This window comes from Nonomuraea sp. PA05, assembly GCF_008086045.1.
GTDB lineage: Bacteria > Actinomycetota > Actinomycetes > Streptosporangiales > Streptosporangiaceae > Nonomuraea > Nonomuraea monospora.
Genome location: NZ_VSEY01000064.1, coordinates 1 through 55,576 on the forward strand (window position 1 = coordinate 1; position 55,576 = coordinate 55,576).

40 protein-coding genes are annotated in these 55,576 nt (G+C 72.8%); 24 read left to right on the forward strand and 16 right to left on the reverse strand.

The features are described from left to right. Nucleotides 1-121: 121 nt before the first annotated feature. Nucleotides 122-562, forward strand: coding sequence for a DUF4396 domain-containing protein (locus tag FXF51_RS55095; protein ID WP_262380529.1), 441 nt, complete (start codon nt 122-124; stop codon nt 560-562). A gap of 144 nt (nt 563-706) precedes the next feature. Further along, nucleotides 707-2,674 (forward strand): FHA domain-containing protein, encoded by a 1,968-nt coding sequence (locus FXF51_RS55100; protein ID WP_148442890.1) that lies wholly within the window; start codon nt 707-709, stop codon nt 2,672-2,674. 76 nt (nt 2,675-2,750) lie between these two features. Here the strand turns inward: FXF51_RS55100 and FXF51_RS55105 are convergent, their stop codons facing one another. Further along, nucleotides 2,751-3,170, reverse strand: a complete 420-nt coding sequence (locus FXF51_RS55105) for a CoA-binding protein (RefSeq protein ID WP_148442891.1) — start codon at nt 3,168-3,170, stop codon at nt 2,751-2,753. 166 nt (nt 3,171-3,336) lie between these two features. Between FXF51_RS55105 and FXF51_RS55110 the strand changes: the two genes are divergently transcribed. From FXF51_RS55110 to FXF51_RS55125, 4 genes are all read left to right on the forward strand, one after another. Then, nucleotides 3,337-3,573, forward strand: a complete 237-nt coding sequence (locus FXF51_RS55110; RefSeq protein ID WP_148442892.1) for a hypothetical protein — start codon at nt 3,337-3,339, stop codon at nt 3,571-3,573. Between the two features lie 82 nt (nt 3,574-3,655). Continuing rightward, nucleotides 3,656-4,516 carry a helix-turn-helix domain-containing protein gene (locus FXF51_RS55115; RefSeq protein ID WP_148442893.1) on the forward strand — a complete coding sequence of 287 codons (861 nt, stop codon included), beginning with the start codon at nt 3,656-3,658 and terminating at the stop codon, nt 4,514-4,516. A gap of 124 nt (nt 4,517-4,640) precedes the next feature. After that, a complete protein-coding gene (locus FXF51_RS55120; RefSeq protein ID WP_187415100.1) occupies nt 4,641-4,778 on the forward strand; it encodes a hypothetical protein in 138 nt (45 codons plus the stop codon). A 10-nt stretch (nt 4,779-4,788) separates the two neighbouring features. Beyond that, on the forward strand, nt 4,789-5,625 hold the full coding sequence (locus FXF51_RS55125) for a helix-turn-helix domain-containing protein (RefSeq protein ID WP_148442894.1): 837 nt from the start codon (nt 4,789-4,791) through the stop codon (nt 5,623-5,625). A gap of 73 nt (nt 5,626-5,698) precedes the next feature. On the opposite strand, the gene FXF51_RS55130 is transcribed toward FXF51_RS55125, so the two are convergent. Continuing rightward, nucleotides 5,699-6,631 (reverse strand): hypothetical protein, encoded by a 933-nt coding sequence (locus tag FXF51_RS55130; protein ID WP_148442895.1) that lies wholly within the window; start codon nt 6,629-6,631, stop codon nt 5,699-5,701. 98 nt (nt 6,632-6,729) lie between these two features. Here FXF51_RS55130 and FXF51_RS61525 point away from each other — a divergent pair, with 98 nt between their 5' ends. Next, nucleotides 6,730-6,894 carry a hypothetical protein gene (locus tag FXF51_RS61525; protein WP_187415101.1) on the forward strand — a complete coding sequence of 55 codons (165 nt, stop codon included), beginning with the start codon at nt 6,730-6,732 and terminating at the stop codon, nt 6,892-6,894. Here FXF51_RS61525 and FXF51_RS61530 read toward each other — a convergent pair. Beyond that, nucleotides 6,891-20,078, reverse strand: a complete 13,188-nt coding sequence (locus tag FXF51_RS61530) for a hemopexin repeat-containing protein (protein WP_187415102.1) — start codon at nt 20,076-20,078, stop codon at nt 6,891-6,893. The genes FXF51_RS61525 and FXF51_RS61530 overlap by 4 nt on opposite strands. Before the next feature lie 193 nt (nt 20,079-20,271). Between FXF51_RS61530 and FXF51_RS55175 the strand changes: the two genes are divergently transcribed. After that, a complete protein-coding gene (locus FXF51_RS55175) occupies nt 20,272-22,614 on the forward strand; it encodes a hypothetical protein (RefSeq protein WP_148442896.1) in 2,343 nt (780 codons plus the stop codon). Here FXF51_RS55175 and FXF51_RS55180 read toward each other — a convergent pair. The 3 genes from FXF51_RS55180 to FXF51_RS55190 form a co-directional block, all read right to left on the reverse strand. Further along, the gene (locus FXF51_RS55180; protein ID WP_148442897.1) at nt 22,598-23,056 is read right to left on the reverse strand and encodes a DUF6114 domain-containing protein; all 459 of its coding nucleotides are present in this window, start codon (nt 23,054-23,056) and stop codon (nt 22,598-22,600) included. The genes FXF51_RS55175 and FXF51_RS55180 overlap by 17 nt on opposite strands. A 16-nt stretch (nt 23,057-23,072) precedes the next feature. Next, nucleotides 23,073-23,669, reverse strand: coding sequence for a DUF6230 family protein (locus FXF51_RS55185; RefSeq protein ID WP_148442898.1), 597 nt, complete (start codon nt 23,667-23,669; stop codon nt 23,073-23,075). A 136-nt stretch (nt 23,670-23,805) separates the two neighbouring features. Beyond that, complete coding sequence (locus FXF51_RS55190; RefSeq protein ID WP_148442899.1) at nt 23,806-25,611, reverse strand: alkyl/aryl-sulfatase; 1,806 nt, start codon at nt 25,609-25,611, stop codon at nt 23,806-23,808. Between the two features lie 153 nt (nt 25,612-25,764). Between FXF51_RS55190 and FXF51_RS55195 the strand changes: the two genes are divergently transcribed. Continuing rightward, the gene (locus FXF51_RS55195) at nt 25,765-26,169 is read left to right on the forward strand and encodes a hypothetical protein (RefSeq protein WP_148442900.1); all 405 of its coding nucleotides are present in this window, start codon (nt 25,765-25,767) and stop codon (nt 26,167-26,169) included. Here FXF51_RS55195 and FXF51_RS55200 read toward each other — a convergent pair. From FXF51_RS55200 to FXF51_RS55215, 4 genes are all read right to left on the reverse strand, one after another. Continuing rightward, nucleotides 26,135-27,508 carry a hypothetical protein gene (locus FXF51_RS55200; RefSeq protein WP_148442901.1) on the reverse strand — a complete coding sequence of 458 codons (1,374 nt, stop codon included), beginning with the start codon at nt 27,506-27,508 and terminating at the stop codon, nt 26,135-26,137. The genes FXF51_RS55195 and FXF51_RS55200 overlap by 35 nt on opposite strands. A 40-nt stretch (nt 27,509-27,548) precedes the next feature. Further along, nucleotides 27,549-28,775 (reverse strand): sulfotransferase family protein, encoded by a 1,227-nt coding sequence (locus FXF51_RS55205; RefSeq protein ID WP_148442902.1) that lies wholly within the window; start codon nt 28,773-28,775, stop codon nt 27,549-27,551. A 172-nt stretch (nt 28,776-28,947) separates the two neighbouring features. Then, nucleotides 28,948-30,318 (reverse strand): FAD-dependent oxidoreductase, encoded by a 1,371-nt coding sequence (locus tag FXF51_RS55210; RefSeq protein WP_148442903.1) that lies wholly within the window; start codon nt 30,316-30,318, stop codon nt 28,948-28,950. 8 nt (nt 30,319-30,326) lie between these two features. Next, nucleotides 30,327-31,370: a hypothetical protein gene (locus tag FXF51_RS55215; RefSeq protein WP_187415103.1), complete on the reverse strand. Its 1,044-nt coding sequence runs from the start codon at nt 31,368-31,370 to the stop codon at nt 30,327-30,329. A gap of 79 nt (nt 31,371-31,449) precedes the next feature. Between FXF51_RS55215 and FXF51_RS62275 the strand changes: the two genes are divergently transcribed. From FXF51_RS62275 to FXF51_RS55240, 5 genes are read left to right on the forward strand one after another with little or no spacing between them, the layout of a single operon-like run. Further along, nucleotides 31,450-33,774 carry an MMPL family transporter gene (locus FXF51_RS62275; protein ID WP_148442905.1) on the forward strand — a complete coding sequence of 775 codons (2,325 nt, stop codon included), beginning with the start codon at nt 31,450-31,452 and terminating at the stop codon, nt 33,772-33,774. Beyond that, entirely contained in the window at nt 33,771-34,757 is a 987-nt protein-coding gene (locus tag FXF51_RS55225; protein WP_187415104.1) for an NAD-dependent epimerase/dehydratase family protein, read from the forward strand. Before FXF51_RS62275 ends, FXF51_RS55225 begins: the two co-directional genes overlap by 4 nt. A 2-nt stretch (nt 34,758-34,759) precedes the next feature. Next, on the forward strand, nt 34,760-36,169 hold the full coding sequence (locus FXF51_RS55230; RefSeq protein WP_148442906.1) for a cytochrome P450: 1,410 nt from the start codon (nt 34,760-34,762) through the stop codon (nt 36,167-36,169). After that, the gene (locus tag FXF51_RS55235; protein ID WP_148442907.1) at nt 36,166-37,269 is read left to right on the forward strand and encodes a Rieske 2Fe-2S domain-containing protein; all 1,104 of its coding nucleotides are present in this window, start codon (nt 36,166-36,168) and stop codon (nt 37,267-37,269) included. Before FXF51_RS55230 ends, FXF51_RS55235 begins: the two co-directional genes overlap by 4 nt. Continuing rightward, complete coding sequence (locus FXF51_RS55240; RefSeq protein ID WP_148442908.1) at nt 37,266-39,206, forward strand: prenyltransferase/squalene oxidase repeat-containing protein; 1,941 nt, start codon at nt 37,266-37,268, stop codon at nt 39,204-39,206. The genes FXF51_RS55235 and FXF51_RS55240 overlap by 4 nt, the downstream gene beginning before the upstream one ends. Before the next feature lie 16 nt (nt 39,207-39,222). Here FXF51_RS55240 and hpnE read toward each other — a convergent pair whose 3' ends face one another. The 3 genes from hpnE to hpnC are packed head-to-tail and all read right to left on the reverse strand — an operon-like array spanning nt 39,223 to nt 42,265. Next, a complete protein-coding gene (gene hpnE, locus FXF51_RS55245; protein ID WP_262380530.1) occupies nt 39,223-40,539 on the reverse strand; it encodes a hydroxysqualene dehydroxylase HpnE in 1,317 nt (438 codons plus the stop codon). Then, nucleotides 40,536-41,432 (reverse strand): phytoene/squalene synthase family protein, encoded by an 897-nt coding sequence (locus FXF51_RS62280; RefSeq protein ID WP_148442910.1) that lies wholly within the window; start codon nt 41,430-41,432, stop codon nt 40,536-40,538. The genes hpnE and FXF51_RS62280 overlap by 4 nt, the downstream gene beginning before the upstream one ends. Beyond that, the gene (hpnC, locus tag FXF51_RS55255; protein ID WP_148442911.1) at nt 41,429-42,265 is read right to left on the reverse strand and encodes a squalene synthase HpnC; all 837 of its coding nucleotides are present in this window, start codon (nt 42,263-42,265) and stop codon (nt 41,429-41,431) included. The genes FXF51_RS62280 and hpnC overlap by 4 nt, the downstream gene beginning before the upstream one ends. Before the next feature lie 89 nt (nt 42,266-42,354). Between hpnC and FXF51_RS55260 the strand changes: the two genes are divergently transcribed. Further along, nucleotides 42,355-43,518 carry an NAD(P)/FAD-dependent oxidoreductase gene (locus tag FXF51_RS55260; protein WP_148442912.1) on the forward strand — a complete coding sequence of 388 codons (1,164 nt, stop codon included), beginning with the start codon at nt 42,355-42,357 and terminating at the stop codon, nt 43,516-43,518. Continuing rightward, complete coding sequence (locus tag FXF51_RS55265) at nt 43,515-44,873, forward strand: FAD-dependent oxidoreductase (protein WP_148442913.1); 1,359 nt, start codon at nt 43,515-43,517, stop codon at nt 44,871-44,873. The genes FXF51_RS55260 and FXF51_RS55265 overlap by 4 nt, the downstream gene beginning before the upstream one ends. Here the strand turns inward: FXF51_RS55265 and FXF51_RS55270 are convergent. Then, nucleotides 44,797-45,345: an emopamil-binding family protein gene (locus FXF51_RS55270; RefSeq protein ID WP_148442914.1), complete on the reverse strand. Its 549-nt coding sequence runs from the start codon at nt 45,343-45,345 to the stop codon at nt 44,797-44,799. The two genes, FXF51_RS55265 and FXF51_RS55270, sit on opposite strands and share 77 nt — an antisense overlap. 147 nt (nt 45,346-45,492) lie before the next feature. Between FXF51_RS55270 and FXF51_RS55275 the strand changes: the two genes are divergently transcribed. The 3 genes from FXF51_RS55275 (at nt 45,493) to FXF51_RS55285 (ending at nt 48,993) form a co-directional block, all read left to right on the forward strand. After that, a complete protein-coding gene (locus tag FXF51_RS55275) occupies nt 45,493-45,894 on the forward strand; it encodes an effector-associated constant component EACC1 (RefSeq protein ID WP_222871908.1) in 402 nt (133 codons plus the stop codon). A gap of 3 nt (nt 45,895-45,897) precedes the next feature. After that, on the forward strand, nt 45,898-48,129 hold the full coding sequence (locus FXF51_RS55280) for a caspase, EACC1-associated type (protein WP_148442915.1): 2,232 nt from the start codon (nt 45,898-45,900) through the stop codon (nt 48,127-48,129). Between the two features lie 78 nt (nt 48,130-48,207). Next, entirely contained in the window at nt 48,208-48,993 is a 786-nt protein-coding gene (locus FXF51_RS55285) for a class I SAM-dependent methyltransferase (protein WP_148442916.1), read from the forward strand. Here FXF51_RS55285 and FXF51_RS55290 read toward each other — a convergent pair. Further along, nucleotides 48,980-50,434: a sodium:solute symporter family protein gene (locus tag FXF51_RS55290; RefSeq protein WP_148442917.1), complete on the reverse strand. Its 1,455-nt coding sequence runs from the start codon at nt 50,432-50,434 to the stop codon at nt 48,980-48,982. The two genes, FXF51_RS55285 and FXF51_RS55290, sit on opposite strands and share 14 nt — an antisense overlap. Nucleotides 50,435-50,473: 39 nt before the next feature. Here FXF51_RS55290 and speB point away from each other — a divergent pair, with 39 nt between their 5' ends. The 5 genes from speB (at nt 50,474) to FXF51_RS55315 (ending at nt 55,404) form a co-directional block, all read left to right on the forward strand. Beyond that, complete coding sequence (gene speB / locus FXF51_RS55295; RefSeq protein WP_148442918.1) at nt 50,474-51,610, forward strand: agmatinase; 1,137 nt, start codon at nt 50,474-50,476, stop codon at nt 51,608-51,610. Between the two features lie 82 nt (nt 51,611-51,692). Next, entirely contained in the window at nt 51,693-52,397 is a 705-nt protein-coding gene (locus FXF51_RS55300) for a molybdopterin-dependent oxidoreductase (protein WP_222871909.1), read from the forward strand. Continuing rightward, nucleotides 52,363-52,986 carry a cytochrome b/b6 domain-containing protein gene (locus FXF51_RS55305; RefSeq protein WP_148442919.1) on the forward strand — a complete coding sequence of 208 codons (624 nt, stop codon included), beginning with the start codon at nt 52,363-52,365 and terminating at the stop codon, nt 52,984-52,986. The genes FXF51_RS55300 and FXF51_RS55305 overlap by 35 nt, the downstream gene beginning before the upstream one ends. Beyond that, the gene (locus FXF51_RS55310; RefSeq protein WP_148442920.1) at nt 52,968-53,546 is read left to right on the forward strand and encodes a CGNR zinc finger domain-containing protein; all 579 of its coding nucleotides are present in this window, start codon (nt 52,968-52,970) and stop codon (nt 53,544-53,546) included. The genes FXF51_RS55305 and FXF51_RS55310 overlap by 19 nt, the downstream gene beginning before the upstream one ends. A gap of 202 nt (nt 53,547-53,748) precedes the next feature. Further along, nucleotides 53,749-55,404, forward strand: a complete 1,656-nt coding sequence (locus tag FXF51_RS55315; protein ID WP_148442921.1) for an ABC-F family ATP-binding cassette domain-containing protein — start codon at nt 53,749-53,751, stop codon at nt 55,402-55,404. Here FXF51_RS55315 and FXF51_RS55320 read toward each other — a convergent pair. After that, nucleotides 55,395-55,576: hypothetical protein (locus tag FXF51_RS55320; protein WP_148442922.1), on the reverse strand; the 182-nt coding region annotated here is incomplete at its 5' end. The genes FXF51_RS55315 and FXF51_RS55320 overlap by 10 nt on opposite strands.

Here is a 55,576-nt window from a genome sequence, read left to right on the forward strand (position 1 = left end):
ACTGCGCCGCTTCTCCTAGCCGGGGAGAAGGGGCCGTTGCCTCAATACTGGAAGGTTGGCAATGTCAGAATCAACGCATCACGGTGGGCATGAGGAGTCAGGTCACGCCCACCACGAACCGATGAAGGCGACCTGGGGAGTGGCGGCGTCGGCGACGCTGCACTGTCTTACCGGGTGCGCCATCGGCGAGGTGCTCGGCATGGTGATCGCCACCGCCCTGGGCTGGCACGACCTGCCCAGCATCGCGCTGGCCGTCGTCCTGGCGTTCGTCTTCGGCTACGCGCTCACCCTGCGCGGCCTGTTCCGCGCGGGGCTCAAGTGGCGCGCGGCGCTGCGGCTGGCGCTGGCCGCCGACACGCTGTCGATCCTCGTCATGGAGATCGTCGACAACGGCATCATGCTGGTCATCCCCGGCGCGATGGACGCGGGGCTCGTGTCCCTGCTGTTCTGGGGCGCGCTGGCGGTCTCGCTGCTCGTCGCCTTCCTCGTCACCTGGCCCATCAACAAGTGGATCATCGGCAGGGGCAAGGGTCACGCCGTGGTCCACGCCTACCACCACTGAGCGCGTCGCCTCACCTTTCACCCCCGTCACGACTTCACGGGTGATGTGCGCCGCGTGCGTATTTTTCAGCGGTCAAACTCCGGAAACTCGCTCACGCTGGAGGACGGCACCTTCAGTCCATGGGCTAGGAAATGGGAGTGACCTATGCCGCCGGTGATCGTCGGGCGTGACGGCCCGCTGTCCGGACAGCGTTTTCCGATCGACGACCGGCCGATGACGTTCGGCCGCAGGAACGACAGCCGCATCGTGATCGCCAGCGGGCGCGCCTCGCGCGCGCACGCCGAAGTGCGCCACGAATCGGGCCGGTACGTCCTGTACGACCTGGGCAGCCGCAACGGCACCCTGGTCAACGGCGTCCTGGTGACCCGGCACGACCTCCAGCCCGGCGACGTGATCGCCATCGGCGACGAGGTGTTCCGCTTCGAGGCGTCCGACGACGTCGAGACCATTATGGACCCGGCACTCATGCGGGAGATCGGCCGGCGGGCGGCGCGCCCGGTCGATCCCGCCCAGGTCCTGCGCGTGACGATCAGCGGCGGCGGCCCCGTCGGGCTCGGGTTCGCCCTGCTCCTCGACCACCTCATGGGCGAACGGGTGGCGGTCACCGTGTACGACGGCCGCTGGATGCTCGACGGCGACCGGGTCGTGTGGAAGGGTGCGGAACAGGGCAACATCCGGCGGCAGCAGGTCGTGACGGTGCAGAGCCGCCAGTACCTGAACCTGCCGGAGAAGGTGCAGGCGCGGCTGTTCAGCCCGGACGCGTACACCGAGATGTGGCCCGCCGGCCCCGACTCGATCCGTGGCCGCAGCCCGCGCAACCTGCGCATCTCCTACATCGAGGACACCCTGCTGGCGATGGCCGGCGAACGGCCTGGCCGGATCCGGCTCGTCCCCGAACGCTTCGACCCTGCCGAGCACCAGGAGGCCGCGGCCCGCGACCACGTGCTCGCCATCTGCGAGGGCGGCCGGTCGCGCACCAGGGAGCACTTCGCCGCCAAGTTCGGCACGGCCGACACCTCCATCTACTCGCTCGACGGTCATCACCTGCGCGACGTCGTCCTCGGCCTGCGGGTCAAGTCCGACCTGCCCGACCCGATGACCGTTCTGCTCACCGTCGCGCAGAACCGCTTCCTGCTGAACGCCCTGCGCGGCGAGGGCTTCCTCAACATGCGGCTGACCGACGCCGAAGCCGGGGAGGTCATCGGCATCGACCCGGTCAGGCACGTCTTCGAGGAGTGCGTGGCCTCCAGCCCGTGCCTCATGGACCGCACCGAGCACGGCGAGTTCCGCTGCTCCACCCACAGCACGCTGTTCCTGCCCGCGCTGGTCAAGGGGTCGAAGCTGTGGGCGCGGGTGATGGAGGGGCTGCGGTTCTTCGGCGTGCCGGAGGAGAACCTGAGCGCGGTCACCGCGTTCCGGCTCGACATGGTGCAGCGGCCCCGCTTCACCGCGCAGCTCTACCCGCCCACCTCCGCCACCCCCGGCACGTACGGGTTCCTGCTCGGGGACGCCGCCAACGCCATCCACTTCTGGCCGGGCCGCGGGCTCAACAGCGGGCTGGGCTCGGCCATCTCGCTGGCCAGGACGCTCAGCCAGAGCTGGCAGGGCCGGCCGTTCAGGGACGCCGACTTCATCCGGCACGAGGCGGCCATGTCGATGCTGCAGTACCGGCACAAGAGCCGCGCCTGGAAGGCGATGGTCACCACCGACGGGCACGGCGTCACGCGGGCGATCAAGGACGAGATCGCGCAGGGGATCGAGGAGGCCGCCGCGAGCCCGGATCCCGACGCCGGCAAGGACGCCGACCTGGACGCGCTCATGGACCGGCTGCGGCAGATCCGGGACCGCCTGGCCACGCGCATCCCCGGGATGCCGGACGACGCCCGGCTCCGGGGGCATCTGCGGGGGATGAAGGCGGAGACGTTACGGACGCTGCTGATCAGCGGGGCGTGGGACACGCTGGTCATGGGCGGGGAGGAGGTCGACATCGACATCTTCTACCGGCAGGACCCGCCCGACGTGCTGGTGTCCAGGACACCGGTGGCGGCGGCGGAGGCGGTGGGGGAGGGGCAGCAGCTCACCAAGGTCATCCGGCGCGGGCAGGTCACCTGACAGGGCAGCGGCGCATCCGCCGCTGCCGGCACGCGAACGGCGCCCCACCCGCCTGGGACGTGGCGCCGTCCGTAGGTCAGGCGGTGCGGCGCAGGGCCCACTCGACGCCGGGACACCGGTCCATCACCACGTCCAGCCCGGCCTCCTGCGCCCGCCCCGCCGCAGCCTCGTCGACCACGCCCAGGGGCAGCCAGACCGCGCCGGCCCCGATGGCGATGGCCTCGTCGATCGCCTCACCGGCGTGCTCGGACCGGCGGTACACCGCCACCACGTCCACCTTGCCCGGCACCTCGGCCAGCGACGCGTAGCCGGGCTCGCCCAGCACGCTCTCGGCGGCCGGATGGACGGGAATGATCCGCCGGCCGCGCGACTTGAGCAGCCCCGCCTGGTCGTACGCCGTACGGCCCGGGTTGTCGGCCAGGCCGACGAACGCCCACGTGTGAGCCTCGGCGAGGAGGCGCCGGATGACGTTCTCGTCCGCGAAACGGTTTCCCATGTCCGGGCAACGCCCGTGGCGGGTCGCGCATTTCCGTACCCGTAGAAGTGCGCGCCCTGAGATTGCGCCCAGCCGATGCGCGCCACCGCGCATACCTCGGAACTGACGGGCAGGAGGACGGAGGCAGGGGGATGGATCTGACCGCCGAAGGGCTAGGAGGAGACACATGGATCCGTCGACCCAGGAGACCGGCAAGGTCACGGGCACTCAGGACAAGGACTACAACCTGATCTGGTTCGTCGAGCAGTGCCTGAGCAACGTGCTGCGGCTGGAGAACTACATCGCCGACGCGGAGCGCACGGGCGACCAGGAGCTGGCGAGCTTCTTCCGCCGCGCCCAGGCCGAGAGCCGTAAGGGTGCCGAGCAGGGCAAGGAGCTTCTCAGCAAGCGCCTGATCAAGTAAGCCTCCCGGAAGTCTCCGCGCAAGCGGCCGCCCGTCACGGGGGGGGCCGCTTGCGCGTTCGGTCAGGCGCGACAATGGAGACATGAGCCCCACATCCGGCCCCGGTGAACTCGGCGCCTTCCTCAAGGCCCGCCGGGCCCAGCTGGCCCCGCAGGACCTCGGCATGCCCGAGCAGGGCAGTCGCCGCAAGGTCGCCGGGCTGCGCCGTGAGGAGGTCGCCCAGCTCGCCGCCATCAGCGTCGACTACTACACGCGGCTGGAGCAGGGCCGCGTCCGGGCGTCCGCGGGGGTGCTCGCCACGCTGGCCCGCGCGCTGCGCCTGGACGAGGACCAGCAGCGCTACCTGTACGAGCTGGCCGGCAAGACCGACGCCCGGCCGCGCAGGCGCCGGCCCGCGCAGCGCGTCCGGCCCGCTATGCGGCGCCTGCTCGACCAGCTCACCGCGACCCCCGCCATCGTCCTAGGCAGGCGGCTGGACGTCCTGGAGTGGAACGCCGGCGCCGCCGCACTCTACACCGACTTCGCGCGGCTCCCCGCGGACCGCCGTAACTACCTGTACCTGCTGTTCACCGACCCGGTCATCCGGGACATGCACCTGGAGTGGGAGCACGACGCGCGCGACGCCGTCGCCGCGCTGCGCATGGAATCCGCTGCCGGTCCCGACGACCCCGAGCTCGCCCGGCTCGTCGGCGAGCTGTCCGTGCGGGACGCCGACTTCCGCACCTGGTGGGCCGAGCACCGCGTCAACAACGCCGCCTACGGGACGAAGCGGTACAGGCACCGGCTGGTCGGCGACCTCACGCTCGACTGCGACACGTGGAGCAGCCCCGACGGCTCGGGGCAGCGGCTCATGGTGCTGACCGCCGAGCCCGGCACCCCGTCGTACGACGCGCTGCGCATCCTCGCCTCCTGGGGCGCCGGCCAGCCGAGCCTGTCACGCTGAGGACGGAAGGCACGGCCGGCACCCGTTCCACCCCGAAGACCAGCTCGCCGGCCCGCGTCCAGGCCACGACCTGCCCGTACACCTCGCCCATGGTCCCCGCGTCGAGCAGGCGCCACGGCCGGACGTGGAGGGGCTCGACGGGGACGCCTTCGCCGCGGCGTTCCCCACCGTGATCGCCGGGGTGAGCGAATACTTCCAGCCGGGGCGCACCGTGGGCGATCTGTTCCGCGACTGCCTGGAGGAGATCGTGGGCGGCACGTAGCATGGGATCCGTGCAGACGTTCGTGCACGGTGAGGCTGTGTGGGGCGTCGCGTCCCCGCGGCGGCCCAGCTTGGTGTCCGGGGTGACCATGGCGGGTTTCCAGGTCCGTGACCTGGACGCGCTCCGCATGGTCCCGCATCCGGCCGTGACACTGCTCCTGGAGTTCGGCGCGGGCTCGCCCGTCATGGACGGCGGGGCGGGGCGGACGCAGAGCGGCAGTCTCGTCGGCGGGCCGGGGTTCGGGGCCGGCGGGGCGGTCTGGGTGCGGGGCCAGAACGTCGAGTGCTTGCAGGTGCGCCTGTCCCCGTTGATCGCCCGCGCCGTCCTCGGCGTGTCCCCGGCGGAGCTCGACGGCGTCGTGGTGCCCCTCGAAGACTTGTGGGGGCGCGGAAAGGTGTCGGAGATCCGTGAGCGGCTGGCCGAGGCCGGCACCTGGGGGGAGCGTTTCGCGATGGCGGACGCGCTGCTCGCCCGCCGCCACGAGGAGCGGGAGCCGGTGGACCCGGAGGTGGCCTGGGCGTGGGATCGGATCGTCGCCGGTCGTGGCCTGGTCCGGGTGGACGGGCTCGCGGAGGAGGTCGGCTGGAGCCGCAAGCGCCTGTGGTCGCGGTTCCGCTCCCAGCTCGGGCTGCGGCCGAAGCGTGCCGTGACGCTGATCCGCTTCGATCACGCCGCTCACCGGCTGGTCGCGGGTGAGGGCGCGGCCAGGGTGGCGGCCGACGCCGGTTACGCCGACCAGTCCCACCTGCATCGGGAGGTGATGGCGTTCGCCGGGGTGACACCCGGGACGGTGGCCGACGAGCCGTTCCTGGCGGTCGACGACTTCGCCTGGCCGGGCCACGCCTGATCCGGGCGGCGAGCCATCGGCCGAGGTCGTGGCTGATCCGGGCGGTGAGCCATCGGCCGATCCGGGTGGCGGGCTACCGGATCGAACGCGGGCGGTCGGCCCGCTGGACCCAGCCGAGGAAAACCCCCTCAGGCGAGCGCGCCGCCAGCGCCGCCGCGATCGACCCGTGCAGGTGGGCGTCGTTGGGCAGGGCGAGGCGCTGCTCGTCCGGCTCGTCGTAGAGCGACAGGTCGAGCCGTGCCTGCGGATACCGGCGGACCCCGTCCACGACCGCGGCCTCCCCCGCGTACGTCAGCGCGACCGACCGCAGCCTCGACCACGGATGGTCGTTGACGCCCCGCGAGGAGACGACCAGCACCCCCAAGGCCTTGGCCTGGAGATTTATCCGGATATATCCGGCGATGGCGATGATCACCACCAGCACCACGCCCACCATGAAGGCGACGTAGTCGGGAGCGTCCGCCCCCCGGTCGTCGGGCAACGCCGCGCCGATGAGCCCCACCACGATCAGGACGACCACGGCGACGACCATCATCAGGCACCCGAACAGTCCCCGCTGCTGCCTGAGCGCGACGCCCCGCAGATCGAACGCGGTCCCGTCGGCCGGCTGGTGGAGCACCCTCGGCGCGACGGCGGACGAGCTCCACCGCCTGACGTCCCCCCGGCAGAGCAGCAGCCCGCCCGCGATGCCGCACGTCGCGGCGGCGATCCCGGACAGCTGCGACGGGTACACCTGGCCGTCAATCATCCCGATGGCCAGGCCGGAGCCGAGGATCAGGAGCGGGCAGATGCCGAACAGGGCCTTGCGCATCAGCCCGATCGCCATGGGGCCGCCCAGCCAGACCCGGGAAAGCCAGAAGCACCAGACCGCGCTCCAGAACACCCCCGCGAAGATCTCGAAGGGGGCGGTCGTGCCCTCCCAGACGAGCACGACGCCGCCGATGAGGCCGGCCCAGAGGAGGGCGAGCAGGGCGACGGCAAGGTGGAGGGCGAGGGGACGCTGCATGCGCGGAAGCCTAGCCTGGCGGGCAGGACGCGGGACCCGGCGCAAAGCGGGGACTCTCGTTACGCGGCCTTGCCGATCACGTCACTAGCGTGGCTGCCATGCCTGACACACCCCGACGCCCTCGTATCCAATGGCAGGACGACACCGAGTACCTCAAGAACAGGGAGCGTCCGCTGAGCGGCGCGCCCCGGCCCGCTGCCGAGCCGGCCGCGGACCTGGCGCCCCGGCCGGAGCCCGGCCGGGGCACGCGGGAGGCCCGCTAGCGGGCACGATAGGTGAGGATCAGCCCCAGCCCCGCCAGCCCTGACTTGTCGCCTTCCAGCACCAGCCGCCACGTCCCGGCGCTGAACCCGGGGGTGGGCAGGAGCCTGCCCTCGTCGAGGGGCAGGCCGGGGTCGCCGTTGAGCAGGAACCGGCCGGCGCCCGCCGGTGCGTACAGGGCGTACACGCCGGTGACGGCCCTGCCGGTCATGCCGGGGAACATCTCCGGCGTGAGCGGCAGGGTCAGCGTGCCGTCGGTGCCGTCGGTGAACGCCGCCCACTCATCGGGGAACTCCGCGGGCACGTCGCAGTAGCGGGCCGCGGAGTAGGGCTTGAGCATGCCCTTGACCGCGCCCGCGAACGGCTCGCCGCCCTGCTCGGCGGAGTACTTCACGGTGACGGTCACGTCCATGAGCTGGGACGCGCCGCCGGCGGGCAGCTCCAGCCGCCACCGGGAGACGGCGCCCGTGCCCTCGAAGGGCAGGTAGCGCTCGTCGTCGTAGCGCAGCTCGAACAGGCCGTTGTTGTCCTTGTACTCCTCCAGGTCCGACAGGGCGATCTGCTGGCCGCCCCGCCAGTCGGCGCGCACGTTCGCCGGCAGCGGGCCCTTGGCGTCGAGCAGGTACTTCACGGCCTTGGGGTCGGCCGCGAGCACCGTCCTGCTGTCGAGCTGGGTCAGCACCCCGTTGAGGCCGATCGGGCCGTCGGGGCCGGTGAAGGTGACCGACACCGTCTTGATCCGCCGCCGGTAGTGGCCGGGGAAGTCGCGGTCGAACAGCGCCTCGGTCAGCGCGAACTCGCAGCGGCCCGTGGTGCGCAGGCCGAGCGCGGCCAGCGGGTCGAGCGCGAGCAGCGACACCTTCTTGATGATCTCCAGGCCGCGCCGGTCGGTCTCGGCCCACGCCCTGCTCATCCGCTCCAGGTCCAGGCCGAGGCTCTCGGCGGCGAGCAGGCCGTTGCGCCGGCTCTCCCAGTACATCGGCTGGATGTAGTCGGCCTGCCCTTCAGGGACGCCCCGCTCGTACTGGAAGGAGCGTTGCGCGGCGCGCGCCGTCTCGTACGCCATCGCGTACGCCTGGAAGTACAGCCCCGCCAGCCGCCCCGACATCCACTGGTAGAGCTGGAGGCTGGTGAACTTGCCCGTCATGAACGCGCCGACGGCCTCCAGGTTCGCGATCTGCTGGCCGAGGACGTCCAGCTCCCGCTGGGCGGCGCTGAGCCGCAGCTCCGCGGCCCGCACCTGGTGGCCGAGCTGCTCCACGTCGTTGCGGGCCAGGGCGAGCTGGAAGGCCCAGTCGTGCGCCATCCGCTCCTGGTCGGCGCGGATGCCGAGCAGCTCACCGATGACGTTCAGCCCCTCGGCGGTGGCCGAGGCGGCCTCGCCGCCGTGCTCCAGCGCCTCCGTCACCTGCTGGCCGCCCTGCTTGGTGCCCATGATGAACAGGCCGACCAGCACGTCCGGCAGGCCGGAGGCGATGGCGCCGCCGGTCTGGAAGGCGGCGGCGACGGCGTGCGCGACCACGGCCGCGGACATCATGCCGAGCTGCGCCTGCTCCAGCGGGGTGAGCCCGGTGGCGATCAGCCCCTCGTAGTGGCCGGCCCGCTCCTGCGCGCCCCGCTCGCCGGCCCGCGCCTCGCGCAGGCCCTCGGCGGCGATCTCGACCTCCAGCTCGCGCACCGCGCGGGTGAGGGTCAGGATCGTGCCCTCGTGCCGGTTGTTGAGCAGCGCCAGCTCCTCGGCGTCGCGCCGTTCCAGCACGTTGAGCAGGTCCACGCCGAACTGGCGCAGCTTGTCCACCAGTTCCTGCGCCTTGCGCAGCACGACGGGGAAGCGGTGGTGCGGCACCGGCACGGCCGCGGCGGCGGCGAGCCGGTCGAGCGACGCTCCCGCCGCCACGCCGCGCACCAGCGCCATCACGTCCGCGGGCGGCTCGAACAGCGGCAGCGGCCGGCTGACGCCCATGATGTCGAGCGAGGCCCTGATCTTGCGCAGCCGGTCCTCGACGCGGTCCCAGTACTCCAGGTAGACGCTGTTGGCCGGGACGTGGAAGTACGGTCCCTCGACGCTGGCGTGCACCTGGCCCGCCCCCTGGAGCATCGCGCCGCCCGCCGTCAGCTCGGGAACCCCGCCGTTCTGCGGCGCCCGCCGGATCTGCTCGTACGTGAGCGCCGCCCCCAGTTCACGCGGCCCGAGGTTCTCCGGCGGACGCTTCCCGAGCAGGTCGTAGGCGAAGACGTAGAGCATCCTGGCCTCGTCCACGCTCTCCGCGGTGTACTGGCGGAAGAGCAGGTCACCCCAGTCGAGCAGGTTGTCGACGTAGGCCATCACGACCGCGCGCCGGTAGGCCGACGGCCGCAGCTCGGCGATCGCGTGCGGGTCGAAGGGATCCTCCAGGTACGCCTTCAGCAGCGCCACCCGGTCGCCCATGAGGTCGTACTGGCGGCGCAGCCGGCCGAGCATGGCGACGCGCTCCAGCAGCCCGGCGCGCGCGGGCTCCGCCTCGGGCGGCACCGTCAGCGCCTCGATCGCCTCCTCGATCGGCGGCAGCTTGCCGCCCGGGAGCCCGGCCAGGTAGTCCTTCTCGCCGTCGGTCAGCTCGCGCCGGTGCTGGAAGGCGGGCGCCATCGGCTCCACGTCGCGCAGGATGTCCGCCAGGTCGTCGCCGGCCTCGCCCGCGTCGATCCGCGCCAGGTCGTCGCGGCAGCTCTGGACGAGCGCCTCGACGTCCACGGCCAGGAAGGGCAGGAACCGCCAGTAGCGCGGCCTGGTCGGGTCGAAGACGTACTCGTACCAGGTGCGGGCGTCGTCGAAGCGCTGGGCGGCGTTGAGCGCCTGCGCGATGAGGGTGGGGGCGTGGAAGAAGACCTCCCAGTAGTAGATGCCGTTGCCGCTGTTGAAGTCCAGGTGCGAGCTGGTCGGCACGCCCTGTTCCGCGGTCTGCTCGGTGACCATGATGGTGGTGGCGTCGGACGTCCGCGTGCTGAAGGCGGGCAGCTCGTCGAGCTCCTGCACGCGCGGCGCGAGCAGCGCGGGCACGCCGCCCTCCAGCAGCGCCTTGTTCAGCTTGTACGCCGTGCTGGAGGTGAGCCGGACGACCTCGTGCGGCAGCGCGGCGATCTCGTAGGGCCGCTGCGTCTTCGGCGCCGAGGAGTAGGCGACGTACTCGGCGCCGAGGAACAGGTGCAGGTCGGTGCTGTCGAGCACGCCGTCCAGCCTGTCCGCCCAGCCTGCCGGCAGGCCGCCCCAGTTGCCCTCGACGGGGGAGTACGCCGTCACGGACGCCAGCTCCTGCTTCGGCTCCAGCACCGCGTAGTCCTCGCCGCTGAGCACGTAGCGCAGGCCCGAGCGCCGGAAGACGGCCCGGACGCGGCTGGTCAGCGGCTTGGGATAGCCGGGTTCCGCCAGGGCGCCGGGGAGGTCGCCGGCCAGCGAGTAGCCGACGTACTCCAGGTTCCTGGCCAGGTACAGCATGCCGTCGGCGACGTAGGCGGCGTCCACGCCCTCGTCGGTGATGGCCGTCCTGGCCACGCCCAGCGGCTTGATGGCGGACGGGTCGCTCTGCACCCACTCCGGGCGGCCCCTGCCGGAGTCCCTGGTGATGGACAGGTACGTGCGGGCGGTGTTGTCGAAGAAGTAGCCGCGGTCGCCGTGCCGGAAGGCGGCGCTGACGGGGCCGGACTGCGGCAGGCCGTCGCCGTTGCCCTTCAGCCCGCGGGCGTCCTCGTCGCGGCCCTCGATGCGCCGGTAGGAGTCGCCGCTCATGACGAACACCTGGCCGTCGCGGAACAGGACCGCGTCCACCCGCGCGGTGCCGGACGCCCACGGCGGCTGGAAGGTCTCCAGCGGGCCGCCGGGAACGGTTCTGCGCAGCCACGCCTTGCCGGCGGTGTGGTAGTACTCCACGCCGTCGGCGTCCACGACGGCGACGTCCACCTTCTCCCACTGGGGGAAGCCCTCGCCGTTGCCGGCGATCGGCTTCGGGTAACCGGGGTCGATCATGCCGAACGGGTCGCCTGAGTAGCGGTAGTAGTTCTCGCCGGAGAACAGGTAGCGGTAGCCGTTCTTGACGATGACGGCGTCCACCTTGGCCTGGTCGTCGTACAGGGCGGTGGGGACGTGCCCCCAGCGGCCCGACGTCGGCGGCTTGGACAGCCGCAGGGCGGTCGGCCGGTCCTTGGGCAGCTCCACGTAGAACGGGCCCGAGCCGTCCTCGCCGGTGTTGTTGAAGAAGTACCTGACGCCGACGGGCAACTCGACCGCCGCGTGGATCGGGGACCACACGGGCAGCCTGGCCTGGTTGCCGCTCAACGGGAGCGCCGTCTCCTCGCCCAGCGGCGGCGAGACGGGACGGCACAGGAAGCTGCCGCCCTTGTGGTCGACGCTCACCCACGCGCCGCTCTCGGCCTCGGCCGGCATGGCGAGCTGCACGACCCCTGACGGATCGACCGGCTCGGCGAAGACCCGCTCCAGCCGGGCCGGCCGCACCGGCTCCGGCACGCCCTCGGCGCGGATCGCGTACAGCTCGGGCGTCAGCGCGAACGCCGAGCGCACCGGCAGCGGGCCGAGCGGCGACAGCACCGTGTACGTGCAGGTGATCAGGATGGTGTCGTGCGCGTCGCCGTCCGGGGCGGTCGCGGACGCCTGGACGTACAGGCGCACGCCCGTCACCGGCGCGTCCTGCACGTCCTCCAGCGGCAGGACCTGCGCGGCCCCCCACTCGCCGTTGAGGTTGCGGAAGGAGTAGTTGACCCGCACGCGGTGCTTGGGCGGCGGCGGGGTGAGCGTGCGGGAGTCGCCGCTCTGCTGGTCGGTGAGCGTGGTCGTGGCGCCCGGCTCCGGCGGGACCGCCTCGACCGTCGGCCAGAAGACGAAGACGCGGCCGAAGGCGTGCACCGGGTAGACCCGCTCCGCCTCGATCTGCGCGTCCACCTTCAGCCACGGCGCCCAGGTGGCCGACAGGCGGCCGTCGTCCCTGAACTCCGCCTCGCGGCAGTAGTAGCGGCGCGGCTCGGTCCGCGTCCGGCCGAACAGCACCAGCCGCCGCGCCCCCCGCTCCGCGCCGTCCTCGGTGTAGACGTAGCCGCCGGCGATGGACAGCCGGGAGACCTCGGTGTACTCGTCGAGATAGCGCTTGTAGGCGCGCTCCACCTTCTCCTGGGTGATCTCGCCCTGCAGCAGGTCGTCCTCCAGGGCACGGAAGGCCGGTGTCCTGGAGTCGCGCAGCTCGGGGCGCAGGTAGTTCTCCGGGTAGAGGAAGACCTTCCTGTTGGCCTCCCACAGGCGGTAGTTCTTCAGCCACCCCCACCAGGTCCTGATCCGCTGCCGGGTCTCCTCCGGATCCCGCCCGCCTGCCGGGCGCGCCTGCTCCAGGTCGAGCAGGTAGCGGTGCACGTAGAGCTGGACGGCGGCGATGGCCTCGCGCACCCGCGAGGTGCGGCCCTGCCCGCCCATCTCGACGTCGGCCAGCAGCCGGTCGTACAGCTCGCCCGAGGTGGCCGGCAGGATGGAGACGAGGGCGTCGCGCCTGAGCACGTTGATCTCGTCGTGCGCGGTGGCCGACAGCGCCGCCCACTCCCCGCCGGACAGCCGCTCCATGATGCCGAGCAGGCCGGTGTTCGCCGCCGCCAGGGCGGGTGTCTCGCCGAAGGCGTGCCGCCACACCTCGGAGTGCAGCGTGGACGGCGCGTCGCCGATCCGGCCGGTGAGCGCGAACAGCTCGGCCAGCCGCAGCAGGAACTCGATCTCGAAGCGGTCCTCCTCGTGCCGCGCGGGCGGCGCGCTCCACCTCGCGGCGGCGACGGCCCCCGGCTCCGCGGTCAGCAGGGCCGCGTTGCGCCTGGCCCACTTGATCTCGTCGGCGTCCCAGCCGAACAGGTCGCTGAGGTAGGCGTACGGGTCCGGGACGGCCGCCGGCGGGTTCAGCAGGAACGCGGGCAGCCCGTCGGGGTGCCGCCGGGCCAGGTCCACGAACCTGGTGATCGTGTGCACGTCGCTCAGCCGGTAGTCGGCCGTGCCGCCCCAGCGGTGCGCGAACCGCTGCGGGTAGGTGCGGTCCACCTCGTGGTAGCCGCGCGAGTAGCGGACGTACTCCTCGCCCTTGCACAGGTACGTGCGCCCCTCGAAGACGAACGCGCCGTCGATGCCCTCCTCGAAGCGGCCGGGCAGGTCGCCCCAGTCGTCCCGCACGGTGCGCGGGTGGCCCTCCTCGGCCAGCTCGTACGTGCCGCGCGGGTAGCGCACGTACTGGTCGCCCCTGAACGCGTACAGCTCGCCGGTGGGCGCGGCGAAGGCGGCGTCGATCAGCTCGTGCCCGGCGTCGGCGAAGGCGTTGCGCACCTTGCCGAACACGGCGCTCACGGGCTGCGCCGCCTGGTCGCCGACCCGCAGGTGGAGGGCGCCCTTGAACAGGTGCACGCCGCCGCCCGGCGCGCGGAAGGCCGCGTCGAGCCCGTCGGCGAACTCCGCCGGCGGCTGATCGGTCATGCGCAGGTCGTAGGCCAGGTTCGGGACGATCGTGCGGGGATAGCCGTCGTCGGCGTGGGCGTACTCGGTGCCGGTGTAGCGGACGTACTGGTCGCCGGAGAACAGGTACGTGTGCGCGCCGGTGACGATCGTCGCGTCCACCTTCTCCCGCTCCGCGATCGTGTTCCTGACGCGGCCGAGGACGCCGAGGCCGAACGTGGCGGTCGCGGCGCGGGAGACGGTGTGGCAGGCGCCGCCCGCGAACAGGCAGGCGGTGCGCTCGCCCGCGACGGCGGCGTCGATCGTGCGGCCGGTCACCGCGTCGTCGAACGACTCGGGCAGGTTCGCGAACGCCGCCTCGCGCCGCAGGTTGCCGACGATCTTCTTCGGGTAGCCGGGGTCGACGTAACGGTACTCGGGGCCGGTGTAGCGCACGTACCGGTCGCCGGAGAACAGGAACGTCGTGTCCTCGCCGAAGACGCAGGCGGCGTCGATGCGGGCGGTCGCGTCGTCGGGCACGAACGGGTTGGGCGACCTGCCCCACCGGTCGCGGATGACGGCCAGCGGGGCGAACTCGCGCCCGTCGTGCCGGGAGTACTGCTCCGACAGGAAGAAGTACGTCGCGCCGTCCGGCGCGGTGAACGCCGTGCGCAGCGCGTCGCCGTCCTCCCTGCTCGATTCGAGGAGCCGCTCGAAGCCGGGCCAGAACCGCTCGATCGGGCGCGGGTAGGACCAGGCGCCGCTGCCCTCGTCGTACTGCACGCAGTGTTCGCCGTGCAGCAGCAGCATGGTGCCGCCGGCGAACAGCACCGCGTCAGGGACGGGGCGCCCCGGCACGCGGTACTGCTCGGGCACCTCCCAGAAGCTCTCGTCGGCGGTCTGCGGCTCACCGTCTGGCCTGGTGTAGCCGGCGCCGGAGTAGACGACGTACCGGAAGCCGCCCTCCTCGTCGGGCGACTCGAAGAGGTAGGTCCGGTCGCCGCGCACGTACGCCAGCGCGACGTCGGTCAGGCCGCCCCAGTGCTCGGAGATGATCCGCGGCTCACCGTCGATGACCAGGCCGGGGCCGGATCCGGTGGGCGCGTAGACGACGAACTGGTCGCCGCTGAACAGGTACGTCCTGCCGTCCCGGCCAACGAACGCCGCATCCACCGCGTTGTCCTGATAAATCGTGTTACGTGGGCGGCCCCACTCCTCGGCCAGCGCGTACGCCTTGTTCAGCCGCGTGTTGACGCACCGCGGCCCCTTGAACAGGTACGTGGTGCCGTCGGCGCCGCACAGCACGGCGTCGAGCCCCCGGCGGAACTCCTCCGGCACGCCGCGCAGCGACCGCGGCGTCACCGTCTCCGGCTCCACCCCCGCGACCTGCACCGACTCCACGGCCGGACGGTGCCGCCAGACGCCGCCCTCCTCGGCCAGCATCCTGCCGTCCTCCAGGAACACGCAGCCCGCCCCGGCGAACCAGGCGTCGTCGTAGCGGCGGTAGAGGCCGTCGGAGACGGCGTGGCACCGGTCGCCGCGGAACAGGTAGACGGTGCGGCGGTCGGCGAAGGCCGCGTCCACCCCGTCGAGCGTGACGTCCAGCGCCGCCATCCCCGGCTCGCGCGCCAGCTCCGACAGCGCGGCCGGATAGCCGTCCTGCACGTGGTCGAGGTCCGCGTCCAGGTAACGCACGTACTGGTCGCCCGAGAACAGGTACGTGTAGCGGCGCTCCACCGTCCTGCCGTCCACCACCTCCGGCACGGTCCTGACCAGCGCGGCGTCCACCCGGCCCGTCCTGGCGATCCGGTTGACCACGTTGCCCCAGTACGCCGGCACCGAGGCCGGATAACGGTCGTCGGCCCTGGTGTGGTCGGCGGTCGAGAAGCGGGTGTACCGGTCGTCGGAGAAGACGTACGTCCTGCCGTCCTTGCCGACGAAGGCCGCGTCCACCCGGGTGAAGGGCAGCAGGCTGTCCCAGTGCCCGGCGATCGTGCGCGGCTCCGACCACCAGCGGTGCCGGGCGTCGGACATCACGAAGTGCTCGCCGGAGAACAGGTACGTGCGGCCGGCGCCGTCGGTGAAGACGGCGTCGATCACCGCGAAGCGCGGGTCGGCGGCCAGCGAGGCGGGCAGGTTCCACCAGTTGTCGGAGACCGGCTTGGGGTAGCCGGCGTCGGGCACGGAGTAGTCCCTGGTGGAGTAGCGCACGTGGAAGTGGCCGGCGTCGGCGTGCACCCGCACGTGCAGCGGGGTGCCGCGCAGCGTCAGCGCGATGCCCTGCTCCGTGGTGACGTGCCACACCGGGCCCTCGCCGCTGGTCTCGCCCGCCCTGACGGCGGCGTCCTGGGCCAGGGTCAGGCCGTGCTCCAGGAAGCGGCGGCGCAGCGCCGGCGACAGGCGGCCCTCGTTCAGCTCAGGCTCCTGGGCGAGCGGCACGTCGAACAGGTGGCCGCCGCGCCCGAACAGGTACGTGCAGCCGTCCATCACGAAGGCCGCGCCGACCTCGCGCAGCCCGCCCCAGTCGCCAGCGATGCGCCGGGGGTAGCCGAGATCCACGACGGCGTAGTCGGCGCCCGAATAGCGCAGGTACCGCTCGCCGCTGAACAGGTACGTCCTGCCGTCCAGGCCCACCAGCGCGGCGTCCACCCGGTCGCGGGTCAGCACGCCGGCGAGCCTGCCCCAGCGCTCGGCCGTCGGCTGCGGCACGCCCGCGCCCGACGACGACAGCGCGACCGTCCTGCCCTCCTTGAACAGGTGCGTCAGCCCCGTGACGGGCTCGGCGAAGGCCGCGTCCACGCCGGTCCCGAACTCGCCGGGCAGCCGGGCGAACTCCGTCTCGACGCGCCTCGGGTAGCCGTCGTCCACCCGCACGCCGCCGTTCTCCACGCTGTCGCTGTAGCGGGCCATCTGGTCGCCGCGGAACAGGTACGCCTTGCCGTCCGGGCCTGTGAAGGCGCCGTCGAGGCCCCGCCCTTCCTCGAAGGCGTTGCGGATGCGGCCCCAGCGGGCGGAGATCGGCTGCTCCTGCTCGCCGAGCTCCAGGTAACGGCCGCCCGCGAACAGGTGGGTGTGCCCGTCCACGTCGGTGAACGCCGCGTCGAGCGCTCCCGTGAACGCCTCCGGCAGCGGCGTGTCGTGCCCCTCCGCCTGCCACCACTCGGTGACGGCGCGCGGGTAGCCCTCGTCCACCGTGGCGAAGCCGGGGCCGGAGTAGCGGATGTACTGGTCGCCGCAGAACAGGTAGGTCCTGCCGTTCTCGTCCACGTACGCGCTGTCGATCCTGCGCGGCGCGGCGAAGTTGTTCCTGATCCGGCCCCAGAGCTGGTCGCGGGGCGCCCAGCGGATGCTGCCCCGCTCCTTGACGAACAGCCGCGACACCTCACGGCCGGGCTGCTCGCCCTCGGCCCGCTGGAAGGCGCGGCCGACGAGCCACTCCGTGCCGTCGGGGTAGGCGAAGGCGGCATCCACGCGGCTCAGGCCGGTGAACCAGGGCGACAGCTCGGTCAGCGCCTTCGGCTTCTGGTCGAGCAGCGTGTAGGTGTCGGCGGAGTAGGCCCAGAAGACGTCGCCGGCGAAGAGCAGGATGCGGCCGTCGGAGCCGCGCAGCAGCGCGTCCACGGAGCCGACGCCCGGCGGCAGCGCCAGCGGCTCGGGGAACTTGCCCGCCAGGTCCTGGTCGTGGAAGACGACGGCGACCTCGGTCTCGTCCATGCCGATCCGGCCCGCCAGCAGCGCGAAGCGGCGGATGCGCTGGTAGGCGGCCAGCAGGTGCGGGTCGTCCGGCCGCCACGGGTCCGCGATGACCGGCGGGACGAGGAGCTCCATCGCCTCGGGCAGCCCGCCGGTGACGCCCGCGCAGATCGCCGCGACGCTCTCCTCGGGCACGCCGAACCCGTCGGCCAGCACGGAGACGAGCGCCTGCCGCTGCTCCCCGGCGCGCCGCTCCACGGCGGCCGTCACCTCCTCGACCGCCGCCGCCAGCTCGACGGCGACGGGGTTCAGCAGGAAGAACACGTCCCGCTCGAAGTCCTCCACTCCCCGCAGCGAGAAGCCGATGACGCCGGCCGGGTTGGCGAAGAACGGCACGGCCTCGCGCGGCACGGACAGCGCGTCGGTGAGGTGGCCCTCCGCGACCAGCTTCTCGACCAGCAGGCCCTGCTGGTCCTCGTCCAGGCCGAGCCCCTCCAGCGCCTCCAGGTCGATCCGGTACGGCCGCTCGTCCTGCGCGCACTCGGCCACCCGCTGGGCGACGAGGCCGCTCTCGGCCTCGGTGAACCCGTCGCCGAGCGACTCCACCTCGGCGACCGGCCAGCCGTCGCTCAGGTACACGCCCTCCATCGCGGCCATCGCCCGCTGCGCCATCGCCAGGTCCGCGACCTCGGCGAAGTCCTCAGGGGTGAAGGTTAACAGCTCGGCCTCCAGCTCGCCGACCTGCCGGCGCATCGCGTCGAGCACGGCGTGCCGGTGCGGGTGGAACTCGGCCGGCAGCGCGAGACCGGCGGGCCCGAGCCCGGCCAGCGCCTGCTTGTCCAGGTAGCGGTCCTGCTCGTCGAGGTAGCCGTTGAAGTGCAGCCCGTCCACCAGCCTGGACAGGCGCGCCTCGCCGAGCCGCAGCCCCGCCAGCAGCTCCCGGTCGAGGACGAGCGGCTCGGCGCGGAAGGCGTCCACCCGCCCGCGCAGCACGGCGAGCACCTCGGGCGCGACGTCGGACAGGCCCGCGTTGACGCGGAACGCGCCGAGGTTCTCCTCGTCGGCGAAGAACGCCGGGTCCTGGACGGCGCCCTCCTCGTCCACGTACCCGTGGAAGATCAGGTTGTCGTACAGCTCGTCGAGCTGCCCCTCCGAGAGGTCGCCGAGGGTGGCCAGGTCGGAGGGGTGGAAGGTGGAGGTGCCGTTGCCGACGCTGTTGATCAGCTTGAACAGCGCCTCCTTGAACGGCACGAAGTCGCGTTCCAGATTCAGCGCGTAGTCGGTCACGGGCAGCCCGTCGGTGACGAGCGTGCCGTCGGCGCGCAGCCGTCCGGACAGCATGAGCTGGTTGTGGATCTTGCCGGCCAGGCGCTCGCCGAGCCCCAGCCCGAGCAGGTCGTCGTCCACGACGACGCCCAGGGTGGTGACCGCCTCGTACGCGGCGGCGGCCACCTTGTCCGGGTCGGGGCGCAGCAGCCGGGGATCGCGGCCCGACACCACCCCTTCGGCGGTGGAGGTGAGCAGGTCGTGCACCACCTGGGCGGCGCGCGGCCCGAAGCGCTCGCCCTCGAACGCGGCCGGCCCCATGGCCACCTCGTCGAAGCGCTGCCTGAGGCTGTCGAGCACCGCGAGCCTGTCGTCCTCGCCGGGCCGGCCGCCGAGGATCTCGGCCAGCTCCCCGGCGCCGAAGCCGCCGTCCTGCATCCAGCGGGCGACCCCGAGCAGCGTCTGGGCCAGCCACAGCGCGGCGGCGGGGTCGCCGCCCTCCAGGACGCGGTAGCAGTCACGCGTCCCCGGCTCGACACCTCCCAGCAGCGAGAACGTGGAGTACCGCCACAACGACGGGTCGCTCTCCAGCACCCCCAGCAGGTCGAACAGCTCGCCGGCGGACAGGCCGAGCGCCGCGGTCAGCCTGCCGGCCCGCCGCAGCAGCGCGATCTGCGACGACCCGATCGGGCCGCGGTCGAAGGGGCTCGGCTCCAGCGCGCTGTAGCGGTCGCGGTAGCGCCGCACGGTCTCGACGATGCCGCTCTCCGACGTCTCGATGCCGATGGCCAGCCTGCGCCGGTAGTCCTTGTTGTGCGGGCCGAGCAGGTCGCCCGACATGGCGGGCAGGTCCTCCGGCACCGGCTCGACCGCCGCCACCAGCCCGCACACCGCGTCGATGGTGAGGTCGTAGCCGCGCTGGAGGTGCACGACGAGGGCGAGAGCCCGCAGCGCCGCCGCGTCGAGCGTGCCGCCGCAGCACGTGGTCAGCACCCGGTCGAGGTCGGCCAGGCCGAGCCCGGTCCACCTGGACAGCCGGGCGATCCTGCTGACCCGGTCGTACCAGCCCGGGGAGGTGCCCAGCAGCTCAGTCCCGTCCGGCGACAGGGTGACCGGGGAGCCGCCCCGGTTGGCGTAGGAGTCCTTGGCCGGCCGCGCGGGGTCGTCCGGGTCGCCGAGCAGCTCCCGTAGCTGCAGCACGGACAGGCCCGTCACCCGGGTGAACGTCTCCACCCGCGCCAGCGGGCCCATCGGGTCGCCAGGCTCGAGCCCGTAGAACGCCTTGATCCGCGCCTCGTCCGCCGGCGACGTCAGATGCCCGGCGGCCTCGGCCGGCAGGCCCAGGAACAGCCGGGCCACCGTGTCGGCGTCGGCCACCGGGGCGAAGATCCGGTAGAGCTCGTCGGGCCCGACCCTGAGGTGGCGCAGGTAGCTCTTGAACCGCTCCTCCTCCAGCGAGAACGGCATGCCGAACGGGTGCTCCAGCCGCAGCATCTCCGCGTACGGGGCGTCCCCGGCGAGCCTCTCCAGCAGTTCGATGACGATGTCGAGGTAGGGCGTCTGGCCGAAGGTGTTCTCGGCGTCCAGCAGGATGCGCTTCAGGTCGGCGCGCCGGTCGTCGCCGAGCAGCGACGGCTGCTCCAGCACGGTCTCCAGGAGCCCCAGCAGATCCGCGAGATAGGCCCCCGGCGAGTAGACCGTCCTGGCCTCGTCCTCCTGACGGGGGTCGAGCTCGGTGTCGTCGAACAGATCCTCGTAACTCGGGAGCATCTCGTTACCGGCCATGCGTCCCCCTCAGGAAGCCGTGGAAAGCCCAGAAATCAGGACCGATTCCCCCAGAGCGGTCCGCGCCTTTCCAGATACAAGCCGAGAAGCGGCGTCATGAATATGGCGATAAAGACACCTGTTCACGCTCTGTCCGAAGGTGGACGATCGGGCGTCAGACGGCGGGGGCCTCCAGGACAAGGGCGGGGAGATCATGAAGCGACGATTGAGCGGGACCAGGGCGCCGTTGCGCAGGAGCAAGCGCGCCAAATCCGAGCCGATCCGGTACGAGCCGGGCTCGTCGCTCGTCGCGACCAAGAAGCCGAAGCCCAAGCCGAACAAATCGCTGATCGAGGCCGACCCCAAGATCACCAAGGTGCTGCCGAAAGCCGGGAACTGGAGCAAGATCAAATTTGTCGCCGGCCATCAGCCGCTGCCCGCCGGCGCCAAGGTGTCGCTCGCCCCCGAGCCGGAGATGGAGGGCACTCCCGGCTCGCGATGGATCAAGACGCTGCTCGTCAGCGGGCTGCAACGCACGCCTTCGCCGTTCCGCAACAGGATGGGTGACCACACCACCGCCTGGCAGGCCGTCGTGGACTCCGTCAAGGCCGCGGTGCACGAGAAGCCGATCAAGGAAGCGGCCGCCGCCATCCTGGCCATGCAGGCAGCGGCGGAGACGTCGCTGAAGGCGTCCGACGGGAGCAACAGGCTGCTGTTCACGTGGATGGAGCAGATTGACGCGGAAAGCGCGACCGACCGGCTCCCGCGCATGCAGGACGCCGCCCAGACGGTCGCCGAGGCGTGCGATCAGGCGACGAAGGCGAAGAACGAGTCCGACGCGGCGGCCGCGCTGTCCAAGGCCATCGCCCACCATCTCGCCTTCCTCAACTACCTGCCGTTCAGCACGGTTCCCGCCGCCTCGGATCGCGGCTCGACCGGCTCGGGCGAGGGCACCCATCACGCCGCGCTCCTCACCTACGAGATCGCCGCCGCCGAGGCGTTGAAGGCGAAGAAGAAGCCGGTCGCGGCGCTGGCGGAGGGTGCCACGGCGGCGGTGTGGGGCATGTTCGCCTTCGACGCGGTGCTGCGCGAGGCGCAGATCGACTACGCGCTGAATCCGGCCGCCGCCATGCAGGTCGCCAAGCAGCACGGCCAGCTCGTGGCCATCAACGCCAAGATCAATCAGGCGCTGAAGGCCGTGGTGAACAACGCCGGCAAGCCCGCGCAGCAGGACGTCATGGAGGAGGCGCTCGCGGAGCTCGACGCGATCATCGCGACGGAGGGCGTCTACCGGGACGTTCTCCTGGCCGCGGGGCATCTCAAGGCAAAGGTGACGGACGTCCGGGAGCGGCTGTCCGAGCCGTACCAGCTCGACCGCGCGAAGCAGGCGCTCAAGCTGCAGACCTCTCCCGCCACCCAGGGCCACCTGGACAAGGCCAAGCGGGTGGCCGGCGACGTCACGAAGCTCGGCGACGGGAACCAGGCGGCCTCGCTCGCCATCGACGTGCTCGCCAACCTGCTCCACAAGCACGTGCGCACGATGGCCGCCACCTATCCGCACTCGGTCGCCGCGCTCAAGCTCGGCCTGCCCCCGAGCGGAAAGCTCGGCGCGAAGGCCGCGGAACAGCTCGCCGGCATGGTGGAGGAAGGTCTGAGAAAGCACTACCCCGACTACTTCGCGGACGCCACGGAGCCGTCACGGCTCCAGCCGCTGCTCAAGCAGATCACCGCCCAGCTCGCGGCCATGCCCACGATCGCCGTTAAGCCCGAGATCACGACGTGGGCCAGCGCGGCGCAGCGGGCCGACCTGGTGGTGACGGTCAAGGCGAAGGAGAAGGAGAAGCTCAAGATCAACGGTCGCGCGCCGGCCCCGCCCGGCGTCGCGGGCATGGGTTGCCACACCACCGCCTGGGTGATGGAGACGCAGCACGTCAACTACCTCGTCCGCGAGGCGCGCACCGACAAGGAGATCATCGCGAAGCTGCAGGCCGCCGTGACCCGCGACCTCAACGCCAAGCCCATCGGGCTCGCGCACCTGCTGCCGATCGACCAGATCAGAGGGCGGCAGCTCACCTCCCTGTTCGACCAGGCCGCCGCCGTGCTGAAGGCCGAGAGCGCGTCCCAGGCCGCCACCGCGTACCTGTCGTTCCGCAACCTCCTGCCGTACGCGACCGTCGACGAGGGCGACCGCAGCGGCAAGCGCGAGCGCAAGGACGGCACCCTGGACGAGACCTACGACAAGGCCGCCATCGAGCAGGCCGGCAACCGCGTCAAGGAGGAGCTGAAGAACGCCGGCCTCGACGTCATCGCGTCACTGCGGGACGAGGACGACCTGCTCAGGCAGCAGTCGGCGCAATGGGACTTCAACCCGGTCCTCGCCGCGGCCGTCGAGGCCACGCGCACCCGGTTGACGGACCTGGCCGACGGCCTGGGGAACACGCAGAGCGCCGCCCGGAACAAGCTCGGCGACCAGGGCAGGTCCCTGGTCCTCAACACGCGGCGGGACGAGCACAAGAAGGTGTGGACCGAGGCGAAGGTGTTCAGGGACGGCAAGTGAGGTCCTTCACCTCGCGCTTCCTCCTCGCCGCCGCCCTGGCCCCGGCCAGGGCGCCGCGCACGGTGACGCTGTCGAAGCGGTTGGCGGGCCGGCTGACCGGGGTCCAGGCCAGCGTCAGCATGCCGCCCAGCAGCCCCAGCAGCATGCCGATCAGGAAGCCGCCCAGATTGGAGTAGACGAACGACGCCAGGGACAGCACCACCGACACCAGGCCGAGGAACGCCCGTTGCCCCGGCTGCACCCACACCAGGACGCCCGCGATCACCAGGATCACGGCGATCAGGAACCCGGCGCCGACCCGGCCGAACATGATCGCCACGGGCAGCGCGTTGACGGCGAGCGGGATGGACAGCAGCTCCAGGCCCGCCGCCACGACGAGCAGCCCGCCCCAGAACGGCCGTGATCGCCGCCAGGCCCGCACGCGGGCCCGCCCGCTCGCCATCGCTGAAGAACGTGTCTCAGAAGCACTCGTGCTCGCCACGCAGCACCTTCATTCCGAGGTCGGGCAGGCTGAACGTGGCCGCCGTGGCGGCCCACGCGTCCAGCCTGACGTTGCGGAGGGTGACCGCCGAGGCCTGGCCGCCGAACGTGCCGGCCGGGCCCCTGGCGTCGGGCACCTCGTCCAGGGTGCCGGCGTCCCGGTTCAGCTCCAGGTCGCGCAGAGTGGCGGCGGTCTGGCCCACCGCCACGTCGATCACCAGGTCGTCGATGGTCACCACGTTGCCGCCCCGGCCGCCGGTGAGCACGATCGTCACCGTGCCGAGCGGGGTCTTCACCAGGGCGCTCTGGCACAGGCCGGTGACCACGGCCCGCCGCACGCCGGTGGTGATGACCGGGATCCGCCGGTCCTTCCGCGTCCGCACCACGTCACTGGACAGGGCGAAGCCCTGGCCGCGCAGCTCGCCCGCGAAGAGCTTGAAGCTCCGGCCCGACACCACGAACGTGGCGCCGATGACCCCCTGCGCCGTGGCCCCGACCAGCAGCGAGGTCATCGCCGCGACGGGCGCGAAAATCCAGGCGAAGCGCTTCCACCGCACGCGTCCCTGCTCGGCCATGACCCTGCTTTCCCATCAGTCTGTACGGGCGGACGAGCCCGCCTTGAGTCGAGCATGGGCGAGACGGGTGCGGTATCTCGACGGACGCGCCGGATGTTGCAGCACCTATGGCCCACGGCTGGACAATCTTGGCCTGTCAGGGCGTGACGATGGCGAAGTCCGGGACGGGCTCCTCCAGGACGGAGGTCAGCCGCCCCAGGACCGACAGGTCGCCGTCATGGTCGAGGCCGTCGGCGCCGCCGCCACCGGTGAGCAGGCCCAGCAGGCGTTGCTTGGTGAGCCGGAGGGTGAGGTCCGCGCCGTCGCCCGCGGGCGACGCCTCGTGGATCAGCACGCCGTTGCCCAGCGTGGTGCGATGGTGCTCGTCCGGATCGGTGAGGCGCCAGTCGATGACCAGACGCTCGTTCCACGCTTCGGGGCCGTTCACGCGGATGGCGAGGGAGTCGAAGAGCTGCTCGGTGGTGAGCGCGGCGAGCATGTCCGGCGGGGCGGTGTCGGTGGCGCCCGCCGACGCGCCGCCGGCCAGCTCGCCGGCGCCGGTCAGGAAGAAGTTGCGCCAGGTGGCGTTCTCCGCGCCGTGGCCCAGCCGGGTGTAGACCTCGGCCAGGACGCGGCGGGCCCTGGAGTCCTGCTCGTCGGCGAAGATCGCGTGATTGAGCAGGGTGGCGGCGAAACGCAGGTCGCCTTCCCCGAGGTAGCGTTCGGCCAGCGCGACCACGGCGGAGGTGCCGCCCAGGCATTCGACGTAGCGGCGCGCCTGCTCGACGGGCGGATGCTCCCACAGGTGGGCCGGGTTGCCGTCGAACCAGCCCAGGTAACGCTGGTAGATCGCCTTGACGTTGTGGCTGACCGAGCCGTAGTAGCCGTGGGTGTGCCAGGCCTGCTCCAGGGCGGGCGGAAGCTGCATGGCCTCGGCGATCTCGGGGCCGGTCATGCCGCGGTTCAGCATGCGCAGGGTCTGGTCGTGCAGGTACGCGTACAGGTCGCGCTGCTGGGCCAGGAAGGTGACGATCGCCTGCCTGCCCCACGTGGGCCAGTGGTGGGAGGCGAAGGCCACGTCGGCGCGGCCGGCGAACAGGGCGATGGCCTCGGTCAGGTAGCGGGACCAGACGCGGGTGTCGCGGACCAGCGCGCCGCGCAGCGTCAGCACGTTGTGCAGGTTGTGGGTGGCGTTCTCGGCCATGCACAGGGCGCGCCGGTCGGGGAAGAAGAAGTTCATCTCCGCCGGCGCCTCGGTGCCGGGGGTGAGCTGGAAGACGATGCGGACGCCGTCCACGCTCTCCTCCTGCCCGGTGCGGGTGACGTCCAGGGTGGGCGGCAGGAGCGAGACGGTGCCGGACGAGGTGCCCATACCGAGGCCGCAGCCGAGCTGGCCCTCGGGGGAGCGGGGCAGACGCTGGCCGTACATGTACATGGCCCGGCGGTTCATGGCGGTGCCGGCGTAGACGTTCTCGGAGACGGCGTGCTCCAGGAAGCCGGCGGGCGCGATGACGGGGATGTTCTCACCGTCGGTGACCCCGCGGGCGCCGCCGAAGTGGTCGGCGTGGGAGTGGGTGTAGATCAGGGCGGTGACGGGCCGGTCGCCGCGGTGGTCGCGGTAGAGGCGCAGGGCCGCCGCGGCGCACTCGGTGGAGACGAGCGGGTCGATGACGATGACGCCGCGCTCGCCCTCGACGAGGGTCATGTTGGACAGGTCGAGGCCGCGTACCTGGTAGATGCCGTCGGTCACCTCGAACAGGCCCTGCTTGGCGCAGAGCTGCGCCTGCCGCCAGAGGCTGGGGTGCGCGGTCTGCGGGCACTCGCCGTCGAGGAAGGCGTACGCGTCGTTGTCCCAGACGACCTTGCCGTCGGCCGCCTCGATCACCGCGGGGCTCAGCGCGGCGACGAAGCCGCGCTCGGCGTCGTCGAAGTCCGCGCGGTCGTGAAAGGGAAGGTCTGCCATGGGACGGTGGTTCCCCCGGCCGTCTCGGGAGAAGGCAAGCCCGGCCTCAAGACTGGGCATACCTTGCCCTATTTAAACCCGATTGTCGTATTTGGTCCGACTGGGTGGGGAAGCACCACACCGAAGCCAGAGATCTAACGGGGGAGGGTTCCGATGACCTACCACCATGCGCGCCAGGTGACCGGCTGGGTCGGCTGGATCTGGTTCGGCGGCATGATGATGGTCCTGGCCGGGCTGTTCAACATCATCACCGGTCTCGCCGCCGTCTTCGCCAACCGGGTCTACGTACAGACGCCCAACCGGCTCCTGCTCTTCGACGTCACCACCTGGGGCTGGCTGCATCTCGCCCTCGGCGTCCTGCTCCTGGCCACGGGCATCGCCGTCAGCGTCGGCCAGACCTGGGCCAGGATGGTCGGCGTCGTCCTGGTCATGCTGAACGCGCTGACCCAGCTCACCTGGATCGCCGTGAACCCCTGGTGGTCGCTCGCCGTCATCGCGGTGGACGTCCTGGTGCTGTACGCGCTCATCGTCCACGGCCGGGAGGCCAAGGTCGACTGACCGCGGGACCGCCGGCGCTGGTGGGTGCGACGCTGATCAGCCCCACCAGCGTGCCCTGGTACAGCACCCCGTCAGGGGACAGCACGGGCGCCATGTGCAGCGGAGCGTGCGGGAAGGCGGGCCCGGCGTTCCTGCCGGAGACCTCCCGCCCCGTGGCGGGATCGATGACGGAGTAGCGGGTGACCGGCACGACGCCCGGCCCGCGCGTGGTGGCGTAGATGAGCCCGTCCGGCTCCGAGTACTGCGGCGTGGAGGTGACCCGCAGCGGCGACGTCCACCTGACCTCGTGCTCGCCGGACTCCGGCGCCAGGTCGACGCGCGTCATGCCGCCGCGGAACGGCGCCCGGCGCGGCCGGGACGGTCCGGCCCCGGCGGGAAGCGCCGGGTAGCGGTAGCCGTGCGTGTTGATCGCGTACAGGCTGGTCCCGACGGCGATGGGCGAGCATTCGGTGGCTCCTGCGCCGGGCTCGAACAGGGGCGCCGAGCAGAGCGGGCGGCCGGTGGCGGTGTCGAGGACGAGCAGGCGCTCGCTCGGGCGGGCGTTGTCGATCACGGCCACGTACTCGGCGCCCGAGGCGGGGCCGAAGAACGTCGGTGTGGTGCCCGACCCACGCGAGAGCCGGCCGGGCTTACGGGCGTGGCCCCGGTCGTAAGGATGCCGCCAGCGGATCGCCGGGCCGCCGCCCGGAGGGGCCGTGAGCAGGTAGAGGGCGTGGTCGGTGACGACCGCGGCCGTCCCGGGCGGCGCCAGGGAGATGCCCTTGTGCACGCGCTCGCCGTCGGGCAGCGGGATCGCCGACACCCGGCCGGTGGCGGGATCGGCGACGCCGACGAGGCCCGCGTCGGTGGCGAACCACACCCGGCCGTGCCAGTCGGGCAGGACGGCGACGACGTGCTCCTTCTCTGTGAAGAACGGCCGGAGCGGCGTGCGTTCCGCCACCTCCAGGAACCTGCGCCCGTCGCGCCGTCGCCGGTGCGCGACGCGTAGCAGGTCGCCGTTGCCGTCGGCCAGCACCACCCGGTCATCCGCGTCCAGGAAACCGTAACAGCCGCCGAGCAGGGCGCCCCTGGCCAACGGGAGCGCGGCGAGGGGGCGCAGCGTGACGGGGTCGGCCACCAGGACGGCCGGCCGCCTGTCGCGGATCCTGGTGCACAGGACGAGCAGGTGCCCGTCGCGGCCGATCAGCAGCGTCGAGCAGGCGGCGAAGGCGAGGCCGCGCCGGACGCGGACCGGGCCGTCGCCGGGGCCGGGGAAGGGCGTGACGTCGGTGGATCCGGCGTCACCGTGCATGGTGGCCAGGCCGGGACGGCCCAGCGCCGGGTGATCTCGGGGCGTCATCGCGGGGTGCCCTCCGCTTCGGGCGGGCCGGATGGCGGGGTCATCGGGGGGCGTCCTCCGCGTCGAGCCGGTCGGCGAACGTCGAGACGTAGTCGGCGAAGAGCCGGTCGATGGCGGGGCCGGTGAGCCCGTACCGCTCGGGCGGACGCGCCGGGCCGCCACGGCGCGTCACGGACCGGCCGAGATCCAGGGGGAGCGGCCCCTGGCCCAGCAGGGCCAGGACCTGCCGGGCCGTCGCGCGCGGGTCGGCGGCGAGCGCCTGATAGGACACGTCGATGAACCGGCCGGGAGCCTCCGACCGCGCGCGGGCCCGCAGCGCCGCCGTCATGGCCTCCCGCCACATCCCCAGCCAGTCGGCGCCGATCTGGTGGCGGTCGACGGCCCGGTTGTGGAGCGACAGGGTGACCTCCATCCACCTGCACCACGACGCGATGGCCGCCGACGGCCGCCGGTGGATCCACACGAGAGTGGCGCCGGGGAAGACGGCGAGCAGGTCGTCCAGCGCCCAGAGGTGGAACGGCGACTTCAGCACCCACCTGTGCCGCCCGTTCAGCCGACGCAGGTGCAGGGCGAGGTGGCGGTAGTCCTCGCGCTTGTCGTGCTGGGTCACGTACCAGCGGTGGTAGCCGGGGATCCGGGCGCGCGTGTGGTGGAACGGGGTGTGCGGGGTCAGGAAGACGCACTCCTCCGCCTCCCGCGCGTGCAGGGGGTGCACGGCCTGCGCGGCGGGGGCCATCACGTTCATCAGGGTGACCGTCATCCGGGCGGTGCGGATGCGGCGGGCGGTGGCCAGCCGGGGGTCGGGGGTGAGCAGCTCCCAGAACGGCAGGCAGCGCATGCCGGGGGCGGCGGCGAGCAGGCGGTGCAGCAACGTGGTGCCGCTGCGGGGCAGGCCCACCACGAAGACCGGGTCGGCGGGGGCCGGGCCGGGAGCCGGGCCGTCGTGGACGCGCAGCCAGTTGGTCAGGCGGCGGGTGATGTCGTCGCGCACCGCCATCCTTCCGACCGGGGTCAGCTCGGGGACGGCCATGTACGAGCGCAGCAGCCGGGCCATTCCGGCGCGGAAGCCGTCCTCGACGGGCAGGTCGATGCCGGTGCGGCGGCGGGCGGCCCGCTCCAGCGGGACCAGGGAGCCGTGCCCGGCGCGCGGGCGGCCCAGCCCGGCGGCACTCGCGACCGTGTTGACGGCCCGCACCCACGTCGCGACCTCCGGCACGTCACCAGCGGTGCGGCCACCCCACACGGGCCACGACGGCGATCCGGTCACGCGACCACCACCGGGACGGCGCGCGCGTTGACGGCCCCCGCCCGAGATACGTCCCCCGCCCAAGATGCGGCTCGCGCCCGAGATCGCGCCCGAGATGCGGCTCGCGCCCGAGATGCGGCTCGCGCCCGAGATGCGGCTCGCGCCCGAGATGCGGCCCTCGGCCGTGGCGCGGTCATGCGGCCGTCACCGGGACGGCGCGCGGGAAGCGGCGGCCGTGCATGAGGGTGCCGTGGAAGTTGAACCAGGCGAGCGCCTCGGCGTTGTGCGGGAACGGGTAGTCGGCGCCCAGCCGCCGCGCGACCGCCAGCCCCGACAGGAAGGCGTGCTCCTGGCTGTTGACGGTGGTGTGCGCGCCGCAGAACCAGGTGTGCCGCCTGCCCTGCAGCAGCGGCAGCGCCCCCAGCAGCGCCGTGGTGTGGAAGACGTCGTGCACGACGTGCCGGAACCCCACCTGCCGCACCACCTTGGACTCGTCGATGGGATGGCGGGGGTTGTAGGTGACCAGGCACGGCACCCCCGCCTCGCGCGCCCACGCCTGCTGGTTGTGCATCGCGTAGGTGATCTCGTAGTCGTCCGGGAGGCCGCCGTCGCGGTGCCGGACGAACGTGCTGCGGTCCTGAGCGTCCTCCGGCAGCACGGACCCGTCGGTGTGCGCGACGCCCCGCCCGTACATGCTGTCGTCGTAGCGCATCGCGCCCAGGACCAGCCGCTCCCGCACGGACGGGCCCGCCAGCAGCGCCAGGGCCTGGTCGGCGTGGCAGGCGAGCACCACGTCGTCGAACCGCTCGGCCCGGCCCGCGTCGTCGATCACCGTGACGCCGCGCCGGTCCCGGCGCACCCGCACCGCCGCCCGGCCCAGGTGCACGCGCCCGCCGAGGGTCTCGGCCATCCGGTCGTAGATGGCGCGGGTGCCGCCCTGCCAGGTGACCATCGGGGTGGCGTGCTCGACGTCGAAGAAGTCGAGGAAGCGGGAGAAGAGCGAGGCGGGCAGGTCGAACACGCCGGAGGCGAGGACGAGGTTGACGAACAGCGGCTTGAGCACCTTGTAGCGGAACTCGTCGGAGATCCGGTAGAGGTCGAGCATGCGGCGCATGCTGACGTAGTTGAACGGGTTGGCCAGGGCGGCCGGGATCGAGGGTCTCCTGTTGAGCTCGTTGACGCGCGACAGCAGGGCCATCAGCAGCCTGAAGCGCCGGAAGTCGCCGCGCAGGCGGTGCCGCAGCGGAGAGGCGGTGTCGTGGGCGTACTCGTCGCCGCCGTACTGGACGGCGAGGCTGAAACGGGTGTCCACGGGGGTCACGCCGCAGGCGGCCATGAGCTCGATGTAGTTCGGATAGACCGACGGGATGAACGCGGTGACGGAGATGTCCGCTGGCACCGTCCCGCCGGAGGCGGCGGGGAAGTCCACGGTGACCGCGTTGCCGCCGAGCCGGTCCGCCTTCTCGTACAAATGGCAGTCGAAGGTTTCCTGATGGCGGGCCAGGGCCCAGGCGGCGCCGAGGCCGGAGATGCCGCCGCCGATGATGCAGACACGTCGCGCCATGGTGCCTCTCAGTAGACGAAGGGGATCATGCGGAACCGGGCGTGGCGGCAGTAGGCGTCCCACAGGGGGCCGTACTTCTCCCGGCAGCGCCGGTCGTCGCGCCAGGCGCGGTGGATCAGTAGCACCGCGAGCCAGGCGGGCAGCAGGTAGGGGACGGGTGAGGCCAGGCCGCACAGCGCCGTCCAGCTCGCGTACATCAGCAGCTCGCCGGTGTAGTTGAGCTTGCGGCCGACGCCCCAGAAGCCGGAGACGAGCAGCTTGCCGTCCAGGAAGCGCGCGGGCCGCCCCCAGATGCGGGCCTCCGGATCGGTCCTGGCCCGGTGCTTCTGGCCGTTCGCGCCCCGGAACAGCCAGAACCCGAAGGCGAAGGCGAGGCAGGCGGTCACGCCCGCCCACGCGGGCAGCGGCGTGAGCGTGTCCACCAGGAACCAGCCGGGCAGGCTGTAGAAGAACGGGACCAGGACGTAGTCGCCCCAGATCAGCATGCCGCCGAAGCGTTCGGCGATGATGTCCCAGGTGTGCAGCATCCCGTGCTCGAACTGGAAGTAGTTGATCGTGTACAGGGCGCAGAACGCCTGGTAGAGCAGCATGCGGCCGGTCAGCTCGCCGTGCCGCTCCAACTGTGCGGCGGCGAAGGAGACGTTGATCAGGAGCAGGCCCATCAGCGACGGCCGGTAGGAGAACAGCTTCAGGTCGACGCCCGCCAGGGTGGGGTTCAGCTCGACGCCGGAGAACAGGTCGCGCGGGCGTTTGGGGCCGGGGGCGCGCGCGTACAGCACGAGCGTGGCCGCGACCGCGAACAGGTTGGCCACCACGAAGAGCGCCACGGCGTTCCGGTACGGGAAGCCGAGCGCCTCCGGCAGGACGACCGCCAGCACGCCCGCCCCGAGCCCCACCACCCCCAGCAGGGCCGGCCCGTTGACGCGGTAGAGGCGTCGCGTGCCGTCCGGCAGGGGAGCGCCCCGCAGGCGGCGGCCGGGCAGGACCAGGGAACCGGCGAACAGGGCCGCCACGAACCCGAGGTAGACGCAGGCCGCCGGAACAAGATTCACCTGACCCCCTTGATGATTACTCTTTGTAGTTATATTACTACTGAGAGTGATAACACAAGGTCGGGGAGTGGCATTGGCCATGGAGTCAGGGTGCCTCGGCGGGCACCAGCCGGAGGCGCGCGGGCTTCTCGCCAGGGCCGGGACGCTCGTGCTGCGGATGCCGCGGCTCGTCGTCGCGGCCGCGCTCCTCACGCTGCTCGTCACGGCGCTCGCGGGCGGGGCGCTGTCGGGCGGGCTGCGGGACGTCGGGTTCTCGGTGGCCGGTGGCGAGGCCGATCGTGCCGCGCGGCTGCTCGCCGACGGGTTCGCGGCCGGGGAGCCGGATCTGGTGGTCGTCGCCCGCGCCGGGCGGTCCGTGGATCTGCCCGCGGAGCGGGCCGCGGGCGTCGGGCTCACGCGGGCGATCGCGGCCGATCCCGGGGTCGCCGCCGTCACCTCGCACTGGACGGCGTCCGGCGGTTCGGCGCTCCGGTCGCGTGACGGGCGCGCCGCTCAGCTCCTCGTCCGCCTGCGAGGGGACGGCGACGCCAGGCGGGCCACGGCACGGCGGCTCACCGGGACACTCGGCCCCGCCTACCCTCCGCTGACCCTCATGGCGACCGGGGCGGCGCACATCGCCAACGAGGTGGAGGACCAGTCGAGGACCGACATGCTGCGCGCCGAGGCCGTCGCCGTGCCCCTCACCGCGCTGATCCTCATCGCCGTCTTCGGCGGCGTCGTGAGCGCGTCGTTCCCGCTGGCCGTCGGCCTGTGCGCGGTCGCTGGGACCGTCGCCCTGCTCGGGCTGCTGGCCGGACTGCTCGACATCTCGCACTTCGCGCTCAACATGTCGTCCATGCTCGGGCTCGGCCTGGCCGTCGACTACAGCCTGATCCTGCTCACCCGCTACCGCGAGGAACGCGGCCGGGGGCGCTGCGGCGACTGCGCCGTCCGCGCCATGATGGCGACGGCGGGCCGCACCGTGGTCTTCTCCGCCGTCGCCGTCGGGCTCTCCCTCGCGGCCCTGCTGGTCTTCCCCACGCCGTTCGTGCGCTCGCTCGCCGTCGCCGGGCTGTCGGTCGTCCTGCTGTCCGCCGTCATGAGCCTGGCCCTGCTGCCGGCTCTGCTCAAGCTGTTCGGACGGTGGATCGACCGCGGCCGGATCCCGTGGCGGCGGCGTCACGGGCCGGGCAGGGACCCGTGGGGGGTGCTGGTCGGGGTGACCATGCGCCGTCCCTGGCCCGTGCTCGTCACCGTCACGCTCGCGCTCGTTCTGTGCGCGGTGCCGTTCACCAGGGCGTCGTTCGGGCTGCCCGATGACCGGGTGCTGCCTGCGTCCTCGACGGCGCATCAGGCCGCGGAGGATCTGCGTACCCGGTTTCCCGAGGATGCCTCCGCCGCGATCGCGGTGGTCCTGCCCGGTGCGGCCGCGGACGGGCGGCTCGACGCGTACGCCGCGGCGCTGTCGCGGCAGGAGGGGGTGCGGCGGGTGGAGACGGCGACCGGCGGCTACGCGGATGGGCGGCAGACCGGGGGTGATGTGGGCGGGCGGCAGGACGGTCCGGCCGGTGGGGCGACGGCCGGTGGGGCGACGGCCGGTGGGGCGATGGCCGGTGGGGCGATGGCCGGTGGGGCGATGGCCGGTGGGGCGACGGCCGGTGGGGCGACGGCCGCCTACGCGGGTGCGGCGGGGGCGTGGGTGCGGGTCGTCCCCGTGTCGCCGGCACCGGAGCGGAACGTGGAGCTGGTGTCCCGGCTGAGAGCCCTGCCCTCCCCGGCCCCCGCGCTGGTCGGCGGCCGGGCGGCGGTGCTCCTCGACACCCGGCAGGCACTCGCGGAACGCCTCCCATGGGCCCTGGCACTGATCGCGGGCATCGTGATGGCGCTGCTGTTCGCCTTCACGGGCAGCGTCCTGGTGCCCGTCAAGGCGGTCGCGCTCAGCGCGCTGAGCCTCACCGCCGGCTTCGGCCTGATCGTCCACATCTTCCAGGACGGCAACCTGCGCTGGCTCGTCGGCGACTTCACCGTCACCGGCACGATCGACATCAACGCCCCGCTGATCGTCGGATTCGTGGCCTTCGGCCTGTCCCTGGACTACGAGTTCTTCATCCTGTCCAAGATCAAGGAGCTGCACGACGCCACCGGGGACAACGCCCGCGCGGTGGCCGAGGGCGTACGGGGCACGGCCACGCTCGTCACCTCGGCCGGCGCGGTGCTGGTCTGCGTGCTGCTGGCGCTGGTGACCTCCGGCATCACCGCGCTGAAGCTGACCGGCCTCGGGCTGGCCCTGGCCGTGCTCGTCGACGCGACCCTGATCCGCGGCCTGCTGCTGCCCGCGTTCATGCGCCTGGCCGGCGAGGCCAACTGGTGGGCGCCGGCGCGACTCCGCCGCCTGCCTTCCGCCGTACCGGGACGTGCCTCGTGATCCTGGTCACCGGCGGAACCGGACACCTCGGTGCGAACCTCGTCAGACGCCTGCTCGCCGACCAGGCGGCCGTCCGCGTGCTCGTACGGCCGGGCAGCCGCGGCGAGGCGCTCGACGGCCTGCCCGTCGAACGCGTCGAGGGCGACCTGCGCGACGAGGACGCCCTGGCCCGCGCGGTGTCGGGCTGCGAACGCGTCTACCACTGCGCCGCCAGGATCTCTACCAGGGCGGGACGCGAGCGGGAGCTCTTCGACTGCAACGTGGCGGGCACCGGCAACCTCCTGGCCGCGGCCCGGCGGGCGGACGTGCGCAGGGTCGTCGTCACCGGCTCGCTCAGCGCGGTCGGCCACGAGCCCGGGCGGCCCAGCGACGAGACGATGCCGTTCTACCCCTTCGGCCAGGTGCTGCCGTACTCGCACACCAAGGCCCTGGTCGAGCACGAATGCCTCAAAGCCGTCGTCGCGGGGCTGGACGTGGTGATCGCCGTCTCGACGGCGATCGTCGGGCCGCACGACCACGGCCCGTCCCGGCTGGGCCGGACGCTGCTCGACTTCGCCCGAGGCCGGCTGCGCGCCTACGTGCCCGGCGGCTTCGAGTTCGTCAACGCCGCCGACCTCGCGCGGGGGCACCTGCTGGCCATGGAGCGCGGCACGACCGGCCACCGCTACATCTTTTCGACCCAGTTCCTGACCGTGGAGCAACTGCTCGGCCTCTGCGCGAGCGCACTGGGGCGATCGGTGTTGCCGGTGCGGGTGCCGGGGCCGCTGATGTCGGCCGCCGCCGCCGTCACCGACCCGCTCGTGCGCCGCCTGCGGCCCGGCGCCCCGCAACGCTTCACCCCGGCCGCCGTCCGGTTCCTGCGCTCGCAGCGCCGGGCCGACACCGGCAAGGCCCGCCGCGAGCTGGGCTACCGGCCGACGTCCATCGCCGAGGCGGTGGCGGAGGCGTACGCGTGCTTCCGCCGCCGCGGATTGCTGAGGTGACCATGCCCCGTCCTCCCCGGCTGCCCGGCGGGCTGCCCTGGCTCGGGCACGCCCGCGCGTTCGGCCGTGACCCCGTGTCCTTCCTGCGCCGGGGCCGCGAAGCGGCCGGCGACGTCTACTCCTTCCACCTGCTCGGCCAGGAGGTGGTCTTCGCGTGCGGCCCGCCGGCCCACGAGACGGTCTTCCACGCGGACGAGTCCGTGCTCAGCCCGCGCGAGGCCTACCGGTTCATGTCGCCGGTGTTCGGCGCGGGCATCGCCTACGACGCCGAGCCCGCGGTGATGGACGAGCAGCTCGGCTTCGTCCGCCCGGCGTTGACCTCCGCCCGGCTGCAGACCTACCTGGACCTGATGGTGGGGGAGGCGGAGGAGTACTTCTCGCGCTGGGGCCGCGAGGGCACGGCCGACCTGGCGGTGTCGCTGAACGAGCTGACCGTCGCCATCGCCGGCCGGTGCCTGGTGGGGGAGGAGTTCCAGCAGCGGCTGAGCGGCGAGCTGCCGGGGCTCTACCACGACCTGGAGTCCGGCATCCGGCTGGCGGGGCTGCTCAACCCGTACCTGCCGCTGCCCGCCTTCCGCCGCCGCGACCGGGCCCGCCGCCGCATCGCCGCCGCCATCGGCGAGATCGTCAGGGAGCGGCGCCGCACCCCCGCTCCTGACCGCCCCGACCTGCTGTCGGTGCTGATGGCCTCGTCGTACGCCGACGGCAGCCCCCTGACGGAGGAGACCGTCGCGGGGCTCCTCCTCGCGCTGATCTTCGCCGGCCAGCACACCAGCGCCGTCCTGGCCACCTGGACCGGCGTCCTGCTCCTCGAACACCCCGAGCACCTGCCGCCGCTCCTCGCCGAGCTGGACGCGGCCTTCGCCACCGCCGCCGACACCGCCACCGCCGCCGCCGACACTGCCACCGCCGCCGCCCCGGACGCCGGTTCCGCCCTCGACCTGCGCACCCTCCTGCGCCTGCAACGGCTGGACCACTGCGTACGCGAGGCGGAACGCCTCCGCCCCCCGCTGGTCGTGCTCCTGCGCAAGGCCCTGCGGCCGATCGACATCGACGGCCACCGCGTCGAACCGGGCACGCTCGTGATGCTCTCCCCGGGCGTCTCCCACCGCCTGCCGCACCTCTTCCGCGACCCCGACCGCTACGACCCCGGCCGCCACGCCCAGGGCCGGGAGGAGGGCAAGGCCGCGTACAGCCTCATCGGCTTCGGCGGCGGCAAGCACCGGTGCGTCGGCCTCGCCTTCGCCTACCAGCAGGTCAAGGTCATCTGGGCGGTGCTGCTGCGCCGCTTCGAGCTGGAGCTCGTGCGGAGCCCCAACCCTCCTGACTACTCCACCTTCGTCCCAGGACCGCGCGCCCCCTGCCTGGTCCGCTACCGCAGCCGCCAGAGCGCCTCTCAGGGAGAACGATGAGAGCCGACCACTTCGCCCGCGAGCCGGGCCCGCCGCCCTCCTTCGCCGAGGCCCGCAACAAGCGGCAGCGGGTCCGCGCCGCCGGACTGGACCCCGACTACTGGTACGCCGTCGAGTACGACAGGGCCGTGGCTCCAGGCCAGGTCGTCGAGGCGCGGTTCTGGAACCGGTCCATCGCCCTCTACCGAGGCTCCGACGGTCAGGTGCGGGCCCTGGAGAACCGCTGCGCCCACCGTCAGCTCAAGCTGTCCAGGGGCGAGGTCGACGGCTGCCACCTGACCTGCACCTACCACGGCTGGACGTACGACGGCGAGGGCAACGTCGTCCACTACGCGCACGACCTGTTCGGCCGCGCCCAGCCCGAGGTCCGGGTGCGCAGCTATCCGGTACGCGTCCGCCACGGCCTCATCTGGCTCTTCCCCGGCGACCCCGCGATGGCCGCCGAACGCGACATCCCCGACATCCCCGAGATCGAGGGCCCCCGCCCCTGGGCCCGCGTGGAGGCCGACTTCACCTGGCGCGCCCACCACTCGATGATCATCGACAACGTCAGCGACTTCACCCACGCCTACCTGCACCGCAAGTACCGCCCCTTCTGGGACGCCCGGCTCACCGGCCACGAGCTGCGCGGCGACCGGGTGTTCCTCAGCTACGACACGCTGATCGGCGGCGGCCGGATCTCCGGGCTGCTCGTCGACCGGCGCAGGGGCGACACCACCAGGATCGACCTCTGCTTCGACTACCCCTACCAGCGCTCCGACACCGGCGGCATCATCAAGCACTGGTGCTTCGTGCTGCCCATCGACAGGACCACCACCCGCGTGTTCTTCATCTTCTACTTCGACGCCTTCCGGATCCCGTTCACCCCGTTCCGCTTCCCCCGGTGGGCCATGAGACCGCTGCTGAAGCTGGGTGGCGCGCTCTCCGTCCGGCCACTGCTCCTGGAGGACGGCGCCGCCGTCGAGGCCGAGCAGGCCGGCTACGAACGCAACCACGCCTCGCCCATCGTCGAGCTCAACCCGGCGGTGCACCTGTTCCAGGACCTGACCGTCCGCAAGTGGCAGGACTATCTCGACCGTGCCGGCCGGGGGCGCGCATGACCGCCGAGCAGGCACACCGGCTCGCCCTGCGCCACCTCACCGGCCTCCAGCGGGACGACGGCTCCTGGGAGGGCGAGATGGTGTGGAACACCATGATCCTCTCCCAGTACGTGATCGTCCGCCACGTCGTCGGCCGCCCCGTGACCGACCAGGCGGAACGCGAGGACATCCTGCTCCACTACCGCCTGACCCGCACCGGCGAGGGCGGCTGGGGCATGCATCCGGAATCCGGCCCCTACGTCTTCTTCACCACCCTCGCCTACGTCGCGCTGCGCCTGCTCGGCGTGCCCCCCGGTGACCCGCTCGCCGCCCAGGCCCGCGCGTGGCTGCACCGGCAGCCCGGCGGCGTCCAGGCGATCCCGACGTGGGGCAAGCTGTGGCTGTCGCTGCTCGGCCTCTACCACTACGACGGCGTCAACCCGTTCCCGCCCGAGCTGTTCCTGCTGCCCCGCGCGCTGCCCGCGCACCCGGACCGGCTCTACTGCCACACGCGCGCCATCTACCAGGCCCTCGCCTACCTCTACGGCCGCCGCTTCCACGCCGACCCGGGCGCCCTCACCGCCCAGCTCCGCACCGAGCTGCACGGGGAGCGGGCCAAGACCCCGGACGCCTTCGCCGCCTGCCGCGACGCGCTCAGCCCCGCCGACACCCACGTCGCGCCGTCCGCGCCGCTGCGCCTGCTGCACCGTCTGCTGCTCGGCTGCGAGCGGGCGATCCCGGACGGGGTGCGGCAGCGGGCGCTGAGCCGGTGCCTGCGGCGGGTCGTCGAGGAGCAGCGCGCCACCGGGCACCTGGCGTTGTCGCCGGTCAACGGGCTGCTCAACTGCCTGGTGCTGTTCGCCGCCGATCCCCGTCACCCCGAGCTCGGGCCGAGCTTGGCGGGGCTCGAGTACTGGCGGTGGCGCGATCCGCAGGAGGGCATCCGGTACTGCGGGGCGCGGTCGCACTCATGGGACACCGCGTTCGCCCTGGAAGCACTCACGGCGGGCGACGGAGGGGCCCGCGTCGTCCATGCCGTGCGCGCCGGCGCCGCGTTCCTGAGCGGCGCGCAGCTCACCGAACCGCTGCCCGCCCCGGCCCCCGAGGGCCGCGCCCCGATCACGGGCGGCTGGTGCTTCTCCGAAGGCGGCCACCGCTGGCCCGTCAGCGACTGCACCGCCGAAGCGCTCGCCGCCCTCGCCGCCGCCCCCGGCGTGCCGCTCCCGCCCGCCAGGATGGCCGCCGCCGCCGCGTTCATCCTCGACCGCCAGAACCGCGACGGCGGCTTCGGCACCTACGAGGCCCGCCGCGGGCCGCGGCTGCTGGAGGCTCTCAACCCGTCGGAGATGTACGCCCGCTGCATGGTCGAGGGCTCGTACGCCGAATGCACGGGCTCGGCACTGACGGGGCTGGCCCGCGCCATGCCGTACCTGGGGGGAGGGGTGCGCGCCCGCGCCCGCGACGGCATCCGGCGCGGCACCCGCTTCCTCCTCCGCCAGCAACTCCCCACCGGGGCCTTTCCCGCCGTCTGGGGCGTGCACCACACCTACGGCACCTTCATGGCGGTACGCGGCCTGCGCGCCGCCGGGCTCAGGCCCGACGCTCCCGAACTCGGCCGGGCGGCGGCCTGGGTGCGCGGCGCGCGGCGGCCCGATGGCGGCTGGGGGGAGCACTACTCGGGATGCCTGGAACGGCGGCACGTGGCCCATCCTCGCAGCCAGCCCGTGATGACCGCGTGGGCCGTGCTGGCGCTGCTGTTCTGCGGGGCCGTGGACGATGAGGTGACCGCGGGTGGGGTGGAGTGGTTGCGCCGGCATCAGAACGCGGACGGCTCCTGGACCCAGGAGGCTGTCACCGGGGTGTTCTTCGGCACCGCGATGCTGCACTACCGGCTCTACGCCGCCTACTTCCCGGCCTGGGCACTCGGCGCCTACCTGCGTGCCCGAGCAGCTGAATGACGAGGCGGCGGGCGGCTTACGCGGGCGGCCCGCTGAGCAGCGCCTCGGCGGCGGCCCTGCCGCTGCGTACCGCGCCCTCCATGGTGGCGGGCCACCCGGTGGCCGTCCACGCGCCGGCCAGGAACACCCGCGGCGACCCCGTCCGGGGCCCGGGCCGGAGCGCGGCGGTCCCCGGCGCGCCCAGGAAGGTGGCGGAACGCTCCCGCGTCACGAAGAACTCCACCAGCCAGGCCCGCCGCGCCGCCGGGAACAACTCCGCCACGGCGCTGGGGAACACCCGACGGAACTCCTCCACGGGCCAGTCCACCACCCGGGTGGCAGCCGACAGCGACACGGCGAGATACTGACCGCCGCACCCGGCCGCCGCGGTCCGATCGAAGACCCACTCGACGGGGGTGCCGACCCCGGCGGCGAAGGGCAGGTCGGTGACGCGACGGTCGTACCGCAGGTGCACGTTGACGATCGGCGAGGCGCCGAGCCGCGCGAAGCGGGACGCGTCCGCGTCGGCCGCGGCGGGCACCAGCCGGGCGGCCACGTCGTGCGGCACCGCCAGCACCACGGCGTCGGCCCGCAGCGAGCCCCCCGCGTAGAACGCTTCGACCCCCTCCCCGTCCAGCGCGACGGCGCGCACCCGGGTGCGCGGCAGCACCCGCACCCCGGCCTCGCGCAGCGCCTCGCCCGCCGCCCGATCGTGGATGTCGCCCAGCGGGACGCGGGCGTACCCGAGGTCGGACGCGCCGGCGGCCGACAGCAGCCCGGTGCGGAACACCTGAGCGGCCAGCGCGAGCGACGCCTGCGCCGCGGAGGCGTTCAGCGTGGCCCTGCCGATCAGCTCCCACAGCCCTTCGAACGCGGCCACGGACTGGCCGCGCGCTTCGAGCCACTCGCCGAAGCTGCGCCGATCCACCTCCGGGTCGGACGGGTCCAGCCGCCGCATGGCCAGCACCGCCCGCGCGGCGGCCAGCCGCTGCCCCGCCGGGACGTGCGGGTACACCGACAGGGCACGCGCCAGGTGCAGCGGCGCCGGCAGCCGGTCCCGGTACAGCCGCCCCCGCACACCGCGCGGGCCGAGCACCGGGATCGACAGGCGCGGCTGAATCTCGACCCTGTCGGCGGCCCGCACCCGCTCCAGGAACCACCGGTACGCCTCGCAGCAGCGCAGGAAGACATGCTGGCCGTTGTCCACGGTCAGCTCGCCCCGGCGGTAGGAGCAGGCGGCCCCGCCCAGCCGTGGCCGCGTCTCCGCCAGCTCGACGGTCACGCCCGCGTCGGCCAGCTCCAGCGCCGCCGCCGTGCCCGCCAGCCCGCCGCCCACCACCAGCACCCGTCTCACCAGATCTCCTTCACTCCGGTACCGTCGGGCAGCAGCAGTGCCCGCGCCGCCACGCCGGTTTTGGCCAGGCCGGGCACCGTCACCCGGCGCTCCAGCACCTGGAGCGGGTCGCGGGCGATGCGCCGCAGCACCGCGCGGTAGACGCCGCTCATGGCGGCCACGCACGCCGCCTGCCTGCGGCCGATCAGTGGCAGCAGCCGCAGCCCGTCCCGCATGAGGCCGTCCGCCCTGGCCGCCTGGAAGCGCACCAGCTCGGCGAAGGCGGGGGTGGGCGCGGGCGTGCCCGTGCAGCCGAAGCGGGCCACGTCCTCGGCGGGCAGGTAGTGGCGGCCGCACGCCAGGTCCTCGCGGAGGTCGCGCAGGATGTTGGTGACTTGCAGGCCGGTGCCGAGGGAGTCGGCGAGCGTGTCGGCGCGTTCCCGGTCGGCGGCCTGGAACACCGCGACCGACAGCCTGCCGATCGTGCCGGCCACCCGATGGCAGTAGAGCGCGAGGTCGGGCCAGGTGGCGTAGCGCGTGCCGCGCACGTCCATCTCGACGCCGTCGACGAGGTCGGCGAACGCCCGCAACGGCAGCCCGAACCTGCGCGTGGCATCGGCCACCGCGGCCAGGACACGCCCGTCCTCCGCTCCTCGCCCGCCCTCCTCGTCCAGGTGGCCGATCTGCTCACGGACGCGCTGGAGGTGAGCGAGCTTGCGGTGCGGCGGCAGCGTGCCGTCCCCGATGTCGTCGATGCGCCGGGCCAGCGCGTAGACGGCGCACATCGCCCGGCGCTGCCGCGCGGGCAGCAGCCAGATGCCGTACGCGAAGTTGCGAGCCTCCCGCCACGTCGTACGCTCGCACCAGGCATACGCGGCGTCCACGGCGGCGGTGGCGCGCCCGTCCGGGGTCACCGTCGCCGCCAGGTGGCGAGCAGCGCACGCGCGAACCCGGCCCGGCCGGGAACGGGCCGATGCGCCAGAACGTCATACCCGGCCCGCCGGATCGCCGCCAGCGCCGCGCGCCCGCCCGCCACGTACGCGGCGACCGCGAGCGCCTGCCGCCACGGCAGGGTCCTGATCAGCGGGACGCCCAGGTCCAGCAGCCGTTCGGCGCGTTCGCACTCGAAGGCGACCAGCGCCCGCAGGTTCCCGCGAGCGGACGGCGCGGCCAGGTCCTCCTCGGTGCACCCGAACCTGGTCAGATCCGCACCCGGCAGATAGATCCGCCCTCGCGCGTGGTCCTCGGCGACGTCCTGCACATGCTCGATGAGCTGAAGAGCACTGCAGATCAGGTCGGACAACCGTGCCCTGGCGGGGGTCGCGGCGCCGAACGCGTGCAGGACGAGCCTGCCGACGGGGTTCGCCGACAGCGCGCAGTAGCCGAGCAGCTCGTCGAACGTGGCGTACCTGGTCACCCGCTGGTCACGCCGGTTGGCTTCGATCAGGTCCCGCAGCGGTCGCTGTGGCAGGCCGAGCTCGCGCACCGAGCGCTGGAGCGTCTGCAACACCGGGTGCCGGGGGCCGGCGGTGAAGACGCGGGTGACGTCGCGGTCCAGCTCGTCCAGGGCGGCTAGGCGGTCCCCGGCGTACTCGTCGCCGGCGTCGTCGACGAGGCGGGCGAAGCAGTAGAAGGCGATGAGGTGGCGGCGGGTGGACGCCGGCAGCAGGCGGAGGGCGACGGGGAAGTTCTCGTGGTGGGCCTTGTCCCTGATGGTCGCGGCGTCCGGCAGCCCGATGGCACTCAGCTCCTTCGTGTGGACGAGGTCAAGCGACTACACACTGTTACTATAGGCGAGTATATGACTACGGAGAGTGTCTGACGATAGGGGCTCCGGTGTCTCACAAGCTGGTCACGAAGATCGCGATCGTCGGAGCCGGGCCGGCGGGCGGCGCCGCCGCGGCTGCCCTCGCGCAGCGCGGCATCAGCGACGTCCTCCTCCTGGACCGCGGCGAGCTGCCCCGCGACAAGACCTGCGGGAGCGCGCTGTCGCCCGCGACGCTCGGCGTCCTGCGCGGGCTCGGGCTGCGCGACGAGGTCGAGCGGCTGGGATATCCGGCCCGTTCCCTGCTCCTCACCACGCCCGCCGGCCGCTCGCTGCACCTGCACACCGACCAGGGCGCGATCATCCTGCTGCGGCGGCACTTCGACGAACTGCTCGTCCGCCGGGCCACCTCCCGTGGCGTCGGCTTCACCGGGTCGTTCCGCGCCACCGAGTTGATCCGCCACGGCCCCCGCGTGCGCGGCGTGCGCGGCGTGCACCAGGGGCGGCCGGTGGAGGTCGCGGCGGACGTGGTGCTCTGCGCGGACGGCGGCCACTCCGTCTTCTCGGCCGACCCGCGGCCCAAGCCGACGATCGTCACCGTGATGGGCTGGTGGGAGGAGTTCCCCTTCGAGCCGCACACCCTGGAGATGATCTTCGATCGGCGGCTCTCGCCCCTCTACGGCTGGATGTTCCCCGAGACCGCCGACCGGGTGAACATCGGCATCTGCATCGATCGCGAACGGCTGCGCCGCTGCGGCGGCAACGTCCGCGACGTGTTCGCCGGGTTCCTGCACGCCCGCTTCCGCGAACGGCTCAGGAACGCCAGGCAGGTGGGCGGGTTGCGGGGGCATCCCATCGCGTACACGCCGATCGTGCGCAACCTCACCGCGCCGGGCGCGCTCTACGTCGGCGAGGCCGCCCGGCTGACCAACAGCGCGACGGGTGAGGGCATCTTCCAGGCCGTGCAGAGCGGGATCTACGCGGGTCACGCCGCCGCCGACGTCGTGCAGGGGGTGCGCGGGGAGGAGGAGGCGTGGCGGCGTTACCGCGCCGCCTGCCGCAAGCGGTTCACGTCCGGGCTCGTGGGCGGGCTCGCGGTGCGGGCGGCGGTGCGCGGCGGGCTCCTGGACGCGGCCGCCATGATCTTCGGTGACCCCAGGCTGCGCAGGCTCGCCACCCGGGTGGTCGGCTCCGGGCTCACCGGCACCCACCTCCCGCCGTCGGAGAGCACATGACGGCAGCCGCGGGGGCGGACGTCGTGGTCGTCGGGGCGGGCCCGTCCGGGTGCGCCGCCGCGCTGGCGCTCGCCGGGCGAGGGGCGCGGGTGCTCCTCCTGGAAGCGGAGGCCCGCCCGGTACGGCGTTTCGCGGGCGAATGGCTGCACCCGCCAGGCGTGGCCGCCCTGCGCAGGCTGGGCGTCGAACTCCCCGCCTCCCGCTTCGTCGCCGGCGCGGGCTTCGTGGTGTTCCCCGACGACGGCGGCCCCGCCATCACCCTGCCGTACGCGCGGGGCCGCACCGGGCTCAGCTTCCCCCACTCCGCGCTCGTGCGGAGCATGCGCTCGGCCGTCGCCGCACACCCGCGGATCGTCCTCAGCACCGGCAGCCGCGTCACCGGCATCAGCGGCGGCCACGTCACCTACACCGCCGGCCTCGACGGCACGGACAGGCACGTCACGGCGAGCCGGATCATCGGCGCGGACGGCCGCACCTCCCTCCTGCGCCCGGCCGCGCCGGCCGCCGCGGACGCCCCGGGCGCGAAGCGGCTGTCCCGCCTGGCCGGAGTCCTGCTGCGGGACGTCTGGCTGCCCGCCGAGGGCTACGGCCACGTCTTCCTCGGCGGCCCCGGCCCCATCCTCGCCTACCGGCTGAACGCCTCCACCGTGCGGCTGTGCGTCGACGTCCCCCTCACCGTCCGTCCCGCCGACCTGACCCGCTACCTCGCCCAGCGGTACGAGCAGGTGCTGCGCGCGCCCCTCCACGCGGCCATGGTCGCGGCGCTGTGCCGGGGCGAGACGCAGTGGTCGGTCAACCGCTTCCAGCCCCGGCGGCTCTACGGGCGGGAGCCGCACGCCCTGGTGGGCGACGCGGTCGGGCACTTCCACCCCCTGACGGCGGCGGGGCTCACCCTGGCCGTCCTGGACGGCGAGCGCGTGGCGGCGTCCGGCACGATCGCGGACTACGCGCGGGAGCGGGCGGCCCGCAGCCGGGTGCCGGAGATGCTGGCCGACGCGCTCTACACGGTGTTCACCTCCGACGCCCCGGCCGAGGTGGCGCTGCGCCGGGCCGTCTACGCGCTGTGGCGCCGCGACCGCGCAGAACGGGAGCGCACCATGCGGCTGCTGTCCACGGACGAGACCCGCCCCGGCCCGTTCGCCGCCGCCTTCCTGCGCGTCGCCCGCGTGGCGGCGGGCCGGCTCGCCCGGGACGTGCTCACCGGCCGGCGGCCGCGCCACCCGCTGGGGGTGCTCCGTGGCCTCCTCGCCTGGCTCCGCCGGCTGGCCGGGCTCGCGTTCAGGCGGCAGGCAGCCGCGTGTCCGCCTCCATCCGGGGCTGCACGGGGCCGGCGAACCTCCGCAGGACCGGGATGACCGCCTGATGCAGCAGGAACAGATCGCCGAGCAGCCACGGCAGGTTCGGGGCGACGAAGATGACGAAGTTCCAGAAGCTCTTGTCCGCCATCCCCGCGTAGCCGGACACGTGCGCCGTCCAGAAGTAGAGGAGCACGAGGGCGGCGGAGTAGGCGGAGAGCCCGAGCTGGAGCGGGTACCGGTAGAAGCGCCGCCGGACGATGGCCCAGACGAGCAGCCCGTTGAAGACCTGGGTGACGAAGACGTTGAAGGTCTCCAGCGCGAGGGGCAGGGCGGTGAAGCCGCTGCCGTAGTAGGCCTCGTCGCCCCTGCCGTACAGCTTGTACGCCAGCGCGAACAGATCGGCCCGCTGCCTGATGTCGTGGTGGTGGAGGATGAAGTAGAGCTCGATGGTCCAGGCCATGAGCATGAAGAAGCTCAGGATCGCGATCGAGACCCGATCCTGCCAGGACAACCGCCGCAGCTCACTCATGATCGATCCTTATCACTCATTGTAGTTAAAGAACTACTATAAGTAATCTAAAGGATGGAGGGCTTACGCACCAGACCTGGCGATGGAACGATGCGGGAAACGTCGGGGGGCGGGGTTCGCGTTCAAGAAGCCAGGGGTGGGCAGCCGATGGTGAACGACGGCGACGGCGTGCTGAGCATGCGGCTCGAACTGCACGCCGATCAGGAGCTCGATCCCGAGCACGCCGACCGGCTGGTCCGGCGGCTACGCGTCGAGCTGGACGAGCTCGACGTCGAGCGCGCCACCCTCGCGATCGACGGCACGCCGCCGCCCGCCGGGGCCAAGGGCGCCGACCCCGTCACCGTCGGCGCCATCATCGTGGCGCTCAGCGCGTCGGGCGGCGTCCTCACCACGGTGATCGGCACGCTGAGCGACTGGCTCGACCGGCAGTCGAGACGGCACCGCATCTCGATCACCATCGACGGCGACACCATCGAGCTGGACCGGGCCACCGCCGAACAGCAACGCGCCCTTCTCGACGCCTACATCCGCCGCCACACGGACGGCTGAGCGATGAGCCGCCGGCTGGCGCTGCTGGTCGCCACCTACGAGTACGCGGACGCCGGGCTGCGCGGCCTGACCGCCCCGGCGCACGACGCCGAGGCGTTCGCCGCCGTCCTGCGCGACCCGGAGATCGCCGGGTTCGAGGTGACCACGCTCATCAACGAGCCGCACCACCGGGTGGGCGAGGCGATCGGCGACTTCTACCGCGACCGCCGCCGCGACGACCTGACCCTGCTCTACTTCACCGGCCACGGCCTCAAGGACGACCACGGCCGGCTGTACCTGGCGATGTCCAACACGCGGCGCGACAGCCTGCTGTTCACCGCGCTGTCGGCCGAGCACATCGACCAGGCGATGGAGGGCTGCGCGTCCCGGCAGAAGGTGCTGGTGCTCGACTGCTGCTACAGCGGCGCCTACCCGACCGGATCGATCGCCAAGGCCGACACCGCCGTGCACACCCTCGAACGCTTCCAGGGGCGCGGCCGGACCGTGCTGACCGCGTCCGACGCCACGCAGTACTCCTTCGAGGGCGACCGGCAGGAGGGGCGGGCGCCGCAGTCGGTGTTCACCCGGTACCTGGTGGAAGGGCTGCGGGACGGCAGCGCCGACCTCGACGGGGACGGTGACATCACGCTGGACGAGCTGTACGGGTACGTCCATGAGCGGGTCGTGGAGGAGATGCCGCAGCAGCGGCCCAAGAAGCAGTCCGACGTCGAGGGGCGCACGGTCATCGCGCGGAACGTGAACTGGACGTTGCCCGCGTACCTGCGTAACGCGATGGGGAGCCCTATCGCCACCGATCGGCGTGCCGCGCTGGACGGGCTCGCGCACCTGCATCGGGTGGGGAACGGGTGGGTGCGGGGGCAGGTGCTGGAGGAGATCCGGCGGCTGGTGGACGATGACAGCAAGGTCGTGTCGGGGGCGGCGGAGGCGTGGTTACGGTCCGTCCACCCACCCCCGCCCCCAGCCCCGCCACCCCCACCCCCAGCCCCACCGCCCGCGGCCGAACCGGATCCGGCGGTCGTGGCCACGCCTCCGCAAGCGCCGGAAGCCGCCGCGCCGCCCGCGGCCGGCGCCCAGGCTACGGAGACGAGGCCCACGCGCCCGGCGGCGCCCCCCGAGCCCACCGCGACGCCCCCTGCCGCACCGGAGGGCGAGTCACGCTTCTGGCCCCCCACCCGCAACCCCAAGGCCTTCGCCGCCATCGCCACCGCACTGGCCCTGCTGGCCGCCACCGTGATCACGTACCTGATCACCACATCCTCCGGCGGCGACCACGCCTCCGAAGCCAGCGGCGGCCCCCTCCAGCCCACCACCCTCATCACCGGCCTGACCGGCCCCATCGACGCGATGACCTTCACCCAGGGCGGCAAGACCCTGATCACGGTCGGCCACGACAAGAAGGTCCGCCGCTGGGACGCCACCACCGGCAAGAACGCAGGCACCTTCACCCTCAAGGGCCCGACCAACGCCTACGCGTTCAGCCCCGACGGCGGGATGCTGGCCACGGCGGGAGTGGCCGACCAGAACAGGTGCACGGTACGCCTGTGGGACACCGACGAGAGCCGCCCCCCGGTCACGCTCACCGTCACCGACGTCCAGGGAAGCTGCCGGACGGCGCTGAACCCAGGCGGCGAGACGCTCGCCGTCGCCGGCGGCCTGGCGGGCGTCGACGATTACACCAACCGCGTGCACCTGGTGGACGTGGACGCCCGCGAGGTCACCGATTCGATGAAGGGCCACACCAACGGGGTGGGCGTCCTCACGTTCAGCCCCGACGGCACCCTCCTGGCCAGCAGCGGCTACGCCACCGACACCACGCGGCTGTGGGACGTGGCCGAGGGCCGCGGCACGCGCGCCCTCGCCGAGCAGACCGGCGGCATCGTCCGCGGCTCGGCCTTCAGCCCTGACGGCGCGCGCCTGGCCACCATCCGGGGCGACGATCCCGGCAACCGGGTGCAGGTGTGGGACGTGGCCACCGGTAAGGAGCTCGGCACGCTCACCAAACCCGGGGAGACGTACACGGCGCTGGGGTTCGCCCCGGACGGCCGGGTGCTCGCCGCCGGCGTCAGCCCGGGTACGGGCGACGGCGGCGTCCTGGTCCGCGAGGTGCTCAGCGGGCAGGTGGAGACCGTCCTCACCGGACACACCGGCCCGCTGCTCCTCGCGTTCAGCCAGGACGGCGGGATCCTCGCCGCGGCCGGCTCCGACGGCACGATCCGCCTCTGGCCCGTCACCTGAGTGCGCGGGACACCTAGCCAGCCGTCCACCCCTCCCGCAGACTGGCAGCGAACGCCCGCCGACCGGAGAGGGACCAAGATGCCGGACCTGAACGACGCACACCCGCGAACGTGGGCCACCGGCGACTACCGATCCATCGGCGCCCGCTTCCTCCTGGCCGCCGAGCTGCTGTGCGAGACGGCGCAGTTACGGGCAGGCGAGGCCCATCTGGACGTCGCGACCGGCACCGGGAACGTGGCCCTGGCCGGCGCCCGCCGTTCGGCCCGCGTCACCGCCGTCGACCTGGAGCCCGAGCTGCTGGCGCACGCCGCGCGGCGGGCCGAGGCGGAGGGACTGACGGTGGACTTCCGGCAGGGTGACGCGCAGGCGCTGCCGGTGCCGGATCACGCCTACGACCTGGTGACCTCGACGTTCGGGGTGATGTTCGCGCGCGACCAGGAGCGGGCGGCGGCCGAGCTGGTACGGGTGACGCGGCCGGGCGGCCGGATCGCGCTGGCGTGCTGGACGCCGTCCGGTTACATGGGCCGGATGCTGGCGTTGAACACCGCGCACGTCCCGCCCGCGTCCGGCGCCCAGCCGGAGAGCCGCTGGGGCACGATGCGTGGGCTGCGCGAGCTGTTCGGGTCAGGTGTGGCGATCGAGGCGGCGACGCGGGACCTGTGGTGGCGCTTCCCCAGCCCCGACGAGCACGTGCGGGCCTGGTGCGCGACCTACGGCCCCACGGTGGTGACGCTCGGCTCCCTGGACGAGGCGGGCAGGCGCGCTCTCGTCGCCGACCTGACCGCCCTGGTCCACGAGCTGAACGCCGACGGCGACACCCTGCTCATGCCCCTCGAGTACCTGGAGATCGTCATCCGGCCCTGACCGCGCCCTCCTCGGCGGGCATGCGCAGCTCCCTGCCCGGCGCGGCGGCCGGCGCGGTGACGAGCGCCACGACCACGTAGACGACGAGGGACGCGCCCAGCGCGATGAACGTGGGCCAGCCGTCGAAGCTCGCGCCGGCCAGCGTGTTCGGGAGGTAGAGGAGGGTGTTGGGCGCGCCGTACATGGTGGGGGTGATCGCGAACAGCACGAGCCGCACGACCAGGCCGACCGTCAGGGCGGCCATGGCGGCGGGGGAGGAGCCGCGCCGCCAGTAGAAGCCGAGCACGAACGGCACGGCGAGGCAGGCCAGCATGAGGTCGAAGGCCAGCGTGAGCAGCACGCCCGTCTGCGGCACCCGCAGCGCGAGCAGCACCGCGCCGCCGACCACGGGCAGCATCGCCCAGCGGGTGGCGCGCAGCAGCGGGTCGGCTCGTCCGGGCTGGTGGACGCGGCGGGTGGAGCCCACGTTGCGGACGGCGACGGCGGCGGTGCCGAGGATGGCGCCGTCGGCCGTGGACAGCGACGCGCTGACGATGCCCGCCAGCACGAGCACGCTCAGCGCGGCGGGCGCGGACTCGTCCAACAAGGCCAGCAGGCCCTGGCCGGTGGAGACGGCGACCAGCGCGAACGGCACGCCGATCACGGTGGTGCCGGCGGCGGCGATGAAGCAGGCGCGGCGGGCGACGCCGGGGGAGCGGGCGGCGAAGATGCGCTGCATGAAGTCGATGGCGACGATGTCGCCGATGCCGAGCGCGACGAGCGTGGCCCAGTTGACGACCGCGCCCTGCGCGGGGTCGGACAGTTGCCCCAGGTCGAGCGGCCCCATGCCGGGCGGGGCGCTCAGCCCGAAGGTGGCGGCCACCCAGAACAGCAGGCCGAACGCGGCGATGCCGGTGATGAGCATCTGCACGATCGAGGTGTAGGCGTCGCTGAGCAGCCCTCCGGCGAGGGTGTAGATCAGCACGACGGCGACGATGATGAGGATCCCGCCGGTGTACGAGGTGCCCAGGAAGCGTTCGAACAGGAAGCCGCCCGCCACCAGGTTGCCCGCGACCAGGATCATGAACGCGGTGATCATCAGCAGCGCGGCGGCGAACTCGACGGCCCGGCCGAACCGGAGCCTGAAGTAGTCGGGCAGGGTGGTCAGCCCCATGCGGTTCATCGGCCGGGCGAAGAACAGGCCGGTGAGCAGCAGGCACAGGGCCAGGCCGAGGGGCAGCCCCGCGCCCGCCCAGAAGCCGAGTCCGGCGGCCAGGTCGGTGGCGCCGAGGGTGGCGTTGGTGTCGACGGCCTGGCCCATGAGGGTGGCGGCGACCACAGGCAAAGCCAGGGTACGGCCGGCGACCAGGAAGTTCCTGCTGTCTCCCGCTACGCGGCGAGCCACCAGCAGCCCGACGACGACCATGGAGACGATGGCGAGCGTGACACCCAGAATGATCATTGCTGGACAGCCGATCGTTGCGAGCGAACACTCCGAATCATGGCCAACGTAAATCAAGAAGGCGCCTGGGCCCAGCGGGCGGAGGCGGAAATTCCGACGGCCCGGCACGAGGAGGAGATCGAGCGGGCGTTGGCCCACGGGCTGGCGGGCGCGCCCACGCTGACGGATCGCACGATCCCCACGTTCTCGCGGGGAGAGCTGCCGCACTTCGCGGGTGAGCGCGGCACGTTCCTGAAGTGCCCCTTCGTGGAGGACGTGCACGACGTCGGCGACGCCGAGGTGGCGGTCTTCGGGGTGCCGCTGGACGCGGGGGCGACGTACCGGCCGGGCACCCGTTTCGGGCCGCAGGGCATCCGGCGCAGCACGAACCTGTTCGGCACCTACAGCTACGAGCTCGGCGTGGACCTGCGCGAGCAGCTCAACCTGGTGGACATCGGGGACGTGTTCACCATCCCCGGCAACCTGGAGAAGTCGTTCGACCAGATCAGCCAGGCGATGAGCCACGTCGTCCAGCGGGGCGTGGTGCCGGTGGTGCTGGGCGGGGACCACTCGATCGGCTTCCCGACGATCCGCGGGCTGGCCGCGCACCACGAGGGGAACGTCGGGATCATCCATTTCGACCGGCACGTCGACACTCAGGAGACCGACCTCGACGAGCGCATGCACACGACGCCCTGGTTCCACGCCACCAACATCAGGAACGCCCCCGCCACCAACCTCGTGCAGGTCGGCATCGGCGGCTGGCAGGCGCCCAGGGCCGGGGTGAAGGTCGGCCGCGAGCGCGGCACCACCGTGATCACGGTGGGGGACGTGGAGCGGGTCGGCGTGGAGCGGGTCGCGGAGACCGCTCTGGAGCTCGCCTGGCAGAACGCCGAGGCCGTGTATCTGTCGTTCGACATCGACGTCATCGACGCCGGGTTCGTCCCGGGCACCGGCTGGCCTGAGCCGGGCGGGCTGCTGCCGAGGGAGGCGCTCAACCTGGTGCGGCTGGTGTCGGAGCCGGGGCTGGCCGGGATCGAGGTGGTGGAGTGCTCGCCGCCGTACGACTGGGCTGAGCAGACGGCCCTGCTCAGTGCCCGGGTGATCCTCGACAGCCTGGCCGTGCAGGTCAGAGCGGGGAGGCTGGGCCGCAAGGCGGCTTCGGGGACGCGTCCCGCCTGGGGGCCGATGGACTGAGGCTGTCACTGGTTTGACAGGTGACGGGTCGTCTGCGATGATCGTCACTAGTTGAACCGGTGACTGCCTCGGGAGTGATGTGATGGTCGACCAGCGACGTCCTGCGGGAGAAGGTGCGCCCATCGCGCGCCGCGTGATGCTCTCGACGCTCGCGGCGGGCGCCCTGGGCCTGGCCGCCGCGCCGTTCCTCCGGAGCGGCTGGGACCGGGCGCTCGGGGCCGTGAGCGAGAACGACCCCACCGGCCTGACCGGGCTGCTGCCCAGCACGGATGGTTTCCGCTACTTCAGCGTGGCGGGCTCGGTGCCGCGCAAGACCTCGGCCGACTACCGGCTGGAGCTCGGCGGCCTCGTCGAGCGGCCCATGACGTTCACGCTGGACGAGCTGCGCGCCCTGCCGCAGACCCGGGTGGTCGGCGACGTCGAGTGCACCGACGGCTGGCGGGTGCCCGGCACCCCCTTCGGCGGGGTCTCCCTGGCGCACCTGCTCGACCTCGCGGGCGTGCGGCCCGAGGGCAAGGCGGTCCGCTTCACCTGCTTCGACGGCGTCTACACCGAGAGCCTCACGCTCGACCAGGCCCGCCGCTCCGACGTGGTGGTGGCCCTCGACATGCAGGACAAGCCGCTCACCCACGAGCGCGGCGGCCCCGTACGGCTCTACGTCGCCCCCATGTACTTCTACAAATCCGCCAAGTGGCTGTCCGGCATCTCCGTCACCGACCAGGTCGTCCCCGGATATTGGGAGGAGTACGGCTATGACGTCGACGGCTGGCTCGACCAGGCCGCCTGAGCGGCTGCGGCGCTTCACCCGCGCCGAGCGGCTCGTCCACCGCGCCACCGCCACGCTCATGCTGGTGTGCGCGGGAGCGGCGGCGTTCCTCTACTTCGAGCCGCTCGCCCAGCTCGTCGGCCGCAGGCACCTGGTCGTCCTGATCCACGAGTGGTCGGGGCTGCTGCTGCCGGCGCCGTTCCTGCTCGGGCTCGCCGCCCGCTCGTTCCGCGCCGACCTGCGCAGGCTCAACCGGTTCGCGCCGTACGACCGGGAATGGCTGCGCGCGGTACGCCGGGGCACGACGGGCCCGCGCCCGGCGGGCAAGTTCAACGCCGGGCAGAAGATCTGGGCGGGCTGGATCGCCGGAGCAGTGCCGGTGATGATGTTCACCGGGCTGCTGATGTGGTTCGGCGGGCTGCTGCCGGGGATCTCCCGGACGAGCGCCATCTTCGTGCACGACCTGACGGCGCTGGCGATCGCCGTCATCGTGGCCGGGCACGTCCGGCTCGCCTACCGGGACCCGATGGCCCGGCTCGGCATGCGCACGGGGACGGTCACGCGGGCGTGGGCCGGGAGGCACCATCCCCGATGGGCCGACGAGCAGTGACGGCCCGGCCCGCGCACGTGTTCATCTGCGGCGACCCGGCGCTCGACCTCACCTGCACGCTGCGCGCCCGGCGTACGGAGCGGGTCGAGACGCTCGACGCCCCCGACCGGCTCGACGCCTGGTTCCTGCAGTCCGGCCTCGCCGACGTCGTCACCCCCGCCGAGACGGCCGACCTGAACCAGGCGGTGGCGCTGCGCGAGGCCGTCTACCGCCTGGTCAGCGCCCGGCTCGGCGGCGAGCGCTACGACGACCGCGCGCTCGCCCTGGTGAACGAGACCGCACGCAAGGCCCCGGTCATGCCGAAGCTCACGGCCAAGGGCGGCCGGTGGGTGGAGGCGACGCCTGCGCAGGTGCTGTCCACCCTGGCCCGGCACGCCATCGAGCTGCTCACCGGGCCGGACGCGCCGCTGCTGAAGGAGTGCGCGGACGCCGAGTGCACCAAGATCTTCATCGACCGGTCGCGCGGCGGGCGGCGGGAGTGGTGCGGCATGGACTCGTGCGGCAACAAGATCAAGGCGGCGGCGTACCGGGCACGCAGACGAGAGGCCGGGCTGCGCTGATATCCTCCCTAAGGAAGATCATGAGACAGGAGACCAGGCATGGCAGGTGACGACGACATCTCCGGGTGAGACCGGAGCCTGACCGGCCCCGGCGGGCGCGCGTGCATGCCGCCGCCGACGCGGGCCCTGGTCGTCGTTCCCGAAAACCTGTCCCCTTCACCGGGCGGCCTCGGCGCGCCCGGGTCTCTCCCGAGGTCCTCTCATGGTCACCGACACCCTGCTCGCGCGCGAGCTCGTACGGACGCTGGGCACGCGGCGCGTGCTCGACGGCGTCTCCCTCACCGCCGCCCCCGGCCAGCGCATCGGCCTGATCGGCGAGAACGGCGCCGGCAAGTCCACCCTGCTGCGGCTGCTCGCCGGAACGGACGAACCCGACTCCGGCACCGTCGTCCGGCCCGCCGACCTGGGCTTCCTGCACCAGGAGCTGCCGTACGCCGCCGACGCCACGATCGCCGCCGTGCTCGACGACGCCCTGCGCGAGGCCCGTACGGACCTGGCCGAGCTCGACCGGCTCAGCGGCGAGCTGGCCGCGAACCCCTCCGACGCCGCGCTGCTCGAAGCGTACGGGGCCCGGCTCGACCAGGCGCAACTGCACGACTCCTGGGACGCCGACCGGCGAGCCGGGATCGTCCTCGACCGGCTCGGCCTGGGCGACGTGCCGCACGCGCGGGCCGTCGCGTCGCTGTCGGGCGGGCAGCGCGGGCGGCTCGCCCTGGCGGCGCTGCTCATCAGGCGGCCCGCCGCGCTGCTGCTCGACGAGCCCACCAACCACCTGGACGACGACGCCGCCACGTTCGTGGAGGAGCAACTGCGCGGCATGACGGGACTGGTCGTCGTGGCCAGCCACGACCGGGCGTTCCTGGATGCGGTCTGCACGGACCTGATCGACCTCGACCCGGCGCTGGACGGGCCCGTCCGGTACGGGGGAGCGTACGGCGCCTACCTGGCCGAGAAGCGGGCCGAGCGGGAGCGGTGGGAGCGGCGCCACGCCGAGGAGCAGGAGGAGCTGGACGAGCTGCGCCGGTCCGTCGCGGTGACGGCGCGGAACGTGGCGCTGGACGGGCTGCGGCGCGACAACGAGAAGATGGGGTACGGGCATCGCGCCGGGCGGGTGCAGCAGCAGATCTCCCGGCGGGTGCGGAACGCGGCGCGGCGGCTCGCCGAGCTGGAACGCGAGCAGGTCCCTGCCCCGCCGCCCCCGCTCCGCTTCCACCCCCGCCCGCTGACCGCCACCGGGGGAGACGACGGCGACCCGCGCTCCCTGACCGCCACCACCGGAGAAGGCGGCGAGCCGCTGCTCAGCTTGCGGGACGTGCGGATCCCGGGACGGCTCTCGATCGCCCGCCTGGACCTCGCACCCGGAACCCGCCTCCTGGTCACCGGCCCGAACGGCGCAGGCAAGTCCACCCTCCTGTCCGTCCTGGCCGGACGACTGCAACCCGGCGGCGAGGTGCACCGGCGTCCCGGCCTGACCACCGGCCTCCTGACCCAGGACACCGTCTTCACCGAGCCGGACCGCACGGTCAGGGAGACCTACGAGGCAGCCCTCGGCCCCGAACGAGCCGAGACCGTCCCGCTCCGCTCCCTCGGCCTGATCGCCCCGCGCGACCTGAACCTGCGGGTCGGCGAGTTGTCGGTGGGCCAGCGCCGCCGGCTGGCCCTGGCCCTCCTGGTGGCCGACCCGCCCGAGCTGCTCCTGCTCGACGAGCCCACCAACCACCTCTCCCCGCGCCTCGCCGACGAGCTGGAGGAGGCACTGGGAGCAGGAGGCGGCCCAGGAGCCGTGGTGATCGCCAGCCACGACCGCTGGCTGCGCGACCGCTGGCACGGCTCCCGCCTGAGGCTGGCTCACCGGTAGGCGCTGGCCTGAAGGGTGTAGAGGTCGGCGTACAGCCCGCCCGAGGTGAGCAGCGTGTCGTGATCGCCCTGCTCGACGACCCGCCCGTGGTCCAGGACGTAGATGCGGTCGGCGTAGCGGACGCTGGCCAGGCGGTGGGTGATGAGCAGGACGGTGCGGCCGTCGGCGTGCC

What these genes read in the sequence shown, in the direction of transcription:
- FXF51_RS55130 (WP_148442895.1), bottom strand. Translation starts at nt 6,631, where the DNA reads ATGCAGCGTCCCCTCGCCCTCCACCTTGCCGTCGCCCTGCTCGCCCTC.
- FXF51_RS55265 (WP_148442913.1), top strand. Translation starts at nt 43,515, where the DNA reads ATGACGGCAGCCGCGGGGGCGGACGTCGTGGTCGTCGGGGCGGGCCCG.
- FXF51_RS55230 (WP_148442906.1), top strand. Translation starts at nt 34,760, where the DNA reads ATGCCCCGTCCTCCCCGGCTGCCCGGCGGGCTGCCCTGGCTCGGGCAC.
- FXF51_RS55305 (WP_148442919.1), top strand. Translation starts at nt 52,363, where the DNA reads ATGACGTCGACGGCTGGCTCGACCAGGCCGCCTGAGCGGCTGCGGCGC.
- FXF51_RS55095 (WP_262380529.1), top strand. Translation starts at nt 122, where the DNA reads ATGAAGGCGACCTGGGGAGTGGCGGCGTCGGCGACGCTGCACTGTCTT.
- FXF51_RS55110 (WP_148442892.1), top strand. Translation starts at nt 3,337, where the DNA reads ATGGATCCGTCGACCCAGGAGACCGGCAAGGTCACGGGCACTCAGGAC.
- FXF51_RS55115 (WP_148442893.1), top strand. Translation starts at nt 3,656, where the DNA reads ATGAGCCCCACATCCGGCCCCGGTGAACTCGGCGCCTTCCTCAAGGCC.
- speB (WP_148442918.1), top strand. Translation starts at nt 50,474, where the DNA reads ATGGCCAACGTAAATCAAGAAGGCGCCTGGGCCCAGCGGGCGGAGGCG.
- FXF51_RS55190 (WP_148442899.1), bottom strand. Translation starts at nt 25,611, where the DNA reads ATGGCAGACCTTCCCTTTCACGACCGCGCGGACTTCGACGACGCCGAG.
- FXF51_RS55275 (WP_222871908.1), top strand. Translation starts at nt 45,493, where the DNA reads ATGGTGAACGACGGCGACGGCGTGCTGAGCATGCGGCTCGAACTGCAC.
- FXF51_RS55270 (WP_148442914.1), bottom strand. Translation starts at nt 45,345, where the DNA reads ATGAGTGAGCTGCGGCGGTTGTCCTGGCAGGATCGGGTCTCGATCGCG.
- FXF51_RS55310 (WP_148442920.1), top strand. Translation starts at nt 52,968, where the DNA reads ATGGGCCGACGAGCAGTGACGGCCCGGCCCGCGCACGTGTTCATCTGC.
- FXF51_RS55235 (WP_148442907.1), top strand. Translation starts at nt 36,166, where the DNA reads ATGAGAGCCGACCACTTCGCCCGCGAGCCGGGCCCGCCGCCCTCCTTC.
- FXF51_RS55185 (WP_148442898.1), bottom strand. Translation starts at nt 23,669, where the DNA reads ATGGCCGAGCAGGGACGCGTGCGGTGGAAGCGCTTCGCCTGGATTTTC.
- FXF51_RS55100 (WP_148442890.1), top strand. Translation starts at nt 707, where the DNA reads ATGCCGCCGGTGATCGTCGGGCGTGACGGCCCGCTGTCCGGACAGCGT.
- FXF51_RS55200 (WP_148442901.1), bottom strand. Translation starts at nt 27,508, where the DNA reads ATGACGCCCCGAGATCACCCGGCGCTGGGCCGTCCCGGCCTGGCCACC.
- FXF51_RS62275 (WP_148442905.1), top strand. Translation starts at nt 31,450, where the DNA reads ATGGAGTCAGGGTGCCTCGGCGGGCACCAGCCGGAGGCGCGCGGGCTT.
- FXF51_RS61530 (WP_187415102.1), bottom strand. Translation starts at nt 20,078, where the DNA reads ATGGCCGGTAACGAGATGCTCCCGAGTTACGAGGATCTGTTCGACGAC.
- FXF51_RS55240 (WP_148442908.1), top strand. Translation starts at nt 37,266, where the DNA reads ATGACCGCCGAGCAGGCACACCGGCTCGCCCTGCGCCACCTCACCGGC.
- FXF51_RS55180 (WP_148442897.1), bottom strand. Translation starts at nt 23,056, where the DNA reads ATGGCGAGCGGGCGGGCCCGCGTGCGGGCCTGGCGGCGATCACGGCCG.
- FXF51_RS55195 (WP_148442900.1), top strand. Translation starts at nt 25,765, where the DNA reads ATGACCTACCACCATGCGCGCCAGGTGACCGGCTGGGTCGGCTGGATC.
- FXF51_RS55285 (WP_148442916.1), top strand. Translation starts at nt 48,208, where the DNA reads ATGCCGGACCTGAACGACGCACACCCGCGAACGTGGGCCACCGGCGAC.
- FXF51_RS55175 (WP_148442896.1), top strand. Translation starts at nt 20,272, where the DNA reads ATGAAGCGACGATTGAGCGGGACCAGGGCGCCGTTGCGCAGGAGCAAG.
- FXF51_RS55315 (WP_148442921.1), top strand. Translation starts at nt 53,749, where the DNA reads ATGGTCACCGACACCCTGCTCGCGCGCGAGCTCGTACGGACGCTGGGC.
- FXF51_RS55290 (WP_148442917.1), bottom strand. Translation starts at nt 50,434, where the DNA reads ATGATCATTCTGGGTGTCACGCTCGCCATCGTCTCCATGGTCGTCGTC.
- FXF51_RS61525 (WP_187415101.1), top strand. Translation starts at nt 6,730, where the DNA reads ATGCCTGACACACCCCGACGCCCTCGTATCCAATGGCAGGACGACACC.
- FXF51_RS55210 (WP_148442903.1), bottom strand. Translation starts at nt 30,318, where the DNA reads ATGGCGCGACGTGTCTGCATCATCGGCGGCGGCATCTCCGGCCTCGGC.
- FXF51_RS55105 (WP_148442891.1), bottom strand. Translation starts at nt 3,170, where the DNA reads ATGGGAAACCGTTTCGCGGACGAGAACGTCATCCGGCGCCTCCTCGCC.
- FXF51_RS55280 (WP_148442915.1), top strand. Translation starts at nt 45,898, where the DNA reads ATGAGCCGCCGGCTGGCGCTGCTGGTCGCCACCTACGAGTACGCGGAC.
- FXF51_RS55300 (WP_222871909.1), top strand. Translation starts at nt 51,693, where the DNA reads ATGGTCGACCAGCGACGTCCTGCGGGAGAAGGTGCGCCCATCGCGCGC.